This is a genomic window from Streptomyces sp. NPDC000229 (assembly GCF_040300825.1).
GTDB lineage: Bacteria > Actinomycetota > Actinomycetes > Streptomycetales > Streptomycetaceae > Streptomyces.
This window is the reverse complement of the sequence record NZ_JBEPEL010000038.1, coordinates 1-56,408: the sequence shown is the minus strand read 5'-3', so window position 1 is coordinate 56,408 and position 56,408 is coordinate 1. Positions and strand designations below refer to the sequence as shown.

The following is a 56,408-nucleotide window of genomic DNA, read 5'->3' as shown; positions in this document are numbered from 1 at the left end:
GACGCGCACTCCGCCGAGCTCCGCCTGGACGACCGGCTGGTCGCCGGGCGTGAACGAGTCGGTCTCGAAGCCGCCGTAGAGGTGGGTCTTGCGGTAGCCGAGGAGCCGGGTGCCGTCCGGCCCGATCAGCTGCGCGGAGTTGTACACCTGGTCGCCGTCGCGCTCGGGGTAGCCGTACGCGATGGCGAGGCCGTGGCGCTCGGCGATGTCGGCGACGGCGTCGGCACCGTCGCCGTCGGCGGGCTCGGCCAGCCGGGCGACGCCGTCGCCGATCGCGTACCCGGTCAGGAACATCTCGGGGGCGACCAGCAGGGCGGCACCGGTGGCGGCGGCACGGGCGGCGGCCTCGTCGAGGACCTTGAGATTGGCGGCGACGTCACCGGGCTGTCCGGAGCTCTGGAGCAGGGCGGTGCGCAGCGGCGGCATCGGCAGACCTCGGTCGGGTGCGTGGCGGGAGGGAAAGGCGTCAGGAGACGTTCAAAACGGTACGGTCCGGTGTTCTTCCGGGACAAGGCGTGACCGTTGCGGACCGACGATCGATCTGTTGCGCGGATGGGGTCCTGCCCGGTGATTCATTGCGCGGTCGTCCTTCCGGGGGCGGACGCCGGTCCCCGCCATCCGGCGGAGGACGGTCGCGACCGGCGAGCGATGTGGAGCGGCAGGGGTGCGCGGAACAGTGGTGGACGTCCGGTCACCTGCGGAAAGGGCCCACCATGAACCGTCGTACGAAGATCGCCGCCATTGGCGCGACCCTGCTCCTCACCGCCGGGGCCGCGGGCTCCGCCGTCGCCTCCGGGGACGGGGCGGGCGCCGGGCCGCGGGAGGCGGCCGCGCTCACCGGCACGGCGAAGCTGTACCGGCCGGCCGGTGACGACATCACCTTCACGTTCGACGCGCACCTGGCAGCGGAGGACAACATGGACCCGGAGGCGGCGACCGGCACGTTCGGCTTCCGGCACGTCTTCCCGGACGGCACGTCCGGCTGGGCGAAGGCCCGGGTGGACTGCCTGGTCACGGGCGGCAGGGTGGCGGTCGTGACCGGTGTCGTCACCGACTCCGACACGCCGTTCAAGGGCAAGCGCGTGGGGATCTCGGTGCACGACCAGGGCAGGCACGACCGGCTGGGCTACAGCTGGATCGGCTCGGAGCCGGAGGAGACCAGAAAGCTGCCGAAGTGCATGAGCGCCGCGCCCTTCGAGAAGGTCGAGCACGGCACCGGCGACTTCCGGGTGCTGCCGTGGTACCCGGAGTACCCGTCGGACTGACTAGGCCGGCGAGCCGGAGGAGAAGCGCCGCAGCAGCGGCGAGAGCACCAGCACCGACTTGGTGCGCTCCACGAACGGCTCGCCCGCGATCCGCTCCAGCACGCGCTCGAAGTGGCGCATGTCGGAGGCGAAGACCTGGACGATCGCGTCCGCGTCACCGGTGACGGTGGACGCGGCCGCGACCTCCGGGTACCGCTCGAGACCGCGCTGGATGGTCTCGGGCGAGGTGTTGCCGCGTGCGTAGATCTCGATGAAGCCCTCGGTCTCCCAGCCGAGCGCCGCCGGGTCCACCCGGACGGTGAACCCGGTGATGGCGCCTTCGGCGCGCAGTCGGTCCACGCGCCGCTTGACGGCGGGCGCGGACAGGCCGACGAGCGAGCCGATGTCGGCGTAGGAACGGCGGGCGTCTTCCGCGAGGGCGTGGACGATGCGTTCGTCGAGATCGTTCAGTCGCACGACGGGTGGGTCACTTCTCTGCTGTGGCCAATCGGGAGCGGCGCATGCCGTACACGAAGTAGACCACGAGACCCACGGCCATCCAGACACCGAAGTAGACCCAGGTGATCATGTCGAGGCTGTACATGCTGTAGCCGCAGAACAGGAAGCCGAGCACGGGGAAGACCGGGCCGAACGGCACCTTGAAGCTGCGCTGGAGCTCCGGCCTGGTGTAGCGCAGGACGACGACCGCGATGTTGACCAGGGCGAAGGCGAACAGCGTGCCGATGCTGGTGGCGTTGACGAGCTCGCCCAGCGGGACGGCGGCGGCGAGGACGCCGCAGAACAGCGAGACGAGCACCGTGTTGGCCCGCGGGGTGCCGGTCTTGGGGTTGACCTTGCCGAAGACCTTGGGCACCAGACCGTCGCGGGACATGGCGAACAGGATGCGGGTCTGGCCGTAGAGCACGGTGAGGACGACGCTGGCGATGGAGATGACCGCGCCGGCGGCGAGCAGGGTGCCCCAGAAGCTCTGGCCGGTGACATCGTTCATGATCGCGGCGAGGGACGCCTCGGAGCCCTCGAACTTCTTCCAGTCCCAGGCGCCCACGGCGACGGCCGCGACCAGCACGTACAGGGCGGTGACGATGACCAGCGAGAGCATGATCGCCTTCGGCAGGTCCCGCTTGGGGTCCTTGGCCTCCTCACCCGCGGTGGAGGCGGCGTCGAAACCGATGTACGAGAAGAAGAGGATCGCGCCCGCCGCGCCGACGCTGCCGGCGCCGAGCGGCATGAAGTCGGAGTAGTTGCCGGAGTTGAAGCCCATGAAGCCGATGGCGCAGAACAGCACGAGCGCGGCGATCTTGACGACCACCATGATCGTGTTGGCGCGGGCCGACTCCTTGGCGCCGCCGAGCAGGAAGAGCATCGCCAGCACGACGACGATCAGGGCCGGCAGGTTGAACACGCCGCCCTCGCCGGGCGGCGCGGTGAGCACCTCGGGCAGGGTCACGCCGATGGTGCCGTCGAGGAGCTGGTTGAGGTAGTCGCCCCAGCCGACCGCCACGGCGGCGACGGACACGCCGTACTCCAGGAGCAGGCACCAGCCGCACACCCAGGCGACGAGTTCACCCATCGTTGCGTACGCGTACGAGTACGAGGAGCCGGCGACGGGGATGGTGCCGGCCAGTTCGGCGTAGGACAGGGCCGAGAAGAGCGCCGTGAGCCCGGCGAAGACGAAGGCGAGCGTGACGGCCGGGCCGGCCAGCGGGACGGCTTCGCCGAGGACGACGAAAATGCCGGTGCCGAGCGTGGCACCGATGCTGATCATGGTCAGCTGCCACATGGAGAGTGAGCGGCGGAGCGAACCGCCCTCACCCTGGCCACCCTCTGCGACCAGCACATCCACCGGCTTGCGGCGGGTGAGGGCGGAGAGCCTGGGCGCCTTGGGGGCGGTCGGCTCGGTGGCGGGAGGGGCTGTGCCTTGGTCCAGCACTGCGGAGGCTCCTTCATCGCTGCGGGTCGGGGGGAGGGCGACCTGCGGCGGTTCGTGGGCGTGTCGGGACGACCCACGGGGGAAGGGAACCGCCGAGCAGGCGGTCACCGCCACTCCTGGTACGGGGCACGAGCCTAAAGGGCGCGCTTCGCGCTCGTAATGCAGGGTTGTTGCGCATCCGCGAATGATCATTGCGCGCTTGGGGCACAGACGGGGAAACATTGCGCCCCGCCGCACGAATCGACACATTGGGGGTCCGGGGCAGGCATTTCACCGACCGGAGGAGACCCGTATGACCTGGCAGGATCCGGTGCCTTTTCTGCGCGGTACGGCCTGGCTGGACGACTGCGGCCGGGCGGTGCGCGCCGACCCGGCGCAGGTGGCGCGGCTGCCGTGGGAGACCGCGGAGCGTGCCGCGCTGCCCATCGGCGTACGCCTGGAGTTCACGGCGTCGCCGGGCACCCGGGCGATGGAGATCCGTTACCGCGCGGCCGTACCGGGGCGGAACCAGGCGCTGCGGGAACTGGCGCACTGCTTCGCGCTGTGGGAGGGCGACGCCTGCGTCCACGAGACGTTCAGCCGCCCCGAGGAGGAGACGGAGATCACCATTCCGCTCCCCGCGGGGCCGGGGCCGGGGCCGTTCACCGTTCATCCGCCCGAGAGCCAGGCTCCGGAGATCCTGGGGCTGCGGGCCGTCGGCGGCACCCTCTCCCCCGCTCCGCCGCGGCCACGCTGGCTGGTCCACGGCGACTCGATCACGGAGGGCTGGTGGTCCACCCGTCCCGCCCACGCCTGGCCCGCCGTCGCGGGGCGCGCCCTCGGGGTGGACACGGTCAACCTCGGGTACGCGGGCTCCGCGCGCGGCGAGCTGTCCACCGCCCAGCAGCTGGCCGCCCTCCCCGCCGACCTCCTCACCCTCGCGTTCGGCACGAACTGCTGGTCCGGCGTCCCCCACTCCGCTCCGCTGCTGTACGAGACGACCCGCGCCTTCATCACCCTCGTACGCCGGGGCCACCCGGACACGCCCCTGCTGCTGCTCTCGCCGCTGCTGCGCCCCGAGGCGGAGTCCACGGCCAACGCCCTGGGCGCGACGCTGGCCGAGCTGCGCACCGCCATGGAGGAGGCCGTCCGGGACCTGATCGCGGCCGGTGACGGACGGCTGTCGCTGCTGCCCGGCCGTGACCTGCTCGAGCCCGGGAACCTCGCGGACGGCCTGCATCCGGACGACGCGGGGCACGCGCGGGTCGCCGCGGCGGTCGCGGCGGCCGTACGGAGCGAGGTGTCGCTCAGTGGACGGGCCTTGTCGCGAACGTGAGAGGAATGACCCGGCGAAGGCGGGGTAGGGGCGCCCTCGGCCGGTGACATCCCGTTCCGGCTCCCGACTCCCACGTCCCGGGTTCCCGTCCAGAAGGAGGTTCTGTCGTGCTGATGCCGCATCCGTCGATGCTGCGCACACTTGTGTCCAGGTATGAGGAACTGGCCGCCACCAGCGCGGATTCGGCGGACCCGAAGATCAGGCGTCAACGGGAGGACACCGCTTACACCCTCTGCGTGTCCACCGGTACGCGTGACATACGCGACGCGCTGACCGTGGCCAGACAGGTGATCGCAGCGGCCGGTGAACCGTCGGCCGTCTCGGCGACGCCGGTCTCGGTTTGAGCGGACGGAGAGGGCGGCGACCGGCACTCTCCGGTCGCCGCCCTCGGCGTCAGCACGGCGGAGTCACGTTTCTTCCGGCCGCCCCGGGCCACTACGATCCAACCGCCGTTGAACATGAGAAACAGGCCGGGCGGCCGACTCACCGACGTTTCCGGTGCCCCGCCGCGGAACCCGCCCGTCCCGTTTCCGATTGCGAGAGGTGCTTGTGAACACCAGCGAATCGAGCGTGCGGGACCGCCTCTGTGAGGCCCTGCGGGAGCGCGAGGAGGAGATCGCCGACCGGTGGGTCCGCCTCCAGCTGGAGCAGGCGGTGCTCAGTACGGACATGAGTGAGCACGAGGTGCGCGAGGAAGCCGACCTGCTGATCTCCGCCCTCGCCGCGGGACTGGCCAGCGACGTACCGGTGGAACGCCTGGTGGCGTCCCGCAACGAACTGCGCCAGACGGTGATAGAGCTGTCGCTGCGCCGCGCGCGGGCGGGCGCCTCCCCGACCGCCACCTCGATGGCCGTGCTGTCGCTCAAGGAGGCGCTGCTGTCCGCCGTACAGCACACCACTCGCGACTCGGCCGAGCTGTTCTCCGCCGTCATCCTGGTCAACCGGCTGCTGGACGCGGCCGGTGTGCTCTCGTTCGAGACGTATGTGGAGGGCCGCGAGGAGATCATCCAGCGGCAGAGCCGGCAGCTGCTCGAAGTCTCCACGCCGGTGGTCCGGTTGTGGCGGCACGTTCTCGCCGTACCGCTGATCGGCACGCTGGACACGGCGCGTACGCAGGTCGTGATGGAGAGCCTGCTGCAGGCGATCCAGGACCACGAGGCACAGGTCGCCATCATCGACATCACCGGTGTGCCGGCCGTCGACACCGCGGTCGCCCAGCATCTGATGCACACGGTGAACGCGGTGCGGCTGATGGGCGCCGACTGTGTGATCAGCGGGATCCGTCCGCCGATCGCCCAGACCATCGCGCAGCTGGGCATCGACCTGTCGACGATCCTGACCCGCGCGACGCTGGCCGACGCCCTGGCAGCCGCCATCCAGCTGACCGACCAGCCCGCCGTCGGCCAGGACGCCGGCACCGCACGGCCGGTCACCGCACGGCCGGTGACCGCGTGACGGCCCCTCGCGCCACCGGCGTACCGATCCTGCGACTCGGCGACGTGCTGATCACCGGGCTGCTCAACGAGCTCGACGACCAGTCGGCGGTGGCCTTCACCGACGAACTCACCGAGCGGATCGTCGGCGACGGCGCCCGGGGTGTCCTGATCGACATCTCCCGGTTGGAGATCATCGACTCGTTCGTGGCGCGCACCCTGATGGAACTGACCACCATGGCCCGCCTCCTCGGTGCCCGGGTCATCGTGGCCGGGATGCGGCCCGCGGTCGCCATCACCCTGGTCGAGCTGGGGCTGCAGCTCACCGGCGTGGAAACCGCCCTCAACGCGGAGCAGGGCCTGACCGCGCTCGGCTGGCACCGCATGCCCCAACCCCCGGGGGAGGTCCGACGTGACGCTCCACGGTGAACGGGTGGCGGCGCCGGGCGCCGACCTGATCGCCCAGCGCTCCCCCGCGGCGGGTTCCTCGGTCACGTCCAGCCGGTCCGGCACCTCCGGCGGGGCGTCCGCCGACCCCGAGGCACCCACCGGGAGTCATGGCGGCGGCTCCCGTTACAACGTCGCTTCCGAGGAGGACCTCCTGACGGTGCGTCACGCCGTGCGGGCCGCCACCGTGGAGGCCGGCTTCGGGCTCGTCGACCAGACCAGGATCGTCACCGCCGCCAGTGAGCTCGCACGCAACGCGTACGTCCACGGGGGCGGCGGCGCGCTGGAGATCCAGATCGTGACGCGGTCCGGGCGCAAGGGCCTACGGCTGACGGTCCGGGACGACGGCCCCGGCATCCCCGACGTGGAGCAGGCGCTCGCCGACGGGTTCACCACGGGGACGGGGCTCGGCCACGGCCTGGGCGGAGCCCGGCGGCTGATGCACGAGTTCCAGGTCCACAGCGCCCCCGGCGAGGGCACCACCGTGGTGGTCACGCGCTGGAACGACCGCTGATGGGTTCGCCGATGTCCGTGACCGCGCACATCCCGGTCGACCACTACAGCGCCGTCCACCTCGCGGCCACGACCGCCCGCCGGACGGCGCTGGACCAGGGGCTCACCGGAGCCCTGCCCGACCAGGCCGCCGTACTCGCCAGCGAGCTGGCCGGCAACGTCGCCAAGCACGCCCTGCACGGCTCCCTGTACATCCAGCCGCTGCCGCTGCGCACCGGCGTGGAGATCCTCGCCGTGGACCGGGGCCCGGGCATGGCCGACCTGGAGCAGTGCCTCACCGACGGGTACACCACCAGCAGCACGCTCGGCTCCGGCCTCGGCGCGGTACGCAGGATCGCGGACGAGTTCACCGTGCGTACGAGGGAGGGCACGGGCACCGTCGTCTCCGCCCGCCTGGGCGAACCGGGCGCCGGGCCCGCCGACGGGACGCCGGGCGTCGGCGCGGTGCGTGTGCCCGCCGACGGGGAGACCGCCTGCGGGGACTCCTGGGGCCTCGCCGTCGCCGAAGACGTACGTACCGCGCTCGTCGTGGACGGGCTGGGGCACGGCAAGCCCGCCGCCGAGGCAGCCGAGCTGGCCGTGCGCGCCTTCCACCGGGACCCCGGTCAGCCGCTGCCCCAGCTGCTGCGCACGATGAATCGTGCCCTGCGGCGCAGCCGGGGCGCGGCGGTCGGACTGCTGCGGCTGTCGACCCAGGGCATCGAGCAGTGCTCGGTGGGCAATGTGCGCACCCTGCTACTGGGCCACGACGGGGTCCGCCGGCGCTTCGGCGGCCAGCCGGGGGTGGTCGGCTGGAACATGCCCGAGCCCCGGGTACAGCGGGTTCCCGCCGAGCCGGGCACCATCGCCCTGCTGCACAGTGACGGCATCGACGCCCGCTGGACGCACACCCTGACCCCGTTCCTCGCCGGGCTGCCCGCCCCGCTGCTCGCCGGCGCCCTCGTCCACGAGCACCGGCGCAGCCGGGACGACGCGACCGTCCTCACCCTCGGCCCGGCGCGGAGAGAAGCATGAAACCGCAGATCACGACCCTCCACTCACTCGCGGGGCTGCGCAGCGCCCTGCGCCGCCTCGCCCACCGGGCGGGCCTGCCCGTCGAACTGCGCTACCGGCTCGCGCTGTCGGCGACCCGGGTGGCCGGCGGTGAACTCGCGGCCGGCCGGCCCGTGCTGCTGGAGACGGTGCCGCCACAGCCGGCCGACCGCGCGGAGGGCTCGTCGGAGGAGCGGCCGGACGGTCCGGCCGAGGGGAAGCTGGTCGTCCGGCTGCACCTGCCGCACGCACCGCGCAGGCCGTCACTGGAGGGGCTCCCCCTGCCCGCGGAGCGGCTGCCCGGCACGGCCGCCGTCTGGCGGGTCCCCGTGCCCCTCCCGTCCGCCACGGACCCGTGCAGGGACGATCCGCCCGGCCTGGTCGAGCTGCTGGAGGAGGAGCTGAGCGCGGCCGTCGACCGGGTGGACGCACTCGCCGAGGACCACCAGCGCCTCAAGCACGAACTGGCCGAGACGAACAGCGGCGTGCTGGCCCTGTACGTACAGCTGGAGGAGCGCGACGAGCAGCTGCGCCAGGCGCACGGCCGGATACTGCGCCAGCTGGAGGACGCCCTGCGCCCGCCGCCGGTACGGGTGCCCGGTCTGGAGATGGCGGTCCACTACGAGCCGGCGGAGAAGTACGCCCCGACGGGCGGGGACCTGTACGACTGGTTCGTCCTGCCGGACGGCACCGTGCACATCACGGTGGTGGACGCCCTGGGCCACGGCCTGACCAGTACACGCAGCGCGCTCAACGTCACCCACGCCGTACGCACCCTCGCCCTGGAGGGCCACCCCCTGGAGTCGATCGTCGCCAGGACGGACGAGGTCCTCGCGACCTTCGACCACGAGCTGATGGCGACCGTGCAGCTGGTCCGGCTCGATCCGGAGACCGGGGAGCTGGTGCTGGCGAACGGCAGCCACCCGCCGGCCCTCCTCGTCCGGGAGGACGGTGACTCGTCCCTGCTGGAGGTACGCGGCCGGGGTATCGGCTTCCCGCTGCCCGGCAGCGAGCGGCTGCTGCGCGACCGCCTCGACCCCGGCGACCTGCTGGTGCTCTACACGGACGGGCTGACCGAGAGCCGCCGCGACCCGCGCGAGGGCGAGCAGCGGCTGGCACGGGCGGCACGCCGCCATCGCCACCGGCCGATAGAGGAGGTCCCGGCGGCCATCGCGGACGACATGCACACGGTGATCCTGCATCCCGACGACACCGTGGCCCTGACCGTGCGGCGGGTGCGGGCGGATCCTCGCCAGGCCCGCGGTTAACGCACGAGGTCTGGGTATGCGAGCGGTGATGAATGAAGGAGCCGCTCGTGGTTGTCATGATTTCGCCGTACGCCGACTGCGCCTCGGCCCGTGACACGGCCGCGCGTTTCGTGGCCGAGCACTGCCCGTGGGCGGACCTGGACGCGGTGCAGCTGGTCGTCACCGAGCTGACGGCAAACGCCCTGCGCCACACCCGCGGCTGGTGGCGGCTTCGGCTGCGCGCCGAGCGCGAGGAGCTGACCGTGGAGCTGGAGGACTCCAGCCCGGCCGTCCCCGAGGCGCGTACACCGGACTTCACCGGTGATGGCGGCGGGTTCGGCTGGCCCATGGTCCTGCGACTGGCGGGCCGGGTGGAGGTCCGCCCCACCCCGTCGGGCAAGACGGTCCGGGCGGTCTGGTCCTCCGCGGCGGTGACGGCCTGACGGCCGGGCGCCAGGAACGTCCTTGAGCCGGCCGGGGGTCGCGCCGACGCCGTCGGCCCGGTCAGGACGCAGGCTCCCGTAGGCAGGACACTCCGTGTCCCGTCGCGCCGGGGCCGCAGTCACCGGGCCGGAGGCGTGGGCAACCGTCCGCCATCCGCTCAGGGCGGGGCCTACGAGGGCGCCTCGCGGGAACGAGCCGGTGCCCGAGCTTCCTGAGGCTACGCCCCTGCCTCCCCGGCACCGCTGACGCCCGGGGCGGTGTGCCCCGGGCGTCGGCGCCGAGCGGTCGGCCGGCGGGTTCAGTCCACGGCCAGGAGCCCTTCCCTGAGCCGTGCCGTGATCCGCGACAGCAGCCGGGACACATGCATCTGTGACACACCCAGTTCGGCGCCGATCTCCGACTGCGTCATCTCGTCCACGTACCGCATCTGCAAGATGCGGCGGTCCCGCTCGTCGAACTGCTCGATGAGCGGCTTCAGCGCCTGAACGTTCTCGACGATCTCCAGCTCGCGGTCCGGCTCGCCCAGCCGGTCGCCGAGGGTCTCGGAGGAGTTGTCGGCACTGTCGTCGAGCGGCAGGTCGATGGAGCCGGCGGTGTACCCGTTGGCGGCGACGAGCCCTTCGAGGATCTCTTCCTCCTCCATCCCCAGGTGTTCGGCGAGTTCGGCCGGGGTCGGGGAGCGGTCGAGGCGCTGGAAGAGCTCGTCGGTCGCACGGGCGATGTCGATGCGCAGCTCCTGGAGCCGCCGCGGCACGTGCACCGACCAACTGGTGTCGCGGAAGAACCGCTTGATCTCGCCGATCACACACGGCATCGCGAAGGTCGTGAACTCGACCTCACGGCTGAGGTCGAAGCGGTCGATCGCCTTGATCAGCCCGATGGTGCCGACCTGGATGATGTCCTCCATCTGGTCGGACCGGTTGCGGAAGCGCGTGGCCGCGTACTTGACCAGGGAGAGGTTGAGCTCGATGAGGGTGTTGCGTACGTACTGGTACTCCTCGGTGCCTTCCTCCAGGACGGCGAGCCGGTCGAAGAACTGCTTCGAGAGCTCCTTCGCGTCCTTCGGAGCCACCTCGCCGGGGTTCCGGATCTCCGGCAGATCGGTGGCCGTCTGCTGGGCGGAACCGGTCGAGATCGTGGTCGCCATGGACACTGCACCCTCCCTTTCATTTCCGTACGTTCGCAAGGCGCGTGTACCCACCTCAACCATAAGCACGCGCACGAATTCGGCCGGAGGCGAAAAAACCGGAGTGGCCGCCTCTCGCACACGGCGAGGGACGGCCACTTCGACGCACACCTGACGGGGCGTCAGCTCCAGCTGGCGTGCAGCGGCTTGCCCTCGGCGTAACCGGCGGCACTCTGGACGCCCACGATCGCCTTCTCGGCGAACTCCTCCAGGGAACCGGCACCCGCGTACGTGCACGAGGAGCGCACACCCGCGATGATGGAGTCGATCAGGTCCTCGACGCCGGGGCGGGACGGGTCGAGGAACATCCGCGAGTGGGAGATGCCCTCCTCGAAGATCGCCTTGCGGGCCCGGTCGTACGCGGACTCCTCGCTCGTACGGTTGCGGACGGCACGCTTGGACGCCATGCCGAACGACTCCTTGTACAGACGGCCACTGGCGTCCTGCTGGAGGTCGCCCGGGGACTCGTACGTACCGGCGAACCAGGAACCGATCATCACGTTGGACGCACCGGCGGCGAGCGCCATGGCGACGTCGCGCGGGTGGCGGACACCGCCGTCGGCCCACACGTGCTTGCCGTACTTCTTCGCCTCGGCGGCGCACTCCAGGACGGCGGAGAACTGCGGGCGGCCCACGCCGGTCATCATGCGGGTGGTGCACATGGCGCCGGGACCCACACCGACCTTGATGATGTCCGCGCCGGCCTCGATGAGGTCGCGCACGCCCTCGGCGGCCACGATGTTGCCCGCGACGATCGGCACCTGCGGGTCGAGGCCGCGGACGGCCTTCACCGCGGCGATCATCGACTCCTGGTGGCCGTGCGCGGTGTCCACGACGAGCGTGTCGACACCCGCGTCGAGGAGCTGCTTGGCCTTGCCCTCGACGTCGCCGTTGATGCCGACGGCGGCGGCGATGCGGAGCTTGCCGTTCGCGTCGACGGCCGGCGTGTAGAGGGTGGCGCGCAGCGCGCCCTTGCGGGTCAGGATGCCGGCGAGGCGGCCTTCCTTGTCCACGGCCGGGGCGTAGCGGCGGTTGTGGTGGTCGAGGGTGTTGAACGCCTCACGCGGGTCGATGTCCGCGTCGAGCAGCAGCAGCTCGTCCTTGGACATGACCTCGGACAGCTGGGTGAAGCGGTCGACCCCGGACAGGTCCTCGTCGGTGACGACACCGATCGGACGCTGGTCGGCGTCCACGACGACACCGGCGTTGTGCGCGCGCTTGGGGAGCAGCGACAGCGCGTCGGCGACCGTCTGGTGCGGGTCGAGGACGATCGGGGTGTCGAGCACGTGGTGACGGCTCTTGACCCAGGCGACGACGTCGGTGACGACCTCGATCGGAATGTCCTGCGGGATGACGACGAGGCCACCGCGCCGGGCGACGGTCTCGGCCATCCGGCGGCCGGCGATCGCCGTCATGTTGGCGACGACCAGCGGGATGGTGGTCCCGGTGCCGTCGGGGGAGGACAGGTCGACGCCCTGGCGGGAGCCCACGGCCGAGCGGCTAGGCACCATGAATACGTCGTCGTACGTGAGGTCGTACGGCGGCTTCAGGTCATTGAGGAAACGCACGTGCTGAACATCCCAGTCGTTCGGAGTTGGCCCCCGGGCATTTCAGCCGGGGGGAAAACGCACGTACTTCATTCTCCCATGCCCGCACACGCGTACGCCCCAGGCGAAAGCCACAGGCCCTGGAAGGAGCAGTGGTAGTTTCCTCCAAGCCCAGGTGGCCGCCGGGTACCGGCTACCGCCAGGGGTGCCCGTGAGCCCCGCTCCGGAGCGGGCGCCACGGGCGAGGGGCTACTCGTCCGGGTCCGCGCGGTCCAGGGCCGGGCGGGGACCGGGGGTGAACTCGGTCAGGAGGTAGTCCGCCGCCATGGTGTCCGTGACGAGGCTGGTCACCAGCCCCGACCGCAGCACCGCGCCGATCGCCGCCGCCTTGCGCCGGCCGCCCGCGATGGCCACGACCTCCGGGATGCGCCGCAGCCGGTCGGCCTCGACCGTGATGCACCGCTCGCCCAGGTCCCGCCCCACCCTGCGCCCGTTCGCGTCGAACAGGTGCGCCGACATCTCGGCCGCGACACCCAGCGAGGCGTAGTGCGCCCGCTCCTCGTCCGTGAGCATGTCGTGGACGGTCGAGATGCCCGGCTCCCAGGAACCGATGGACACGGCCGCGACGGTGACCTTGTCGAAGTATTCGAAGGCACGGGCGATACCGGTCTGGTTGCGCAGCGCCGCCGCGGTCGCCGGGTCGGGCAGCAGCATCGGCGCGTAGATCGGGTGCGCCTCGCCACCGGAGACCTGGGCGGCACGCCGTACCGCCTCCACCGAACCGCGCTCGGCGGTGCCGGCGTCGTACACACCCGTGAGCTGGACGACCGTGCAGGGCGGCAGCCGGTCGAGGGCGGCCGCCATGTGAATCGTGGAGCGGCCCCACGCGAGCCCCAGGACGTCGCCCTCCGCCACCAGCTCGCCGAGCAGGTCGGCCGCCACCTCGCCGAGGTTCTCGGGGTCCGGCGAGGCGTCCTCGCCCTCCGGCGGGGACTCGACGACGACGGCGTGACGCAGCCCGTACCGGGCGCGGAGCGCGTCGGAGCGCTCGGCGTCGAGCTCGGCGGGTACCCGGATCTCGATGCGTACGAGGTCACGCTCCAGAGCGGTCTCCAGGACCCTCGCGACCTTGAAGCGGCTGACGCCGAACTCCTCCGCGATCTGGATCTTGGACTTGCCCTCGAGATAGAAGCGACGGGCCATGGCCGCCGCCTGCACCAGCTCCGCGGGTCCCATCCGCAGGGCTGGCCGTCCCGCCGACATAGCAGACACCGCGATCTCCTCACTGCTGTTCACACTTCGGATCGCCATCCTTGCAGATCCGGCGGTCCGTGATCGGTCCTGTTGGGCTGCGTTCATCTGCCCGTGGTTCACCCGTGGCTCAGTGGCCGCACGCCCAGGCCGCCGTGGCCGTCGCCGCGGTGGCCTGTTCGCGCAGGGCCCGCACCGCGGCGGCCGGGTCCTTTGCTCCGTACACGGCGGAACCGGCGACGAAGACGTCGGCACCGGCCTCCGCGCAGCGCTCGATCGTGGCGGCCGAGACACCGCCGTCCACCTGGAGCCACAGCTGGAGGCCGTGCTTGGAGATCAGCTCCCGGGTCCGGCGGATCTTGGGCAGCATGATGTCGAGGAACGCCTGACCACCGAAGCCCGGCTCCACGGTCATGATCAGGAGCATGTCGAGTTCGGGGAGCAGGTCCTCGTACGGCTCGATGGGAGTGGCGGGCTTCAGCGCCATCGACGCCCGCGCCCCCTTGGCCCTGATCTCGCGGGCCAGCCGGACCGGGGCGGCGGCCGCCTCCACGTGGAAGGTGACCGAGCCGGCCCCCGCCTCCACGTACTGCGGTGCCCAGCGGTCGGGGTCCTCGATCATCAGGTGGCAGTCCAGCGGGGTGTCCGTCGCCCGGCTGAGCGACTCCACGACGGGCACGCCCAGGGTCAGGTTGGGCACGAAGTGGTTGTCCATGACATCGACGTGGAGCCAGTCGGCGCCTTCGACCGCCTTGGCCTCCTCGGCGAGACGGGCGAAATCGGCGGACAGAATGCTGGGGTTGATCTGGGCCATGTGCCAAGCCTGCCATGTCCCATGGGGTTTCTTTTACCCGATGCCCACGTGACCTTGGCGGGACCCGTCACACTTGGCACAAATCCCGGCGTATCGCTGTCCTCACGCTCTCACGCCGTGCGCCGCAGCAGCGCCAGGTACATGGCGTCCGTGCCGTGCAGATGCGGCCACAGCTGGACGTCGGGCCCGTCGCCGAGCGCGGGAACGCCGGGCATCAGGGGCCGGGCGTCGATCAGCTCGGCGCCGCCGTGCCTCTTCAGGACGTCGTCGACGACCACCCGGGTCTCGGCCAGGTGCGGCGAGCAGGTCGCGTACCCGACCACTCCGCCGACCCGGACGGCCTTCAACGCCTCGGTGAGCAGGGAGCGTTGCAGCGGGCCGAAGCTCTCCAGGTCCTCCGGGCGGCGGCGCCAGCGGGCCTCGGGACGGCGGCGGAGGGCGCCCAGGCCGGAGCACGGGACGTCCACCAGGGCGCGGTCGAAGGAGCCGGGGCGCCACGGCGGGCGGGTGCCGTCGGCCGCGATGACCTGGTACGGGCCCGGGTTGCCGGACAGCGCCCGCTCCACCAGCCGGGCGCGGTGCGGCTGCTTCTCGGAGGCGAGCAGGGCGGCGCCCCGCTGGGCGGCCAGGGCGCCCAGGAGGGCCGCCTTGCCGCCGGGGCCCGCACAGCCGTCGAGCCAGCGCTGGTCGGGGCCGTCGACCGGGGCGTTGGCGAGGGCGATCGCGACGAGCTGGCTGCCCTCGTCCTGGACGCCCGCCCTGCCCTCCCGCACGGCGTCGATCGCGCCGGGCTCGCCGCCCTCGGCGAGCCGTACGGCGTACGGCGACCAGCGGCCGGGCAGGCCCGCCTCGTCGCCCAGCACGTCGAGCAGCTCGTCGGTGGTGGACCGGCCGGGGCGGGCCACCAGCGTGACCTCGGGCCGCTCGTTGTCGGCCTCCAGGAGGTCCTCGATGCCGGCGCGGCCGCCGCCGAGCGCGTCCCACAGCGCGGAGACGATCCAGCGCGGGTGCGAGTGCACCACGGCCAGGTGGTCCTCGGCGTCCTCGTCGTACGGCGGTGCCACCTGCTGCACCCAGGCGTCGAGGTCCTGCTGCGCGATCTTGCGGAGGACGGCGTTGACGAACTTGGCCCGCCCGTCGCCGAGCACCACCCGCGCCAGCTCCACGCTCGCCGAGACGGCCGCGTGGGTGGGGATCCGCGTCCCGAGCAGCTGGTGCGCGCCCAGCGCGAGCACGTCCAGGACGGGCGGGTCCACCTCGCGCAACGGCCGGTCGATGCAGGCCCCGATGATCGCGTCGTACGTCCCCTGGCGGCGCAGCGTCCCGTACACCAGCTCCGTGGCGAGCGCCGCGTCCCGGCCGTCGAACCCCTCCTTCTCCCGCGCCTTCTTCAGCAGCGGCGGCAGGACGAGGTTGGCGTACGCGTCGCGCTCGTCGACGGCGCGCAGCGCCTCGAACGCCAGGATCCGCACGGGGTCCTTCTTGGGACGGCGGTACGGCTTGGGGGGACGGCGACGGGACTGCTCGCTCAAAAGGTGCTCCGCGTTCCGGTGAGATTCGATCCCTTTCAGCCTACGTCGGTCCCGCCCACCCGTCTCCCACCACCGCCCTTGCCCGACGGCGCTATGCGCCGGCCCCTGCTTTCTCGCCCGGGGCGATCCGGACGCCCCGCGCCCAGTCGGCTCCGCGCATCGGCTTCTTGCCCTGCGGCTGGACCCACAGCAGCTCGACGGCGTGCGAGCCGGTCCCGACGTACACGTTGTTCTTGGCCGCCGACAGCTCGCCGGGGGCCAGGTCCGTGCGGTCGGGCACGAGGGCGGCCTGGATGACCTTCAGCCGCTCGCCGCGGAAGACGGTCCAGGCACCGGGTGCGGGGGTGCAGCCGCGTACGACGCGGTCGACGCGCAGCGCCGGGGCGGTCCAGTCGAGGTGCGCGTCCTCCACGGTGATCTTCGGGGCGAGGGTGATGCCCTCCGCGGGCTGCGGCACCGCCTTGAGGGTGCCGTCCTCGATGCCGTCCATCGTCGCGGCGAGCAGCCCCGCGCCGGCGAAGGCGAGCCGGGTGAGCAGGTCGCCGCTGGTGTCGGTGGGGCGCACCTCCTCGGTGATGACGCCGTACACCGGGCCGGAGTCCAGGCCCTCCTCGATCTGGAAGGTCGTCGCGCCGGTCACCTCGTCCCCGGCCATGATCGCGTGCTGTACGGGCGCGGCCCCGCGCCAGGCGGGGAGCAGCGAGAAGTGCAGGTTCACCCAGCCGTGCGCGGGTACGTCGAGGGCCGGCTTCGGCAGCAGGGCGCCGTAGGCGACGACCGGACAGCAGTCGGGTGCGATCTCGCGCAGCCGCGCCAGGAAGTCCTCGTCGCGGGGCTTCGCCGGCTTGAGGACCTCGATCCCGGCTTCCTCGGCGCGCTGGGCGACGGGGCTGGCGACGAGCCGGCGGCCGCGCCCGGCGGGGGCGTCGGGCCGGGTGACGACGGCGGCCACCTCGTGCCGGTCCGAGGCGATCAGGGCGTCCAGGGCGGGTACGGCGACCTCGGGGGTGCCTGCGAAGACGAGCTTCATCAGTGGCTGACTGCCTGTCTGTCCGGTGGCGGTGGTGGGCAACGCACCAGTTTAGGGGCCGGTGCGGCAGGGGGCGTACGTCGCCTTGCGCGCCCTGGGCATATGCGGATACGCCCCCGCAGCGTGACCCCGACCACGGGTGGCGCGTTGGTCAAGGCAGATTGACCGAAACGGGCCGCCGCCACGGAGCGGCCCACCCCTTTCAACGCCGGTTCGAGAGGCTTGTAAATGGCCGACCACGCAACCCACGACGCCCAAGCCCGGGCGAGCCTGCACCTGCTGGTGCGGGACATCGAGCGGGTCCGCCGGCAGGTGGACGCACTGCGCACGCTCACCGCCCAGCTCGGCAATGTGTACCGCCCGCGGCGATCCGGCCCGTCCACGGGCTTCGTCGTCTACGGCAGGGCCCCGGCCCCCACCGTGCGGCTCGCCCAGGAACTGCGGGACAGCGTCGAGACGCTGGTGACCGCGGCGGTGGATTTCGACCGCTCGCTGGGCTTCTCGTGGGACGCGGTGGGCTCGGCGCTCGGGGTCACCAAGCAGGCGGTCCACCGCAGGTACGGCGCCCGGCGGGCGGCGGCCCAGCAGCCGGTGGCGGCGGAGGCCGAGCACACGGTCGAGCCGGGTGGTACGCGCACGATCCCCTCGGTGCCCGCCGCGCGTTCGATGCCGCCCCAGCCCACGTCCGGCTCCCAGACCCTCCGCGAAGAGGTCCGCCCGAGCGCCTTCCCCGGCCCGCGCAACGGCTGACCCTCCCCCGGCCGCCCGGCCCCCCTGCCGCAGGAGGGCCGGGCGGCCGCCCCATGTCCCGCTGCGGGGCCGCGCCTCCAAAGGCCGTCAGCCGATGTCCGGCGGGTCGACCCGGATGCGCACCGGGTCCGTGGCGCCCCGCGCGAGCCGCGCCGCCTGTGCCGCTTTCAGCGCGGCCGCCAGCGCCGCCCCGCTGCCGGGCGGGACCCGCAGCAGCACCCGCTCCCACACCTCCCCCGGCGGAGCGTCCCCGGGGCGGCGGGGCGCGCCCGGCGGCGGGGGCGGGAGCGGCACGGGGCCGAGCACCTCCGCCTCGGCGGGCAGCTCGGCGGCCGCCAGGAAGGCCGTCACCGCCTCCGCCCGCCCGGTCACGGACGCCATCCGGGAGACCGGGGGGAAGCCCAGCTCCGCCCGCTCGGCCAGCTCGCGCTGGGCGTGGCCGACCGGGTCCCACCGCACCAGCGCCTGCACGGGCCGCAGCGTCGGCTCGGCCACGATCACGACGGTGCCGCCCTCGTCCTGGCCCCGCACCAGCGAGGCCGCGTCCATCCAGCGCCGCAGCGCCTCCTCACCGGCCCGCAGGTCGGCCCGCCCCAGCATGGCCCAGCCGTCCAGCAGCAGCGCCGCCGCGTATCCGCCCTCGGCGACCGGCTCGGCGCCCGGGGTGCTGACCACGAGCGCGGGGCGGCCGGGCACGGTGTCCAGGACGTGGTCCCGCCCCGACGTCCGCACCGGCACGGCCGGGAACGCCCGGCCCAGTTCCTCCGCCGTGCGCCGGGCGCCGACCACCTGGGCGCGCAGCCGGACGGATCCGCACGCCGCGCAGTGCCAGTCCGGTGCCCCCCGCCCGCACCAGCCGCACCGCAACTCCCGCTGCTCCGGCGCCTCCAGCGGCCCCGCGCAGTGCCGGCACCGCGCGGGCGTCCGGCACCGCTCGCAGGCCAGCCGGGGTACGTACCCCCGCCTGGGCACCTGCACCAGCACCGGCCCGGACTTCAGGCCCTCCCGCGCCGCCTGCCACGCCAGCGACGGCAACCGGGCCGCGCGCGCCGCCTCGTCCCGCGCCAGCTCCCCGTCCCCCACCGTCCGTACGAGCGGAGCTGCGGCCCTGACCTGCTCGCGGGGCGCCACCAGCGGCCGTGCCCAGCCGCTCTCGACAAGCTGGGCCGCCTCCACCGTGCAGCTCGTGCCGCCCAGCAGGAAGCCGCACTTGTCGTGCGCGGCGCGCAGCAGCAGCACCTCGCGTGCGTGCGGCAGCGGCGCGTGCTGTTCGCTGTGGCTGGAGTCCCCGTCGTCCCAGATGGCGACGAGCCCCAGGTCCCGCACCGGGGCGAACATCGCCGCCCGCGTCCCGACGACCGCGCGCACGGCCCCGCGCCGCACGGCGAGCCACTGCGCGTACCGCTTCTCGGGCCCCGCCTCGGCGGTCAGCACCGCGTGCCGCCCCTCCCCCAGCACGGCGGTCAGCGCCGCATCGACCCGCCCGGCCGCCCGCCCGTCGGGCACCACGACGAGCGCGCCGCGCCCCGACGCGAGGGTGGCGCCCACCGCCCTGGCCAGCTCGTCCGCCCAGTGCGGCCCGGGCAGCGCGTTCCACACGGCCCGCGGCGACCGCCCGGCCGCGAGCGCCGCCAGGAACGCCGGCCCCTGTGCGTACCGCTCCCATGTGCCGGGCTCCGGCGCGGCGGGCGGTGGCAACGGCTCCGGCGACGGCTTCCGCTCGGCCTTCACATTGCGCGGCGGAACGGCCAGTTGCAGCACGTCCGCGAGGCTCCCGGCGTACCGGTCGGCGACCGCCCTCGCCAGTCCGAGCAGCTCGGCGTCGAGCACCGGCTCGGGCGACACCACGTCGGCCAGCGCCGCCAGCGGCCCGGAGTAGTCGGACTCGGCCCGCCGTTCGACGAGGAACCCGTCGATGAGCCGCCCGCCCTCGCGCCGCCCGTCCCGCACCTGATGGGCACCCGCCCCGAACCGCACCCGCACCCGCACACCCGGCTGCGCGTCGGCGTCGAGCTCCTCGGGCACGGCGTAGTCGAAGAACTGGTCCAGGTGCAGCACGCCCTTGTTCACCACGACCCGGGCGACCGGCAGCTCCTTGGCCAGCGCGGCTCCCCGCCACGTCCGGGGCTTGGCGCGGGGCACCTTCGCCTTGCGCACGCTCTCGCGTATGAGCGCGAGCTGCTCGGGCGGCTCGGCCTCCCGGCCCCCGCCTTCCCGCTTCCCGTCGTCGCTGCTCACAGCCACATTCCTACCAGAGCCCACTGACACCGCCCGCTGTCAGCGGCATGCGCTTGGATACCCCCGTGACTGTCCATGACTCCGCGAAGCTCCTGCCGTCGATACCGGAACTGCGCGACCACTGCCGTGCCCTCGCCATGCTGGAGGCGATCCTCTGCCCTGACGCCCACTTCCGGCACTTCACCTTCGACGCGCACTGGTCCGCGACCGACGAGTTCGCCTCGATGAGCAACGGTTCGGGCGATGAATACGCGATCGTCTTCGCCCCGGCGGGCGCGTACGTCCGGGGCTTCGACCACGAGTCGCCGATGAGCCCGTACGTCGGTGGGGTGCCGTGGCCCGGCGTCGTCGACGAGGTCCCGGACGTGTTCCGGCGGTACGTGGACGAGCCGGCCTTCTCGGACGGCCTCGGGTTCCCGTCCGTGACGGCCTGCCTGTGGCGGACGACCGGCGACGACGCCTGGCGTGCGGGCACGATCGACTTCCCCGATGCCTGCGACCCGGACGGGTCGGAGTACCTCTTCGAGCACCTGACGGACCGCTCCCCCGAGGCGTACCAGGAGTTCGCCGTGGACATGCACGAGGTGCCGGTCGATCTCGACGCCGTACGGCACGTCCTCGCGCTGCGCCCCCTCACCGAGGAGCTGGTCGCCGTCCTGAATCCGGCGCTCACCCTGACCGGCCTCGCCGACGACATCGCGGCCACCGGCTATCCGCACCGCAGCCGCTGAAACGCCGAAGTCCGGCACCCCGGAAAGGGTGCCGGACTTCGGGGACGACGCGTCTTACAGCCCCGCGGCCTTGCGGAGCGCGTCGACGCGGTCGGTGCGCTCCCAGGTGAAGTCGGGGAGCTCGCGGCCGAAGTGGCCGTAGGCGGCCGTCTGGCTGTAGATCGGGCGCAGCAGGTCGAGGTCGCGGATGATCGCGGCGGGGCGGAGGTCGAAGACCTCGGCGATCGCGTTCTCGATCCTCTCCACGTCGACCTTGGCGGTGCCGAAGGTCTCGACGAACAGGCCGACCGGCTCGGCCTTGCCGATGGCGTACGCGACCTGCACCTCGCAGCGGGAGGCGAGCCCGGCCGCGACGACGTTCTTGGCGACCCAGCGCATGGCGTAGGCGGCCGAGCGGTCGACCTTGGACGGGTCCTTGCCGGAGAAGGCGCCGCCGCCGTGGCGGGCCATGCCGCCGTACGTGTCGATGATGATCTTGCGACCGGTCAGGCCGGCGTCACCCATCGGGCCGCCGATCTCGAAACGGCCGGTCGGGTTGACCAGCAGCCGGTAACCCTCGGTCTCCAGCTTGATCCCGTCGTCCAGGAGCTGCTTGAGGACGTGCTCGACGACGAACTCGCGGATGTCGGGCGCGAGCAGCGACTCCAGGTCGATGTCCGAGGCGTGCTGCGAGGAGACGACGACCGTGTCCAGGCGGACCGCCTTGTCACCGTCGTACTCGATGGTGACCTGGGTCTTGCCGTCGGGGCGCAGGTAGGGGATGGTGCCGTTCTTGCGGACCTCGGTGAGGCGCTTGGACAGCCGGTGCGCGAGGTGGATCGGCAGCGGCATCAGCTCGGGCGTCTCGTCCGACGCGTAGCCGAACATCAGGCCCTGGTCGCCCGCGCCCTGCTTGTCGAGCTCGTCCTCGTCACCCTCGACGCGCTTCTCGTAGGCGGTGTCGACGCCCTGCGCGATGTCCGGCGACTGGGCGCCGATCGAGACGGAGACGCCGCAGGACGCGCCGTCGAAGCCCTTCTTCGAGGAGTCGTAACCGATCTCCAGGATCTTGCTGCGCACAAGCGTGGGGATGTCGGCGTACGCCTTGGTCGTCACCTCGCCGGCCACGTGCACCAGGCCGGTGGTGATCAACGTCTCCACGGCGACGCGGGAGGTGGGGTCCTCCCGCAGCAGCGCATCGAGAATCGTGTCGCTGATCTGGTCAGCGATCTTGTCGGGGTGACCCTCGGTCACGGACTCCGAGGTGAAGAGACGACGGGACACAACGCTCCCTGGGTTTGCAGCGGCTGCTGGCTGATCATTTGCGGACCGGCAGGGGGCTGCGCCCCGCGTCGTTCCGAGGACAGTTTATCGGGCGCTCTCGGCGGTTGGACCAGGTGTCTCGCACGGTGGGAGCCTGATCGGCCACATCTGCCGTATCCGCGGTAGGACGATCGGCTCTCACTGCGGGGCGGAACGCCGGTTTTCTTGGGATTTCATCCCCCCGAAGGGGCGAAATTAGAGATTCATCCTGAATTGTCCGAGTCGCTGTTCTCCGGTGTACCCAGCCGGGGGGCGACGAGGTCCCAGACGGTGTCCGCCAGGGCTTCCTTCGGCCCGAACGGAACCGGGGTCTCCCCGCCGTCCGCGGCCAGCACCACGGCCTCGTTCTCCTCCGAGCCGAAGGTCTTGCGCTCCCCCACCTCGTTCACCACGAGCAGGTCGCACCCCTTGCGGCGCAGCTTGTCCCGGCCATTGACCAGCACATCGTCCGTTTCGGCGGCGAAACCGACGACCACCTGCCCGAGACGCGCTCGATCCGCCGAGATCTCGGCCAGGATGTCCGGGTTGCGCACCAGCGCGATGGGGGCGGGTTCCTGGCCGTCCTTCTTCTTGATCTTGCCTTCGGCGTAGGCGGCGGGGCGGAAGTCCGCGACGGCCGCGGCCATCACCACGGCGTCCGCGTCGGCGGCCGCCTTGAGGACCGCCTCGCGCAGCTGGACGGCCGTGCCCACGTGGACGACGTCGACGCCCGCCGGGTCGGGCATGCCCGTGTTGGCCTCGATCAGCGTCACCCTGGCGCCCCGGGCGGCGGCGGTCCTGGCCAGGGCGTACCCCTGCTTACCGGAGGAACGGTTCCCCAGGTAGCGCACCGGGTCCAGCGGCTCACGCGTGCCACCCGCGCTGACCACGACATGACGGCCCGCAAGGTCGGGCCGGGCGGCGGCGCCGCGAGCCAGCACCCGTCGGCAGACCTCGAAGATCTCGTCCGGGTCGGGCAGCCGGCCCTTGCCGGTGTCGACGCCGGTGAGGCGGCCCACGGCCGGCTCGATCACGACGGCTCCGCGGCGCCGCAGTGCGGCGACGTTGTCCTGGGTGGCGGGGTGCTCCCACATCTCGGTGTGCATGGCGGGCGCGAAGACCACCGGACACCGGGCGGTCAGCAGCGTGTTGGTCAGCAGGTCGTCGGCGAGGCCGTGGGCGGCCTTGGCGAGCATGTCGGCGGTGGCCGGGGCCACCACCACGAGGTCGGCGTGCTGCCCGATGCGTACGTGCGGGACCTCGTGGACGTCCGACCAGACCTCGGTCGAGACCGGGTTCCCGGAGAGCGCGGACCAGGTGGCGGCGCCCACGAAGTGCAGGGCGGACGCGGTCGGGACGACCCGTACGTCGTGGCCGGACTCGGTGAGGCGCCGCAGCAGCTCACACGCCTTGTAGGCGGCGATGCCACCGCTGACCCCGAGGACCACCTTCGGCTTGTCCACTCAACGCCTCCCGGCTCCGGCTCGTTACTACGGTCTCCATGACACACCACAGGCCCGGCGGAGTGTCCACCGGGCCTGTCATGACGTGCAGTGGGGCGCCTACTGGGCCGGGCCCTCGATGGCCTCGGAGGTCAGCAGACCCGCGTTGATCTCACGCAGGGCGATCGAGAGCGGCTTCTCGTGGACGTGGGTGTCCACCAGCGGACCGACGTACTCCAGCAGGCCCTCACCGAGCTGCGAGTAGTACGCGTTGATCTGACGCGCACGCTTGGCCGCGTAGATCACGAGGCTGTACTTCGAGTCAGTGGCCTCGAGCAGCTCGTCGATCGGCGGGTTGATGATGCCCTCGGGCGCGGTGATGGAAGAGGACACGCTCTACCTTCCGAAAAACTTCTGGAAAATGGGACAAAGATCAAACAACTTGCATCAAGGCTAGCAGCTCACGGGCTACGTCCTCGACGGAGGTGTTGACGAGGGTGGTGTCGAACTCGGCCTCCGCCGCGAGTTCGATCTTGGCTACTTCCAGACGCCGCTCGATGACCTCCGGCGGCTCCGTGCCGCGGCCGGTGAGCCGGCGGACCAGCTCGTCCCAGCTCGGCGGGGCCAGGAAGACCAGCTGCGCCTCCGGCATCGACTCACGGACCAGCCGCGCGCCCTGGAGATCGATCTCCAGCAGGACGGGCTCGCCCGCCTCGAGCCGCTCCAGCACCGCCCGGCGCGGTGTGCCGTAGCGGTTGCCGGCGAACTCGGCCCACTCCAGCAGCTCGCCGTTGGCGATCAGCTTGTCGAACTCGTCGTCGGTGACGAAGTGGTACTGCACCCCGTCCCGCTCGCCGGGGCGCGGCTTGCGGGTCGTGGCGGACACCGACAACCAGACCTCGGGGTGGACCTTGCGCATATGAGCGACGACCGTGCTCTTGCCGACCCCGGAGGGGCCGGAGAGCACGGTCAGCCGCGGACGTACGTCCGGGGGCTCGGGGGCGGTCCCCCGGGATGTTGCAGCCATGGGGCGATTATTCCAGGTTTACTCCAGTGCCCTGGACGTCAGGCCCCAGTGCTACCGAACTCGCGCTCCAGGGACGCGATCTGGTTGGAGCCGAGACCCCGCACACGACGGCTCTCGGAGATGCCGAGCCGCTCCATGATCTGCTTGGCGCGGACCTTGCCCACGCCGGGCAGGGACTCCAGGAGAGCGGAGACCTTCATCTTGCCGATGACCTCGTTCTCCTGGCCCTGCTTGATGACCTCCTGGAGCGAGGCGCCGGAGTGCTTGAGTCGATTCTTGACCTCGGCCCGCTCCCGGCGAGCCGCGGCGGCCTTTTCGAGCGCGGCTGCGCGCTGTTCAGGGGTAAGGGGCGGAAGAGCCACGCCTACGTCACCTCGGATGTCGAACTGTCGGATACGGACCGGTGAGGAACCTAGTGGCCCCACACCTGGGGAGCAACGAGCAACGCAGTGCACGTTGGCTCTGCGACGGAGACTAGCGGCCATGGCCGCCAGAGTCAGCGAGAACAGCGGAAAAGTCCTGGTCAGCATCGATCTACCCAGACATTTAAGACATAACGACCCTGTTTTGCGCGCAGATTCCGACCATGGCGTTCGCGGGCTTGGCCAACGTGACGTGCATCACACCACCGACGACGGAACCCACGGTCACCTCGGGGTGACCGTGGGCTCCGATGATCTTCCGCGGGACGTCAGGCGCCGACCGCCGCCCGCACCTCGTCCGCGTACCGCTGTGCTGCCTCGCGCAGCGCCGCGGCGTCCGGGCCATGGCGCAGCACGCCCCGGCTGACGCTCGGCACGACATTGCGCACGGCCGGGCCGAAGACGGCCGGCAGGTCGGCCGGGGTCGCCCCCTGGGCGCCGATGCCGGGCGCGAGCAGCGGGCCGTTGATGTCCAGGTCGTACGAGGAGAGGTCGCCGAGCGTGGCACCGACGACCGCGCCGAAGGAGCCGAGCGGGGTCTCGCCCGCGTTGTCCTCGGCGAGGTGGGCCAGCATGGTGGCGGCGACGGTCCGCCCGGCCGGGTCCTCGGTCCGGACCGCGCGCTGCACCTCCGCGCCCTCCGGGTTGGAGGTGAGGGCGAGGACGAACAGCCCGGCGCCGCTCTCGCGCGCCAGGTCGACGGCCGGCTTCAGCGAGCCGTACCCGAGGTAGGGCGAGACGGTGAGCGCGTCGGAGAAGAGCGGCGAGTCCTTGCGCAGGAACGTCTCCGCGTAGGCGGCCATCGTGGAGCCGATGTCACCGCGCTTGGCGTCCATGACGACCAGCGCGCCCGCGTCCCGCAGGTCCGCGACGGCCTGCTCCAGCACCGCGATGCCGCGCGAGCCGAACCGCTCGAAGAAGGCGCTCTGCGGCTTGAAGACGGCCACCCGGTCGGCGAGGGCGTCGACGACCGTGCGCGTGAAGCGCTCCAGGCCCGCCACGTCGTCGTTCAGGCCCCAGGCGGACAGCAGGGAACCGTGCGGGTCGATGCCGACGCACAGCGGGCCACGGGAGTCCATGGCGTACCGGAGACGGGCGCCGAAGGGTTCGAGCGGGCTCATACGGTGGCCTTTCGGGTGTCGGCGCCGACCGCCTCGGCGAGGGTGGCGTACGGGGAGGCGTTCAGCCGGGCGGCGAGGCCCTTGTGGATGGCGCGGGCGTAGAACGGGCCCTCGTAGATGAAGGCGCTGTAACCCTGGACCAGGGTGGCGCCGGCGAGGATGCGCTGCCAGGCGTCCTCGGCGTTCTCGATGCCGCCGACGCCGACCAGCGTGATGCGGTCGCCCACGCGCGCGTAGAGGCGGCGCAGCACCTCCAGGGAGCGCTGCTTGAGCGGCGCCCCGGACAGCCCGCCGGTCTCGCTGGTGAGGTACGCCGGGGACTTCAGGCCCTCGCGGGCGATGGTGGTGTTGGTGGCGATGATGCCGTCCAGGCCGAGCTCGACGGCCAGGTCGGCGACCGCGTCGACGTCCTCGTCGGCCAGGTCGGGCGCGATCTTGACGAGCAGCGGGACACGGCGGTCGGTGACCGTACGGTCGGCGGCCTCGCGGACGGCCGTCAGGAGGGGCCTGAGGGACTCCGTGGCCTGGAGGTTGCGCAATCCCGGGGTGTTCGGCGAGGAGACGTTGACGACCAGGTAGTCGGCGTGGCGGGCGAGCCGCTCGGTCGACTTCACGTAGTCGGCGGCGGCCTCGGCCTCCGGTACGACCTTGGTCTTGCCGATGTTGACGCCGACGACGGTCTTGAAGACGGGCACGCGCGCGTGGAGGCGGGCGGCGACGGCGGCCGAGCCGTCGTTGTTGAAGCCCATGCGGTTGATCAGGGCGCGGTCCGCGACGAGGCGGAAGAGACGCTTCTTGGGGTTGCCGGGCTGCGGCTCGCCCGTGACCGTGCCGATCTCGACGTGGTCGAAGCCGAGCATCGCCATGCCGTCGATCGCGACGGCGTTCTTGTCGAAGCCCGCGGCGAGCCCGAACGGACCGTGCATGCGCAGGCCGAGCGCCTCGGTGCGCAGCTCCTTGTGGCGGGGGGCCAGGGCGGCGGCGAGGAAGGTGCGCAGCACCGGGATGCGGGCGGCCAGGCGGATCCAGCGGAAGGCCAGGTAGTGGGCCTGCTCCGGGTCCATGCGGGTGAAGAACAGCCGGAAGAAGAGCTTGTACATGGTGTGTGGTGTCCTCATGAGGAGGGGGACACCGTTTTGACGGTGTCCCCCTCGTGGGCTGCTAGTCGCGGGCCGCGATCAGATGCTGCGCGTGTTCCTGGAGGGAACGGACTCCCACTCCGCCGTGGTTGAGTGCGTCGATGCCCTGGACGGCGGCGGCGAGCGCCTGGACCGTCGTCAGGCACGGGACTCCGCGCGCCACGGCCGCCGTGCGGATCTCGTAGCCGTCGAGGCGGCCGCCGGTGCCGTACGGGGTGTTGACGATGAGGTCGACCTCGCCGTCGTGGATGAGGCGCACGATGGTCTTCTCGCCGCCGGGTCCCTCGCCCTCGGACTGCTTGCGCACCACGGTGGCGTTGATGCCGTTGCGCTTGAGGACCTCGGCGGTGCCGGAGGTGGCCAGCAGCTCGAAGCCGTGGGCGACCAGCTCGCGGGCCGGGAAGATCATCGAGCGCTTGTCGCGGTTGGCGACCGAGATGAACGCGCGTCCCTTGGTGGGCAGCGGTCCGTAGGCGCCGGCCTGCGACTTGGCGTACGCGGTGCCGAAGACCGCGTCGATGCCCATGACCTCACCGGTGGAGCGCATCTCCGGGCCGAGGACGGTGTCCACGCCGCGGCCGTGCACATCGCGGAAGCGCGACCACGGCATGACGGCCTCCTTGACGGAGATCGGCGCGTCCAGCGGCAGGGTGCCGCCGTCGCCGTTCTTCGGCAGCAGGCCCTCTGCGCGCAGCTCGGCGATGGTGGCGCCCAGCGAGATGCGGGCGGCGGCCTTGGCCAGCGGCACGGCGGTCGCCTTGGAGGTGAAGGGGACCGTGCGGGAGGCGCGGGGGTTGGCCTCCAGGACGTACAGGATGTCCCCGGCCATGGCGAACTGGATGTTGATCAGGCCGCGGACACCGACGCCGCGCGCGATCGCCTCGGTGGAGGCGCGCAGCCGCTTGATGTCGAAGCCGCCGAGGGTGATCGGGGGCAGGGCGCACGCCGAGTCGCCGGAGTGGATGCCGGCTTCCTCGATGTGCTCCATGACGCCGCCGAGGTACAGCTCGGTGCCGTCGTACAGGGCGTCGACGTCGATCTCGATGGCGTCGTCGAGGAACCGGTCGACGAGGACCGGGCGGGTCGGGGAGATCTCGGTGGACTCGGCGATGTACGCCTCCAGGCGCGCCTCGTCGTACACGATCTCCATGCCGCGGCCGCCGAGCACGTACGACGGGCGTACGAGGACGGGGTAGCCGATCTCGTCGGCGATGGCCTTGGCGCCGGCGAAGGTGGTCGCGGTGCCGTGCTTGGGGGCGGGCAGGCCGGCCTCGGCGAGGACCTGGCCGAAGGCGCCGCGGTCCTCGGCGGCGTGGATGGCCTCCGGGGAGGTGCCGACGACCTTCACGCCGTTGTCCTTGAGCGCCTGGGCGAGGCCCAGCGGGGTCTGGCCGCCGAGCTGGACGACGACGCCCGCGATGGGGCCGGCGAGGGACTCGGCGTGGACGATCTCCAGCACGTCCTCGAGCGTGAGCGGCTCGAAGTACAGGCGGTCGGAGGTGTCGTAGTCCGTCGAGACGGTCTCGGGGTTGCAGTTGACCATCACGGTCTCGTAGCCCGCGTCGCTGAGCGCGAAGGAGGCGTGGACGCACGAGTAGTCGAACTCGATGCCCTGGCCGATGCGGTTCGGGCCGGAGCCGAGGATGATCACCGCGGGCTTCTCGCGCGGCGCGACCTCGCTCTCCTCGTCGTACGAGGAGTAGAAGTACGGCGTCTTGGCGGCGAACTCGGCGGCGCAGGTGTCGACCGTCTTGTAGACCGGGCGGACGCCGAGGGCGTGCCGGACCTCCCGGACGACGTCCTCGCGCAGGCCGCGGATCTCGGCGATCTGGACGTCGGAGAAGCCGTGGCGCTTGGCCTCCGCGAGCAGCTCGGGCTCGAGCTTCTCGGCGGCGGCGAGCTCGTCGGCGATCTCCTTGATGAGGAAGAGCTGGTCGACGAACCAGGGGTCGATCTTCGTCGAGTCGAAGACCTCCTGCGGGGTCGCGCCGGCGCGGATGGCCTGCATGACCGTGTTGATGCGGCCGTCGGTGGGGCGTACGGCCTCGCGCAGCAGCTCGTCCTTGTCGCCGGGCTCGCCGGTGAAGGTGAACTGGCTGCCCTTCTTCTCCAGGGAGCGCAGCGCCTTCTGGAGCGCCTCGGTGAAGTTGCGGCCGATGGCCATCGCCTCGCCGACCGACTTCATGGTCGTGGTCAGCGTGGAGTCGGCGGACGGGAACTTCTCGAAGGCGAAGCGCGGTGCCTTGACGACGACGTAGTCGAGGGTCGGCTCGAAGGAGGCCGGGGTCTTCTCGGTGATGTCGTTGGGGATCTCGTCCAGCGTGTAGCCGACGGCGAGACGGGCCGCGATCTTCGCGATCGGGAAGCCGGTGGCCTTGGATGCCAACGCGGACGAGCGGGAGACGCGGGGGTTCATCTCGATGACGATGACCCGGCCGTCCTCGGGGTTGACCGCGAACTGGATGTTGCAGCCGCCGGTGTCGACGCCCACCTCGCGGATGATCGCGATGCCGACGTCACGGAGGATCTGGTACTCGCGGTCGGTGAGGGTCATCGCCGGGGCGACGGTGATGGAGTCGCCGGTGTGCACGCCCATCGGGTCGAAGTTCTCGATGGAGCAGACGACCACGACGTTGTCGTGCTTGTCGCGCATCAGCTCCAGCTCGTACTCCTTCCAGCCGAGGATGGACTCCTCCAGGAGCACCTCGGTGGTGGGAGACAGGGTCAGGCCCTGGCCGGCGATGCGGCGCAGCTCCTCCTCGTCGTGCGCGAAGCCGGAGCCAGCGCCGCCCATGGTGAAGGAGGGGCGGACGACGACGGGGTAGCCGCCGAGCGTCTCCACGCCCTTGAGGACGTCGTCCATGGAGTGGCAGATCACCGAGCGGGCGGACTCGCCGTGGCCGATCTTGGCGCGGACGGCCTCGACGACGCCCTTGAACAGGTCGCGGTCCTCGCCCTTGTGGATCGCCTCGACGTTGGCGCCGATCAGCTCCACGCCGTACTTCTCCAGCACACCCTGCTCGTGCATGGAGATCGCGGTGTTGAGCGCGGTCTGGCCGCCGAGGGTGGGCAGGAGCGCGTCGGGGCGCTCCTTGGCGATGATCTTCTCGACGAACTCGGGGGTGATCGGCTCGACGTACGTGGCGTCGGCGATCTCCGGGTCGGTCATGATCGTCGCCGGGTTGGAGTTCACCAGGATGACGCGCAGGCCCTCGGACTTGAGGACGCGGCACGCCTGGGTGCCGGAGTAGTCGAACTCGGCGGCCTGGCCGATGACGATCGGGCCGGAGCCGATGACCAGGACGGACTGGATATCGGTGCGCTTAGGCACGCTCGGCCTCCATCAGGGATACGAAGCGGTCGAAGAGGTACGCGGCGTCGTGCGGGCCGGCGGCCGCTTCGGGGTGGTACTGGACACTGAAGGCCGGCTGGTCGAGCAGCTGGAGGCCCTCCACCACGTTGTCGTTCAGGCAGACGTGGGAGACCTCGGCGCGGCCGTAGGGGGTGTCGGACACCTTGTCGAGCGGGGCGTCGACGGCGAAGCCGTGGTTGTGCGCGGTGACCTCGACCTTGCCGGTCGTACGGTCCTGCACGGGCTGGTTGATGCCGCGGTGGCCGTACTTCAGCTTGTAGGTGCCGAAGCCGAGCGCGCGGCCCAGGATCTGGTTGCCGAAGCAGATGCCGAACAGGGGCGTCCTGCGCTCCAGGACGGCTCGCATGACGGAGACGGGGCCGTCGGCGGTGGCGGGGTCGCCGGGGCCGTTGGAGAAGAACACGCCGTCGGGGTTGACGGCGAAGACGTCCTCGGCGGTGGCGGTGGCGGGCAGCACGTGCACCTCGATGCCGCGCTCGGCCATCCGGTGCGGAGTCATGCCCTTGATGCCGAGGTCGACGGCGGCGACGGTGAACTTCTTCTCGCCGATCGCGGGGACGACGTACGGCTCCTTCGTCGCGACCTCGGCGGCGAGGTCGGCGCCCTTCATCTGCGGGACGGCCTGGACCTTGGCGAGCAGCTCGTCGTCGCCGCGGATGGCGTCGCCGGAGAAGATCCCGACGCGCATGGCGCCGCGCTCACGGAGGTGGCGGGTGAGGGCGCGGGTGTCGATGCCGCTGATGCCGACGACGCCCTGGGCGGCCAGCTCGTCGTCGAGGGTGCGGCGGGAGCGCCAGTTGGACGGGATGCGGGCGGGGTCGCGGACGACGTACCCGGAGACCCAGATCTTCTTGGACTCGGGGTCCTCGTCGTTGACGCCGGTGTTGCCGACGTGCGGCGCGGTCATCACGACGACCTGGCGGTGGTACGAGGGGTCGGTCAGGGTCTCCTGGTAGCCGGTCATGCCGGTGGAGAAGACGGCCTCGCCGAAGGTCTCCCCCACGGCCCCGTAGGCGCGGCCGCGGAAGGTGCGGCCGTCCTCCAGGACGAGTACGGCGGGAGACTCGCCCCTCCTCTTCGAGGCGTTCCCCTGTGTGGAGGTGGTCATCGTGCGGTGCCTTCCGTCGTAGTGATCATGGTGTTGAGGGTGTCGACCCAGGCGGTGTGCTCCGCCGCCCGGTCGGAGCGGAAGCCCGAGTCGATCAGCGTCTCGCCGTGCGCCCAGGTGACGATCAGCAGGCCGCCCTCGGCGAGGACCTTGCCCGCGATGCCCTTGTCGAGCCGGGCGCCGCGCAGCTGCCCGGCCGGGACGAAGAAGTCGCGCGCGCCGGGGCGTACGACCTCCAGGCCCGTGTCGGTGAGCGTCAGCTCGACGCGGCTGCGGGTACCCAGGCCATGGGCGACGATCCGGTCGAGCCACTGCCCGGCCGTGGTGGAGCCGTGGTAGCGGCCGGTCATCGTCAATTTCGTCGCGCCGGGGACTTCCGGCATTTCCGGCAGTTCGGGCAGGTGCGACTGGAGGCTGCCGCGCCACTTCCAGCCCTGGCGCATCAGCCAGTAGAGGAGGGCGACGAAGAGCAGCAGTCCGGCGACCCAGCCGAGCCGGGCGGCCCAGTCGGTCACCTCGGCCGACTTCTGTTCCGCCGCGATGGAGATGAGTGTCACGCCAGCTTCCCGTCCATGAGCGTCGCCCGGCCCCGCAGGAAGGTGTGGGTGACGCGACCCGGCAGCTCGCGGCCCTCGTAGGGGGTGTTGCGGCTGCGGGAGGCGAAGCCCGCGGGGTCCACGACACCACGGTATGCCGGATCGACCAGGGTGAGGTTGGCGGGCTCACCAGCCGAGACGGGACGGCCGTGGCCGGTGGCGCGGCCGATCCGCGCGGGCTTGAACGACATGCGGTCGGCGACGCCGGCCCAGTCCAGCAGCCCGGTCTCGACCATCGTGTGCTGGACGACGGACAGCGCGGTCTCCAGGCCCACCATGCCCATGGCGGCCGCGGCCCACTCGCAGTCCTTGTCCTCGTGCGGGTGCGGGGCGTGGTCGGTGGCGACGATGTCGATCGTGCCGTCCGCCAGGGCCTCGCGCAGCGCCATCACGTCGCGCTCGGTGCGCAGCGGCGGGTTGACCTTGTAGACCGGGTTGTACGAGCGGACCAGCTCGTCGGTCAGGAGGAGGTGGTGCGGCGTGACCTCGGCGGTGACGTCGATGCCGCGCGACTTGGCCCAGCGGACGATCTCGACGGACCCGGCGGTCGACAGGTGGCAGATGTGGACGCGGGAGCCGACGTGCTCGGCGAGGAGGACGTCGCGGGCGATGATCGACTCCTCGGCGACGGCCGGCCAGCCGCCCAGGCCCAGCTCGGCGGAGACGACGCCCTCGTTCATCTGGGCGCCCTCGGTGAGGCGGGGCTCCTGGGCGTGCTGGGCGACGACGCCGCCGAAGGCCTTCACGTACTCCAGGGCGCGGCGCATGATCACGGCGTCGTCGACGCACTTGCCGTCGTCGGAGAAGACGGTGACGCCGGCGGCGGACTCGTGCATGGCGCCCAGCTCGGCGAGCTTCTTGCCCTCCAGGCCGACGGTGACGGCGCCGATGGGCTGCACGTCGCAGTAGCCGTGCTCCTGGCCGAGCCGGTAGACCTGCTCGACGACACCGGCGGTGTCGGCGACCGGGAAGGTGTTGGCCATGGCGAACACGGACGTGTAGCCGCCGGTGGCGGCCGCGCGGGTGCCGGTGAGGACCGTCTCGGAGTCCTCACGGCCCGGCTCGCGGAGGTGGGTGTGCAGGTCGACGAGGCCGGGCAGCAGGACCTTCCCCTCGGCCTCGACGACGGTGGCGCCGTCGGCGCTCAGACCGGTGCCGACCTCAGCGATCGTCTCGCCGTCGATCAGGACGTCCTGGGCTTCGCCGCCCAGCACCTTCGCACCACGGATCAGGGTCTTGCTCATCTGTCTTACTTCTCCTCGGTACGGGTGTTGGCGACGGCGGACTCATTGCCGCCGAGCAGCAGGTAGAGGACGGCCATGCGGATGGAGACGCCGTTGGCGACCTGCTCGACGACCGTGCAGCGGCCGGAGTCGGCGACCTCGGCGGTGATCTCCATGCCGCGCACCATGGGGCCGGGGTGCATCACGATGGCGTGCTCGGGCATCTTCGCCATGCGGTCGCCGTCGAGACCGTAGCGGCGCGAGTACTCGCGCTCGGTCGGGAAGAACGCGGCGTTCATGCGTTCGCGCTGGACCCGCAGCATCATCACGGCGTCGGACTTCGGCAGGGTCCTGTCGAGGTCGTACGACACCTCGCAGGGCCAGGTCTCGACGCCGACGGGGACGAGGGTGGGCGGGGCTACGAGGGTGACCTCGGCGCCGAGGGTGTGCAGCAGGTCGACGTTGGAGCGGGCGACCCGGCTGTGCAGGACGTCACCGACGATGGTGATGCGCTTGCCGGACAGGTCCTGGCCGAGCCCGGCGTCCCGGCCGACCAGGCGGCGGCGCATGGTGAAGGCGTCGAGCAGCGCCTGCGTGGGGTGCTGGTGGGTGCCGTCACCGGCGTTGATGACGACGGCGTCGATCCAGCCGGAGGTGGCCAGGCGGTACGGGGCACCCGAGGCGCCGTGCCGGATCACGACGGCGTCGACGCCCATCGCCTCCAGGGTCTGGGCCGTGTCCTTGAGGGACTCGCCCTTGGAGACCGAGGAGCCCTTGGCGCTGAAGTTGATGACGTCGGCGGAGAGGCGCTTCTCGGCGGCCTCGAAGGAGATGCGGGTACGGGTCGAGTCCTCGAAGAAGAGGTTGACGACGGTGCGGCCGCGGAGGGTGGGCAGCTTCTTGATCGGCCGGTCGGCGACCCGGGCCATCTCCTCGGCGGTGTCGAGGATGAGGACGGCTTCGTCGCGGGTGAGGTCGGCGGCCGAGATGAGGTGGCGCATCATCGGGAGGTTCTCTCCGGTGTGTGGAGGTCGAGGGCCGGGAGGTGACCTGTGCTCGGACAGGCCCGGCAGGCATGCGGGCGCGCAGCGGCGGCACGCCGTACGAAGGGGTCGTACGGGGGTGCTACTGCTCGCCGGCCGGGGCGGTGGGGGCGGTCTCCCGCATCCCGAGCAGCACGGTGTCGCGACCGTCCTCCTCGGCCAGCTGGACCTTGACCGTCTCGCGCAGCGACGTGGGGAGGTTCTTGCCGACGTAGTCGGCGCGGATGGGGAGCTCGCGGTGGCCCCGGTCCACGAGGACCGCGAGCTGGACGGCGCGCGGGCGGCCGATGTCGCCGAGCGCGTCGAGGGCGGCGCGGATGGTGCGGCCGGAGAAGAGGACGTCGTCGACGAGGACGACGAGGCGGCCGTCGATGCCGTCCGCGGGGATCTCGGTCCGGGCGAGCGCGCGGGCGGGCCGCATCCGAAGATCGTCGCGGTACATGGTGATGTCGAGCGAGCCGACCGGCACCGTGCGGCCGGTGATCTGCTCGAGCTTGTCGGCGAGGCGGCGGGCGAGGAAGACACCACGCGTGGGAATGCCGAGGAGGACGACGTCGTCGGCGCCCTTGGCGCGCTCGACGATCTCGTGGGCGATGCGGGTCAGAACCCGCGCGATGTCCGGGCCCTCAAGAACCGGGCGTGCGGCATCGGACTGCTGAATGGCGTCCATACGAAACGGACCTCCTTCTCCGCCTCACGGGACGGACCTTAAAGGACGTCGGAATTGCGCCACCCACGGTACCAGGGCCGCGCGGGTGCTCCGGTCCGGGATGTGGAAGACCGTCGGTACGGACCATTCGGCTTGACGCAGCCAAGTAACGCTGCGTAACCTCACAGTGAGTTACCAGCCTTCGTCCCGGGAGCTATATGTCCAGCGAATACGCAAAACAGCTCGGGGCCAAGCTCCGTGCCATCCGCACCCAGCAGGGCCTCTCCCTCCACGGTGTGGAGGAGAAGTCCCAGGGCCGCTGGAAGGCCGTGGTGGTCGGTTCGTACGAGCGCGGCGACCGTGCCGTGACCGTACAGCGCCTCGCCGAGCTGGCCGACTTCTACGGCGTCCCGGTGCAGGAGCTGCTGCCGGGCACCACGCCGGGCGGGGCCGCCGAGCCGCCGCCGAAGCTCGTCCTGGACCTGGAGCGCCTGGCTCACGTCCCCGCGGAGAAGGCGGGCCCGCTGCAGCGTTACGCCGCGACGATCCAGTCGCAGCGCGGCGACTACAACGGCAAGGTGCTGTCGATCCGGCAGGACGACCTGCGCACGCTGGCGGTCATCTACGACCAGTCGCCCTCGGTGCTGACCGAGCAGCTGATCAGCTGGGGAGTGCTGGACGCGGACGCGCGCCGTGCGGTGGCGCACGAAGAGGCCTGATCCCCGGGCCTGCCACAGCAGAAACGTTGCCGCCGGGTGCGGGGGCCCTTCGGGTGCCCACCGCCCCGGCGGTTTTCATGCCCCGCCCGGCTCCGGAGCATGCCGAAGGGCCCACCGCGCGAGGTGCGCTGCGGGCCCTTCGGACACAGGTACAGGTGCGGGTCAGTCCCGGCGGAGCTTCGGCTTGAGGTCCTTGAAGCGGGCCATCATGCCGTTGACGAACGACGGGGACTCGTCGGTGGAGAACTCCTTGGCGAGCTGCACCGCCTCGTCGATCACCACGGCGTCCGGGGTGCCGTCCACCCAGACGAGCTCGTACGCACCGAGACGCAGGATGTTCCGGTCGACGACCGGCATCCGGTCGAGCGCCCAGCCCTCCGCGTAGGTGGCGATGAGCTCGTCGATCCGTCCGGCGTACTGCGCGTACCCCTCGACGAGCTCCATCGTGTACTCGCTGACCGGCGGCTGCCGGTCGTCGGACCGGGCGTGCCGGACCCAGTCCGCGAGGACCTCCTGCACGGACGCACCGCGCTGGTCGGCCTCGAAGAGGATCTGGAAGGCGCGCTTACGGGCCTTGTTCCGGGCAGCCACGGTTAGCTGTTCACCCGGCCGAGGTAGTCGCTCGAGCGGGTGTCGACCTTGATCTTCTCACCGGTGGTGATGAAGAGCGGGACCTGGATCTGGTGGCCGGTCTCCAGGATGGCCGGCTTGGTGCCGCCGGTGGAGCGGTCGCCCTGGACGCCCGGCTCGGTCTCCTGGACGGTCAGCTCGACGGCGGCCGGGAGCTCCACGTAGAGCACCTCGCCCCCGTGCGTGGCGACGGTGGCGGTGAAGCCCTCGATCAGGAAGTTCGCGGCGTCGCCGACGGCGGCGCGGGAGACGTGCAGCTGGTCGTAGGTCTGCATGTCCATGAAGACGAAGTACTCGCCGTCCATGTACGAGAACTGCATGTCGCGGCGGTCGACGGTGGCCGTCTCGACCTTCACACCGGCGTTGAACGTCTTGTCGACGATCTTGCCGGAGAGCACGTTCTTGAGCTTGGTGCGCACGAAGGCCGGGCCCTTGCCGGGCTTGACGTGCTGGAACTCGACCACGGACCAGAGCTGGTCGTTGTCGAGCTTGAGCACCATGCCGTTCTTGAGGTCGTTCGTGGAAGCCACGGTTGCGGAATCTCCTGGACTGACGCTGGTGGACGACCGAGGCGTGGTGCGTCACGCGCTGGCTACAGCGCGAGCAGCTCCTTGGTCGTGATGGTGAGTAGCTCGGGTCCGCCGTCCGCCTCCTGGCGTACGACGAGCGTGTCATCGATCCGGACACCGCCCCGGCCCGGGATGTGGACCCCCGGTTCGACGGTGACCGGCACGCAAGCGTCCAGTTTACCCATGGCGCCGGGTGCCAACTGCGGGTCCTCCTCGATTTCCAGCCCCACACCGTGTCCGAGGAAGGGCGCGACGCACTCGCCGTACCCCGCCGCGTCGAGGATCTGGCGGGCCGCGCGGTCCACGTCGCCGTATGCGGCTCCGGGGACCAAGGACTCACGGGCGGCCCGCTGAGCGGCGAAGACGAGGTCGTACAGCTCGATCTGCCAGTCGGCGGGTGAGGTGCCGATGACGAACGTCCGGCCGATCTCGCAGCGGTAGCCGCGGTAGTTGGCGCCCAGGCAGACGGAGAGGAAATCGCCTTCCTCGACGCGGCGGTCGGAGGGCCGGTGACGGCCCCGGCCGGCGTTGGGGCCCGTGGCGACGGAGGTGGGGAACGCGGGTCCGTCGGCGCCGTGGTCGACCAGGCGGCGTTCCAGTTCGAGGGCGAGGTGGCGTTCGGTGCGGCCGACGAGGATGGATTCGAGGAGCTCGCCGAGCGCCTGGTCGGTGATCTCCGCCGCGATCCGGAGGCAGGTGATCTCGTCCTCGTCCTTGACGATCCGCTCCTGCTCGATGGCGCCGCCCAGGTCCGCCAGGCGCAGCTGGGGAGCGACCGAGCCCATCGCCCGGTGGCGCGCCACGCTCAGGTGGTGCTCCTCGACGGCGAGCACGTCCGTCCCCGCCTCGCGGGCGAAGCCGACCGCCGCGACCGCCGGGTCGCTCCCTGCCGGGGGGAGCGCGACGAGCCGCAACTGCTCGTCGAGGCGCCCTTCCACGGGGTCTCCGGACGGCGTACCGGGGCAGAGCAGGACGTCGTCGCCGGCGCCCAGGAGCAGGACGGCCCCCGGGGGCGCGCCGCCCGCGAGATACCGGACGTTGGCGGGGCGGGAGACCAGGGCCGCCGCAGAGCCGGACGCCGCGCACCGGTCACGCAGCCGCCCTCGGCGGTCCGCAAACACCTCTGACATGCCCCGAGCCTACGAGCGCCCGCGCGGGTCGGCAGGTCGGGCGGGCCCGACCGGGGGCGTCGGCGGCGGCGTCGTCGTCCCCACGGGCCGGAAAGCGGCCCCTCCCCGCGCACCGTCCGTCCCCCGCCCTCCTCGGCACCGAGGGCGGCCGTGGCCCGACCCGTACGGCGGGGATTCCACCGGAGGAGCGGCGCTCGAAGGTCTGCCGTCCAGGGCGCTGCGCGGGCCCGGCGTCCGGTCGGCGGGTGCGCTGCTGCCGCCCTCCGCCACCGCGCCGGCCGGGCTGCGGTAGTCAACCGCGCAAACCGGGGTATCCGGCGGACCGGGACAGTCACCACGGTTCGAAGGAGTCGCCATGCCGAGCAGCACCGCCACCACGACCACCGACGTCGTCGAACTGATCCTGCGGGATCACCGCCGGATGGAGGAGCTGTTCCGGGCGATGCGGAACGTCCAGGCCGACCGGGCAGGGGCGCTCCAGGAGTTCGCTTCCCTCCTCGTGGCCCACGCGACGGCGGAGGAGAGCGAGGTCTACCCCGCGCTGCGGCGCTACAAGAACGTGGACAACGAGGACGTCGAGCACAGCGTGCACGAACACCAGGAGGGCAACGAGGCTCTCCTGGCCCTGCTCGAAGTCGAGGACACCGGCTCCGAGGAGTGGGACGAGAAGCTCGAAGAGCTCGTCACGGCGGTGAACCACCACGCGGACGAGGAGGAGAGGACGCTCATCAACGACGCTCGCGAGAACGTCTCCGCCGAACGCCGCGCGGAACTGGGCGAGGCGTTCGCAAAGGCCCGGGCGCGGCAGTTGGCGGCCGACTGCGGCAGCGTGGAGAACGTCCGCCGGCTGGTGACGTCGTCCTCCCACTGAGCACGACCGCGGCATGGGGGCGGCCGCCACGTGGGCGGCCGGCACATGGGCGGCCGCCACACGGGTGGTCGACACCTGCTGGGCCTGCACATGGCCGGCCGGCACATGAGGGCGCATCGCCTGGACGGGTTCGTCCGGGTGGTGCGCCCCGCGTCTGTCCGGACCTAGAAGGACGGCGGGCTGGTGATGGCGCGGGCGAGGACGTCGTCCAGGACGCGGGCGGTGGTCTCCACGTCGTACTTGGAGTTGTCGATGATCGGCAGCCCCGAGCCGTACCAGCCGGCCATCCGGCCGTGGATGCCGGCGACCTCCTCGTCGGAGAGGCGGCGGTTTCCGGTGCGCTCGGCGTTGCGCTCCAGGACGATCTCCAGGCCGGGCAGCAGGACCACCGGGAGGAGCCCCGGGCCGACGTGGCGCTTCCAGCCGCCGAGGCCCACGACCGGGCGGTCGGGGAAGACGGCGTCGTCGAGGATGCAGGAGATGCCGTTGGCCAGGAAGTTCCGCGCGGCGAAACCGCACGTGCGGCGGGCCAGGCGGTATTGCGCCTCCGACTGGTCGTTCCAGCCGGACTGGGGGTCGGCGAAGCCGGCGCAGACCCATTCGCGTACGTCGTCGAGGCTGATGTGCGCGGTGGGCACCCGGCGGTTGCTGGCCCAGTACCGCGCGACGGTCGTCTTCCCGGCGCCGGCGGGGCCGATGAGGAGGACGGCGAGCGTCGCGGTCCCGGTGCCCTGCTCGGCGGGCGACGGGGCCGGGGCGGCGACCGGGGCACCGGGCGGGAGGTGGATGTGGCCCGTGGTGTCGCGCGGGGGCGCGATGGGCGAGGCCCAGCCGGGTGCGCCGGGCCCGCTCGGCGGCGCGGGGGCCGCCGGGGGTGACGGTGCGGGCGGTGCGGCAGGGGGCGGGGCCGGGGGTCCCTGGGGCGGCGGCGGACCCGGGTGATGGGCGGAGGCCTGGTTGATCCATCCGGTGGCTGCGTGCCCCGGCTGGTGGGGCGGCGGCAGCGGAGCCCCCACTGCATGCTGCATCCGGTGCCACTCCGTCTCGTACGACTGACGCTGATCGGGCGCCCGTTCGGGTCGCCGTTACCGAACCGTACCCTCCCCGGCCGCTGTTGGGTGAAACGGCCGGGGACGGTCGGACGTGACGTTCAGCCGGTGAGTTCGTCGGCGAGGGCCCGCAGGGCGAGCCGGTAGGAGCCGATACCGAAGCCGGCGACGGTGCCGCTGGCGACCGCCGCGACCACGGACGTGTGGCGGAACTCCTCCCGCGCGTACGGGTTGGAGATGTGCACCTCGATGAGGGGGGCGGTGCGCTGGGCGGCCGCGTCCCTCATCCCGTACGAGTAGTGCGTGAAGGCGCCCGGGTTGATCACGACCGGAATCGAACCGTCGGCCGCCTCGTGCAGCCAGCGGATCATCTCGCCCTCGTCGTTCGTCTCGCGTACGTCGACGTCGAAGCCGAGCTCCTTGCCGAGGGCCTGGCAGGTGTCCACCAGGCCCGCGTAGGACGTCGCGCCGTACACGTCGGGCTCGCGGGAACCGAGGCGGCCGAGGTTGGGGCCGTTGAGGACCAGCACCTTGCGGCTCATGAGGCGACCTCCCCGTACGCCGCGACGAGCACGGCCGGATCCGGGCCTTCGAGGACGGTCGGCTTGGCGAGACCGTCGAGGACGATGAACCGCAGCAGGTCGCCGCGGGACTTCTTGTCGACCTTCATGGTCTCCAGCAGCTTGGGCCACTGGTCGCCGCGGTAGGTGAGCGGGAGGCCGACGGACTCCAGGACGGTGCGGTGCCGGTCGGCGGTGGCGTCGTCCAGGCGGCCCGCGAGCCGGCCGAGTTCGGCCGCGAAGACCATGCCGACCGAGACGGCGGCGCCGTGGCGCCACTTGTAGCGCTCGTTCTTCTCGATGGCGTGGGCGAGGGTGTGACCGTAGTTGAGGATCTCGCGGAGGCCGGACTCCTTGAGGTCGGACGAGACGACGTCCGCCTTGACGCGGATCGAACGCTCGATGAGCTCGGCGGTGTGCGGGCCCTCGGGCGTACGGGCCGCGGCCGGGTCCTCCTCGATCAGGTCCAGGATCACCGGGTCGGCGATGAAACCGGCCTTGATGATCTCGGCCAGGCCGCTGACGTAGTCGTGGACCGGCAGCGAGTCCAGCGCGGCGAGGTCGCACAGGACGCCCGTCGGCGGGTGGAAGGCGCCGACGAGGTTCTTGCCCTCGGCGGTGTTGATGCCGGTCTTGCCGCCGACGGCCGCGTCGACCATCGCCAGGACGGTGGTGGGGACGGCGATCCAGCGCACGCCACGCAGCCAGGTGGCCGCCACGAAGCCGGCGAGGTCGGTGGTGGCACCGCCGCCCACGCCGACGATGACGTCGGTGCGGGTGAAGCCGGTCTGGCCGAGCGCCTTCCAGCAGTACGACGCGACCTCGGCGGTCTTGGCCTCCTCGGCGTTCGGCACCTGGATGGCGACCGCCTCGTACCCCTGCTCGGCAAGGTCGGCGCGCAACGCCTCGCCCGTCTCGGCGAGCGCCTCGGGGTGGATGACGGCGACGCGCTTGGCCCGGTCGCCGATGAGACCGGGCAACTCGCCCAGCAGCTGCCGGCCGACCAGCACCTCGTACGCGTCGGTGCCGGCCGAGCCGCCGACCTGGATACGGGTCACTGCCTGGTCAGTCACTTCTTCAGCTCCAGTGCGTCGAGGACCGCCTCGGCGACCTCTTCGGGGGTCTTGTCGTCGGTGGCCACGACCACCCGGGCGACTTCGGTGTACAGGTGGCGCCGGGCCTCCATCAGCTCGCGCCACTGGCGCCGCGGGTTCACGGCGAGCAGCGGGCGGGCGGTGTTCAGGCCGACGCGGCGGACCGCCTCCTCGACGTCCATCGACAGATAGACGACCGGGAGGCCGGAGAGGCGCTCCCGGCTGCCGGCGTCGAGGACGGCGCCGCCGCCGAGGGCGAGGACGCCCGTGTGCTCGGCGACGGCGGCCCGTACGGCCTCGCGTTCGAGGGCCCGGAAGTGTTCTTCGCCGTCCTCGATGAAGATGTCGGAGATCTCGCGTCCCTCGGCGGCCACGATGTCCGCGTCCGTGTCCCGGTAGGGCACGCCGAGCCGCTCGGCGAGCAGCGCGCCCACGGTGGACTTGCCGGAGCCCATCGGCCCGACCAGGACGATCAGCGGGCCGGTGCTCACCGGATGTGGAGGTTGTCGAGGTACGAGCGGACGTTGCGGCGGGTCTCCGTCACGCTGTCGCCGCCGAACTTCTCCGCGACGGCGTCCGCGAGGACCAGGGCGACCATCGCCTCGGCGACGATGCCGGCCGCCGGGACCGCGCACACGTCGGAGCGCTGGTGGTGCGCGGCGGTGGCCTCGCCGGTCACGACGTCGACGGTCTTGAGCGCCCGGGGCACGGTCGCGATGGGCTTCATCGCGGCGCGTACGCGCAGCAGCTCGCCCGTGGTCAGACCGCCCTCGGTGCCTCCGGAGCGGCCGGAGGTGCGCTTGAGGCCCTCGTCGGTGGCGACGATCTCGTCGTGCGCCTTGGAGCCGGGCACGCGGGCCAGGTCGAAGCCGTCGCCGACCTCGACGCCCTTGATGGCCTGGATGCCCATGAGGGCGGCGGCCAGGCGGGCGTCCAGACGCCGGTCCCAGTGGACGTGCGAGCCGAGGCCGACGGGTACGCCGTAGGCGAGGACCTCGACGACGCCGCCGAGGGTGTCGCCGTCCTTGTGGGCCTGGTCGATCTCGGCGACCATCGCCTTCGACGCGTCCGCGTCCAGGCAGCGCACCGGGTCGGCGTCCAGCTTCTCGACGTCGGCCGGGGTCGGGTACACGCCGTACGGGGCCTTGGCGGCGGCCAGCTCGACGACGTGCGACACGATCTCGATGCCGGCCGTCTCCTTGAGGTACGAGCGGGCGACCGCGCCCAGCGCGACGCGCGCGGCGGTCTCACGGGCGCTGGCGCGCTCCAGGACCGGCCGGGCCTCGTCGAAGCCGTACTTCTGCATGCCGGCCAGGTCGGCATGGCCGGGCCGGGGCCGGGTCAGCGGGGCGTTACGGGCCAGTTCGGCGAGCTCGGCCGGGTCGACCGGGTCGGCCGCCATGACCTTCTCCCACTTGGGCCACTCGGTGTTGCCGACCATCACGGCGACGGGCGAGCCCATGGTCAGGCCGTGGCGTACGCCTCCGAGGAAGGTCACCTCGTCGCGCTCGAACTTCATGCGCGCGCCGCGCCCATAGCCGAGGCGCCGACGGGCCAGGTGGTCCGCCACCATCTCCGTGGTGATCGGGACACCGGCGGGAAGACCCTCCAGCGTCGCCACCAGTGCGGGGCCGTGCGACTCCCCGGCGGTCAGCCAGCGCAACCTGCTCAACGGTGCTCCTCATGCTCGCGCCTCGACTGCGACGGCGCGACCGGGTGCGCGGCCCCGGCCCGCCTCCACTGATCCTCCCATGTCCGGGGCCGGTACCGATGGCCGGTCCAGAAGACGGACGCCCGGTCCGTCAGGCGGACACCCGAGAGCATCAGGCGCGGACGGCGTCCCGGATCTTCACGGCCGCGAACCACAGGAGGAGCGCCGCCATGATCCCGAGGAAGGTCCACTCCAGCCACTCCGGCAGGAACCCGAGGAAGAGGTTGACGAACCGGCCTCCCGACGACGCCAGTACCTGCCCGTGCTCCACAGCCCGCCCCTGCCCTGCCCGCGCCGGCGCTCCGGCCGCGCTTCACTCGTTCGACCGGGCGGAGCCTATCCGGCGGCGAGGGCCCGTTCCCCGGCGGCCCTCATGACCGCGAGCGGCGCGGGGCTGCGGCCGGTCATCTGCTCCACCTGGAGGACGGCCTGGTGGACGAGGAGGTCGAGCCCGCCGACCACCGCGCCCCCGCGGGCCGACCAGGCGGCCGCCAGAGCGGTCGGCCACGGGTCGTAGAGCACGTCGAAGAGGGTGCCCGGCCGGTCGGGGACCGCGGCGGCGAGCGCGTCGGTCGTCCCGGCGGGCGTTGTGGCGATCACCAGCGGCGCCCGCAGCCCCTCGGCCGCGTCCGACCAGTCGGCGGTACGCACCTGGATGCCGAGGCGCTCGCCCCAGCCGCGCATCTCGGCGGCGCGGGCCTCGCTGCGTACGTACGCGGTGACGGGCCCGGTGCACACTCGGGACAGCGCGGCGAGCGCCGAGGACGCGGTGGCGCCCGCGCCGAGCACGGCGGCGGTCTCCACCTTCTCCACGCCCCGCTCCCGCAGCGCGGCGATCATGCCGGGGATGTCGGTGTTGTCGCCGACGCGGCGGCCGTCCTCGGTGAAGACGACCGTGTTGACGGCCTCGACGGAGGCGGCCGTATCGGTGATCTCGTCGAGCAGCGGGATGACGGCCCGCTTGAGCGGCATGGTCAGCGACAGTCCGGCCCAGGACGCGTCCAGCTCCTCGAGGAACCCGGGGAGCCGGGCCTCGTCCACCTCGTGCCTGCCGTACGACCAGTCGGTGAGGCCCAGCTCGGCGTAGGCGGCCCGGTGCAGCACCGGGGAGAGGGAGTGGGCGATCGGCGACCCGAGGACGGCGGCGCGCTTCACTGTGCTCACTGGCCGGACTTCTCCCGTTCCTTTTCGTACTCCTCGACGTTCCGGTTGTGCTCCTCGTTGGTCACCGAGAACACCGTCTTGTCCTCGTTGATGGAAACGAAGTAGTACCAGGGACCCGGTGTCGGCTTCAGCGCGGAATCGATGGCGTCGACACCTGGATTACTGATGGGGCCGGGGGTGAGGCCCTTGATGTCATAGGTGTTGTACGGATCGTCGATCTTGCGCAGATCCGCGACCGCACCGACGTCGAGGGTGCTTTCTTCCTTGATGTAGTTGATGGTCGAGTCGAATTCGAGCCGGCCGACCGTCTCGATGTTGTTCGGCTGGAGGCGGTTGTAGACGACGCGGGCCACCTTGTCGAAGTCGCGCTTGTACTTGCCTTCGACCTGGACCAGGCTCGCGACGGTCAGGAGTTCCCACGGGCCCTTCAGGCCGAGGGACTTGGCCTTCGTCTCGATGTCGAGCTTGCCGTATTCGGCGTTCGCCCGGGCGACCATCTTCCGGAGGACGTCCTCCGGCTTGGTGCCCTTGGCCACCGGGTAACTCGCCGGGAAGAGGAACCCTTCCAGCGGGTCCTTGACATCGGGATGGCCGGTGGCCCAGTCCGGCAGGCCGAGGTTCTTCGCCTTCGCCTTGGCGACCGACTCCGTCGTCCCCGGTTTCAGTTCGAGCTTTTTGTCGATCTGTGCGTAGACGTAGGCGCTCCGCTTCCCTTCCGGAATGGTGAGAGCGTTCCGGTTGTCCGGATTCAGCAAGGCCTCGACGGCACTGGCGGCGGACATGCCCTTCTTGAGCGTGTAGACGCCGTCCTGGATGCTCTTGCCCTCAGGGTTCTTCTCCTGGGCGGAGACGAAGGCCCCCTGGCTCTTGACCACGCCCTTCTCCACGAGAAGTGCGGCGATCTCGTAACCACCCGCGCCCTTCGGGATCTCCACCTGGACGGTTTCGTTCGTGCCGTCCCCGGTGAAGTCGGGGGCCGCGCCGAACTGGCCCTGCCAGAACTGGTAGCCGACGTAGCCGACGCCGCCTGCGCCACCCGCCATGACCAGGGCGACGACCAGGCAGGCGAGGCCGTTGCGGCTCTTTTTCTTCTTCTGCTTACCGCCCCGGCGCCCCTGGCCGCCGCCGCGCCTCGATCCGGCCGGCTCGTCGTCGTAGCCGTCGTCCCCGTCGTCGTCGGTGGCGCCGTCCGAGAAGAACGGGTGGCTCTCCTCCTCCGGCTCGTCGCGCGCCGGCTCCGGCTCGGGCTCGGCCCGCCGCTGGCCCGGGGGCTGCGGCGGCGGGTACGCCTCGGGGGTGCCGTACAGGTCGGGGGCCTGGGCGCCGTACGGGTCGGCCGGGCCCGACGCCCCGTAGGGCATCGCCGCCTGCTGGCCGGTGTCCCAGCCGCCGGTGTCGTACGGCCGGCCCGCGTAGGCCTGCTGGGCGTACCCCTGCTGAGGGTCGGCCTGTTGTTGCGGGTGGCCCTGCTGAGGGAACTGGCCCTGTTCGGGGTGGTGGCCCTGCTGGGGGTGGTGACCTTGTTCGGGGTGGTGGCCCTGCTGGGGATACTGGCCCTGCTGGGCGTGGTGGTCCTGCGCCCCCTGGTACTGCTGTTCTGTGTAACCCTGCTGCGGCTGCTGCTGGTACGGGTCGTGCTGGTTCCCGTACTCCGTCTGCTGGTAGTAGGCCTGCTGACCTTCCCACCCCGGGTGCCCGTGCGCCGGGTCCTCGGGGTGCCACGGTTCGGAGCCGGAGCTCCGGCCATACTCAGTCATCGATCCCCAAACAGCCGCGAGGCGTCCGGACGATCCGCCTCTACGTAGCGCGGCGGCTGTTCGAACACCGCCGCGTAGCGGGGAACGTTACCGTACCGCGATCAGATGACCACTTCGACGCCCTCTCCGGGCGGATTACCTGATACCCGTTCGGACTCAAGAGCGTTCTGAAGGATGATCACAGCGGCTGCCTGATCGATGACAGACCGCCCCTTTTTGGACTTCACGCCCGACGCGCGCAGCCCCTGAGTGGCCGTCACTGTGGTCATCCTCTCGTCCACGAGCCGAACGGGGACGGGGGATACGCCACGGGCGAGCACCTGGGCGAAGGCGCGGACCTTGGCCGCGGCCGGGCCCTCGCCCCCGCTGAGGGAGCGAGGGAGCCCGACCACGATCTCGATCGGCTCGTACTCCTCGGTGATCTGCTGCAACCGCCGGTGGGCGGCCGGGACATCACGTCCCGGCACGGTCTCCACCGGCGTGGCGAGGACCCCGTCGGGGTCGCACGAGGCGACCCCGATCCGGGCGTCCCCGACGTCGATCGCGAGCCGGCGGCCCCGTCTCATCAGACGGTGTCCGCGACGAGCCGCTCGACGGCGTCCATGGCGTCGCCGATGGCCTCCGGGTTCTGACCGCCGCCCTGGGCGACGTCCGGCTTGCCGCCACCGCCGCCGCCGAGGGTCTTGGCGGCCGTGCGGACCAGCTCGCCGGCCTTGAGACCCCGCTCGCGGGCTGCCTCGTTGGTGGCGATGACCGTCAGCGGACGGCCGTTCGCCGTGGTGAACAGGGCGACGACCGCCGGGCGGTCGCCCGGGATACGGCCACGCACGTCCAGAACCAGCTTGCGCAGGTCGTCGGCGGAGGTGCCGTCGGGGAGCTGTCCGGTCACCAGGGCCACACCGCGTACGTCCTGGGCGCCCTGGGCGAGACCGGCGGCGGCCTGGAGCACCTTCTCGGCGCGGAACTTCTCGATCTCCTTCTCGGCGTCCTTCAGCTTGGCCAGCATGCCGGAGATCTTCTCGGGGAGCTCCTCGGGACGGCCCTTGACCAGCTCCTGGAGCTGGGCGACGACCGTGTGCTCCTTGGCCAGGAAGTTGTACGCGTCGACACCGACGAGGGCCTCGATACGGCGCACACCGGAACCGATCGACGACTCGCCGAGCAGCTTCACCAGACCCAGCTGGGCGGTGTTGTGGACGTGCGTACCGCCGCACAGCTCCTTGGAGAAGTCGCCGATGGTGACGACACGGACCCGCTCGCCGTACTTCTCGCCGAACTCGGCGATGGCGCCCTGACGCTTGGCCTCGTCGATCGCCATGACCTCGGCGTGCACGTCCAGCTCGCGGGCGAGCACCTCGTTGATCTTCTGCTCGACGTCGGTCATGACCGTCTGCGGCACGGCGGACGGCGAGCCGAAGTCGAACCGGAAACGACCGGGCTGGTTCTCCGAACCGGCCTGGGCGGCCGTCGGGCCGAGGGCGTCCCGCAGCGCCTGGTGGGTGAGGTGCGTGGCGCTGTGGGCGCGGGCGATGGCGCGGCGGCGCTTGACGTCGATCGTGGCGTACGCGGTGGAACCGACGGTCACCTCGCCGACCTGGACGGACCCCTTGTGGACGGAGACGCCCGGGACCGGCTGCTGCACGTCGCGCACCTCGATGACGGCGCCGCTGTGCAGCCTGATGCGGCCGGTGTCGGCGATCTGGCCACCGCCCTCGGCGTAGAACGGGGTGCGGTCGAGGACGACCTCGATCTCGTCGCCCTCGGTGGCGGCGGGCGAGGGGACGCCGTTCACCAGCAGGCCGACGACGGTCGTCTCGCCCTCGGTGTTGGTGTAGCCCACGAACTCGGTGGCGCCGGAGGTGTCGGCGATCTCGCGGTAGGCGGAGACGTCGGCGTGGCCGGTCTTCTTGGCCCTGGCGTCGGCCTTGGCGCGCTCCCGCTGCTCCTTCATCAGGCGGCGGAAGCCGTCCTCGTCCACGGAGAGCCCCTGCTCGGCGGCCATCTCCAGGGTGAGGTCGATCGGGAAGCCCCAGGTGTCGTGGAGCAGGAACGCCTTGTCGCCGGGCAGGACCGTGCCGCCGACGGCCTTGGTCTCGGTGACGGCGGTGTCGAGGATGTTGGTGCCGCCCTTGAGGGCCTTGAGGAACGCGGCCTCCTCGGCGAGGGCGACGGCCTCGATGCGCTTGCGGTCGGTCTCCAGCTCCGGGTACTGCTCGCCCATGGTCCGGATGACCGTGTCGACGAGCTCTCCCACGACCGGGCCCGAGGCGCCCAGCATGCGCATGTTGCGGATGGCGCGGCGCATGATGCGGCGCAGCACATAGCCGCGGCCCTCGTTGCCGGGGGTGACGCCGTCGCCGATGAGCATCACGGACGTGCGCATGTGGTCGGCGACCACGCGCAGCGAGACATCGCTCGCGTGGGCCTGGCCGTAGCGCACACCGGTGAGCTCGGTGGCCTTGTCGATGACGACCTTCAGGGTGTCGGTCTCGTACATGTTCTGTACGCCCTGGAGGATCATCGCCAGGCGCTCGAGACCGAGGCCCGTGTCGATGTTCTTGCTCGGCAGGTCACCGAGGATCTCGAAGTCCTCCTTGGAGGTGCCCTCGCCGCGCTCGTACTGCATGAAGACCAGGTTCCAGATCTCCACGTACCGCTCGTCGTTGACGGCCGGGCCGCCCTCGACGCCGAACTCGGGGCCGCGGTCGTAGTTGATCTCGGAGCAGGGGCCGCAGGGGCCGGGGACGCCCATGGACCAGAAGTTGTCCTTCTTGCCCAGGCGCTGGATGCGCTCGGCCGGGACGCCGACGACGTCGCGCCAGATCTGCTCGGCCTCGTCGTCGTCCTGGTAGACGGTGATCCAGAGCTTCTCGGGCTCCAGGCCGTAGCCACCGTGCTCGACGGAGCCGGTCAGCAGCTCCCAGGCGAGCTTGATGGCGCCTTCCTTGAAGTAGTCACCGAAGGAGAAGTTGCCGCACATCTGGAAGAACGTGCCGTGGCGGGTGGTCTTGCCCACCTCTTCGATGTCCGGCGTGCGCACGCACTTCTGGACGCTGGAGGCGCGCGTGTACGGCGGCTTCTCCTCACCCAGGAAGTAGGGCTTGAACGGCACCATGCCGGCGTTGACCAGGAGCAGAGTCGGGTCGTCCGCGATGAGCGACGCCGAAGGGACGACGGTGTGCCCGCGCTCCTCGAAGAAGCTCAGCCAGCGGCGGCGGATTTCAGCCGACTCCATCAGTGGTCCTCATTCCGGTTGTACGAGTGGTTGTCGGGGTAAGGGGGGCGGGTGCGGTCCCGGGGAGTGTCGAGGGCCGCGGCGCGGCGCGGCGCCGGGAGCGCGGGGTCGTCGACGGGTGCCTCCAGGCCCAGCGCCTCGCCCAGTTCGGCCTCGCGTTGGAGCATCCCCGCCCGGACGTCGAGTGCGAACTCCTTGAGCCGGTGGCCGGTCTCGACCGCCTTGTCGGCGGCCTGGGCGGCGAGGCTCTCCGGGGTCAGCTGCTTGAGCTTGCGATTGACCTTGGTGGTGGCCCACACGCCGGCTGCGGCGCCCGCGGTGAACCAGAAAGCACGGCGGAACATCCCTTGCGTCAGCCCTTCCGCTTCCGGCCCCTGGCCCCCGGCACCGTACGGCCGACGATCACCGTACGCCGGGGCTGCTCGGCCGGCCTGTCGTTCTTGTTCCGGCTCATCGCCCGGCGCACGCCGTAGCCGAACGCCGCGACCTTGACGAGCGGTCCACCGAAGGTGGAGGCGACCGTCGTGGAGAGCGCGGAGGCGTTGGACGTGACTTCCTGGACGTCCGACGCGATGGCGTCGACCCGGTCGAGCTGCGTCTGCGCGGAGCGCACGGTCGCGGAGGCGTCGGCCAGCAGCGGAACCGCCTGCTCGGTCACCTCGGCCACGAGTCGGGTGGTCGCCCTGAGCGTCTGGGCCAGCCTCACCAGCACCACGGCCAGGAAGGAGACCAGGATCGCCCAGAAGACGGCGACCAGAATCCCGGCAACCTCTCCACCGGTCACTGCGCACCGCTCTCTGCTCGTCGGACGTCGTCCATCGTTCGTCGTTCGTCATTCGGTCGTCGTACTGGCGAACGCCTTGGAAAGTCGTTCTCCGAGCCTATCGCGCCGACGCTCGCTCGCCGTACCGCATTAGCTGCGCAGCGCGTTACGGGCACGGGGAGGCGGAGTTGCGTGATCCGATTGTACGGAGTGCGCCGACGCCAGTACGCTCCGTGTTCCATGCGACGGAGCAATCTGCCGGCGGAGCTGAACCGGTTCGTCGGGCGCGACGGCGATCTCGGTGAACTGGAGCGGCTGCTGGCGGAGTTCCGGCTCGTCACGGTGGTCGGGGTGGGCGGTGTGGGCAAGTCCCGGCTGGTGCTGCGGGCGGCCGCGGCGGTCGACGTCGGGGCGGAGAAACGCTACTGCGACGGGGTCCGGCTGGCGGAGCTGGCGCCGCTGCGTGATCCGGCCCTGCTGGAGCAGGCCCTGCTCGACGCGCTCGGCCTCACCGACCACACGCGCAGACCCCCGCGCGAGGTGCTGGTCGAGCATCTCGCCGACCGCCGGCTGCTGCTGGTCCTCGACGGCTTCGAACACCTCGTGGACGACTGCGCCGGGCTCGTACGGGAGTTGCTGCGCCGCTCCCCCGGCCTGACCGTGCTGGCCGCCGCCCGCTGTCCGCTGCGGCTGGACGGCGAGGCCGTGATGCCGCTCTCCCCGCTCCCGGACGACGACGCGGTACGGCTGTTCACCGACCGGGCCGCCGCGGCGGCACCGGGTGTCCACGTGGAGGACGCCGGCCCGGTACGGGAACTGTGCCGACGCCTCGACGGGATTCCGCTGGCCCTGGAACTGGCCGCCGGCCGGCTGGCCGTACTCACCGTGGAGCAGATGCTCCACCGGCTCGACGACCGTTTCCGGCTGCTGACCGGCGGCGCTCGGGGAGCACTGCCCCGGCACCAGACCCTGCGGACGGCCATCGGCTGGAGCCATGAGCTGTGCACGCCCCGGGAGCGGCTGCTGTGGGCACGACTGTCGGTGTTCGCCGGCCCCTTCGACCTGGAGGCGGTCGAGTACGTGTGCGGCGGGCCGGAGCTGCCGGCCGACGAGGTGCTGGACGTCGTCGCCGGGCTGGTGACCCAGTCCGTGGTGGTGCGGGAGGAGACTCCCGCGGGCCCGCGCCTGCGGATGCTGGACACGGTCCGGGCGTACGGGGCGGAGTGGCTCGCGGCGCTGGGCGACGAGGAGCGGATGCGGCGACGGCACCGCGACTGGTACATGGGCCTGGCCACCTGGTGCGAGCTGGAATGGTTCAGCCCGCGCCAGGCCGAGGTGGCGGCCTGCGCCGACAGCGCGCTGCCCAATCTGCGGGCGGCCCTGGAGCTGTGCCTGGGAGCGCCGGACGAGGCACACCTGGCGCAGCACCTGGCCGCGACGCTCTGGTTCTCCTGGGTCGGCTGCGGGCGGCTTGCGGAGGGACGGCACTGGCTGGACCAGGCGGTGGCCCTGGAGTCGGGCCACGACGAAGCCCGGCTCCGGGCGCTGTGGGTGCTGGGGTACGTCGCGATCCTCCAGGGCGACAACCCGGCGGCGGTGACGGCGCTGTACGAGTGCGGGGAGGGCGCGGCCCGGACGGGCAACGCGCTGGCCGCCGCGTACACGACCCACCGCATGGGCTGCCTGGCGCTGCTGTCGGACGACATGCCGCGTGCCGAGGACCTGCTGACGCGGGCGCTGACGGCCTACCGCGAGCAGGGCGAGCTGAACAGCCAGGTGCTGATGGGCCAGGTCGAGCTGGCGATGGCGAAGGTCTTCCTGGGTGACCTGGAGACGGCCGTGGCGCTGTGCCAGGAGGTCCGGGAGATCTGCGAGGACCGGGGCGAGCGGTGGACACGGGCGTACGCGCTGTACGTCCTGGCGTACTCGGCGTGGACCCGGGGCGAGCACGGCGAGGCCCGGGAGCTGCTGCGTGAGTGCATCGCCATCGACCACATGTTCAACGACCTCGTCGGACTGGTCCTGGCCATCGAACTGCTCGCGCTGGTGACGGCCGCGGAGGGCGACCCGGCGGAGGCGGCGGTGCTCCAGGGCGCGGCCGCGCCGATGTGGGAGGCGGTGGGGCCGCCGCTCTTCGGCTCGGGCTACTTCAGCGCGCCCCGCGCGTTGTGCGAGCAGCGGGCGGGCGAGGAACTGGGAGCCGAGCGTTTCCGCTCGTACGTCGCGGAGGGCAACGCGTTGCCGCTGGACGCGGCGGTTCTGCGGGCGCTCTCGGGGCGCCCTCTGGACGGGGTGCCACCGCCGCGCGGCGCTACTGCGCGGGCGCGGCGGCCCCGCTGAGCGGGGCGCTGCGTCGGGGCGCCTGCGACCACCCCCGGGCGGGTGCGGAGTCACGGCCGCCCCGGCGTGCGGGGTGTGGCGGCGACCGCCGGTAGGCGTGGGGGCCTGCCGGTACGGGGGCCCTGCGGGTAGCGGGGGGCGGCCTTGCGGCCACCGTCGGTGCGTGGGAGGCGTGGCCCCTCCGGGCTCGACTCCTCGAGGCCGGCGGCCTTGGCTTCCTCGGTCGGGAGCCCTTCCGACGCCGCCAACCTCTGCGGGGACGACCCTGCACGGCCCCACCCCGGCCGGATGCCGGGTGCGGGCCCGGGAACGCGGGAGCCCGCCGCTCCCCTGAGGGAACGGCGGGCTCGACAACCGCGTGAGGGCTACGTCAGCGGGCGTAGTACTCGACGACCAGCTGCTCGTCGCAGATGACCGGGATTTCCTTGCGGTTCGGCTCGCGGTCGAGGCGGAAGGCCAGGGCCTTCAGGTTGACCTGCAGGTAGCGGGGGGTCTCACCGTCGGGGGCGAAGCCGCCCTCACGCGCCACCTGGAACAGGCTCTTGTTGCGGCTGCGCTCGCGGACCATCACGACGTCGTCGGGGCGGACGCGGAACGACGGCTTGTCGACCTTGCCACCGTTGACCTCGATGTGGCCGTGAACGACCATCTGGCGGGCCTGGTAGATGGTGCGGGCGATGCCCGAACGCAGGACCAGGGCGTCGAGGCGGCGCTCGAGCTCGACGACCAGCGCCTCGCCCGTCTTGCCCTCGGCCTTCTTGGCGCGGTCGTAGGCGCGCGCCATCTGGCGCTCGCTGATGTCGTACTGCGCACGCAGACGCTGCTTCTCGAGCAGACGGACCTTGTAGTCCGAGTTCTGCTTGCGGCCACGGCCGTGCTCGCCCGGCGGGTAGGGGCGGGCCTCGAAGTACTTGACGGCCTTCGGCGTCAGCGCGATACCGAGCGCACGAGACTTCTTGACCTTGGGACGCGACTGGTTAGGCACGTTCTCCAGACCTCCGAATTAGGTTAGGTTAGGCTTACCTTAATCAAGGAGATCGCATGTCGAGCCCTGGGAACACCACGCGCATCACAGACAGCAGCACAAAGAGCGATGCTCCTGCTTCGCAGAGCATCGATGTGACGGAGGTCCGATCAGCTCATGGTCAGCCGCGTCCCAGCGGGCTTGAAACCGCCCGGATGCCGTCAGCAGCCGAGCGCACACGAACTCTCGTACAGAGTACATGCTCCGCGGTGCTCATCCTGCCCGGGGCGGACGGGGCCCGGCCGGACGAGCTGATGCCGGAGGCCCGTGTGGTGGGAACGGACGGCGAGGTCTTCCTGCTGTTCCCCGCCGACGCCCCGGCCGTGCGCGCCGCCACGCACGCGCAGGATGACGAGCTGCCCGCGGTGCTGGAGCTGACGGATGTGGCCCCGGTCGCCGTCCCCGACCGCATCCGGGGCCGGGCGTGGGTCTCCGGGTGGCTGACGTGCGCCCCGGGGATCGCCGAGCCGGGGCACATGATGCTGCGCCTGGAGGTCGGCGAGGTGTACGTCGACGACCTGTGGGGCGACGCCGCGGTGAGCCCGGCGGACTTCGCCGAGGCCCTGCCCGACCCGCTCACGGCGTACGAGACGGAGGTGCTCCAGCACCTCGCCGCCGCGCACGACGACCATGTGCAGGGGCTCGGCGGGCTGCTCGCGCACCGCGCCGACGTGCGGCGCGTGGTACCGCTGTCGCTGGACCGGTTCGGGCTGCGGGTGCGCTGCCGCGACACGGCGGGGCGCTCCTTCGACGCACGGTTCGACTTCCCCGAGCCCGTGCGGGACGTCCATGGGCTGCGGCGCGCGATGCGTGCCCTTTTCGACGCGGCGCAGAACTGATCAGGGGCTCCCCTCGCCCCGCAGCCGCTCGCGCACCTTCTCGACCACGTCCGCGTACCGCGCCTCCGCGCCGTACCGCGTGGGTTCGTAGTAGCGCCTGCCGTGGATCTCGTCCGGGGCGTACTGCTGGGCCGCGATACCGCCCGGCACGTCGTGCGGATAGACGTACCGCTGAGCGTGACCGAGCTTGGCCGCGCCCTTGTAGTGCCCGTCGCGGAGATGGGGAGGTACGGGGCCGGCGAGGCCGTTCCGCACGTCCGCCCGGGCGGCGGAGATCGCCGTGGTCGCGGCGTTCGACTTGGGGGCCAGCGCGAGGGCGATCGTGGCGTGGCTCAGGGTGAGAGCCGCCTCCGGGAATCCGATCATGGCCACTGCCTGGGCGGCAGCGACCGCGAGGGGCAGCGCGGCCGGGTCCGCGAGGCCGATGTCCTCGCTCGCCGAGATCATCAGGCGGCGGGCGATGAAACGCGGATCCTCGCCCGCCTCGATCATCCGGGCGAGGTAGTGCAGGGCCGCGTCGACGTCGGAGCCGCGGATGGACTTGATCAGGGCACTGGCCACGTCGTAGTGCTGGTCGCCGTCCCGGTCGTACTTCACCGCCGCCCGGTCCACCGTCTCCTCGAGAGTGGCGAGGGTGATCTCGGTGTCCTTCTTCGCCAGGGCCGCACCGGCCGCCGCCTCCAGCGCGGTCAGCGCCCGGCGGGCGTCGCCGCCCGCGATCCGGACGAGGTGGGCTTCGGCGTCGTCCGGGAGGGTGACCGCGCTGTTGAGACCTCGCTCGTCGGTGAGCGCCCGCTTCAGCAGCCCGCGGATGTCGTCGTCGGTGAGCGGTTCGAGGGTGAGGAGGAGGGAGCGGGAGAGCAGGGGGGAGATCACCGAGAAGTACGGGTTCTCGGTGGTGGCGGCGATGAGGGTGACCCAGCGGTTCTCGACGGCCGGCAGCAGGGAGTCCTGCTGGGCCTTGCTGAAGCGGTGGATCTCGTCGAGGAAGAGCACCGTCTCCTTGCCGAAGCCACCGGCCGCGCGGCGGGCGCCGTCGATGACCGCGCGGACCTCCTTGACGCCCGCGGTGATCGCGGAGAGCTCCACGAACCGCTTGTTGGTCGCCTTGGACACCACGTACGCCAGGGTCGTCTTGCCCGTGCCGGGCGGGCCCCAGAGGATCACCGACGAGGCGCCGGCCGGGCCTCCCGCCCCTTCACCGACCAGTCGGCGCAACGGTGACCCCGGCTTCAGCAGGTGCTGCTGGCCGACGACCTCGTCCAGGGTGCGCGGGCGCATCCGGACCGCCAGCGGACTGCTGGACGGGTCCTTCTCCTGGCGTTCTTCGGCTGCGGCGGTAAAGAGGTCGGGCTCCACATCCAGAAGCGTATGCCAGGCCACTGACAGCCGGTCCGGGGTGGATCAGCTCGTCCAGAAATCCCACCAGCGGGTCAGGATCAGCATCCCGATGATCCCGGTGTGCAGGACGGGCAGCACCCAGGTGAACTCGTCGAGGAAGACCCGGACCGCACGCGGTGCGGGCAGCAGGCCGTTGCGTACGTTGTGCGAGGTGACGTACCAGAACATGACGATCGTGGCGACCCAGGCGAGACTGCACCAGAGGCACAGCGCGTTGATCTCGTACAGCGACTGGTACATGAGCCACATGCAGAAGCCCACACCGAAGAGCGTGCCGGCGTTCAGCCCCAGCCAGTACCAGCGGCGGTAGCGGGCGCCCGCGAGGAGGGCGGTGCCGATGGCGACGACCATGCCGTAGGTGACCAGGCCGAGCATGGGGTTGGGGAAGCCGAAGGCCGAGGCCTGGTCGCTCTTCATGATGTT

56 protein-coding genes (1 of these 56 running past the window's edge) are annotated in these 56,408 nt (G+C 71.6%); 15 read left to right on the top strand and 41 right to left on the bottom strand.

Translation table 11 applies throughout. From position 1 onward, the window contains the following. Positions 1 to 426 carry the 5' portion of a carbon-nitrogen hydrolase family protein gene (locus ABT360_RS19765; RefSeq protein ID WP_351817754.1) on the bottom strand. 372 nt of this gene lie to the left of the window's left edge, so 426 of the gene's 798 nt are visible here — the first part of the coding sequence; it begins with the start codon at positions 424 to 426; the stop codon falls past the left edge of the window. Between the two features lie 287 nt (positions 427 to 713). On the opposite strand from ABT360_RS19765, the gene ABT360_RS19760 reads away from it, so the two are divergent. Beyond that, positions 714 to 1,265: a Repetin gene (locus ABT360_RS19760; RefSeq protein ID WP_351817751.1), complete on the top strand. Its 552-nt coding sequence runs from the start codon at positions 714 to 716 to the stop codon at positions 1,263 to 1,265. Here the strand turns inward: ABT360_RS19760 and ABT360_RS19755 are convergent, their stop codons facing one another. Together ABT360_RS19755 and ABT360_RS19750 are read right to left on the bottom strand one after the other, a co-directional pair. After that, positions 1,266 to 1,721: an Lrp/AsnC family transcriptional regulator gene (locus ABT360_RS19755; RefSeq protein WP_064067061.1), complete on the bottom strand. Its 456-nt coding sequence runs from the start codon at positions 1,719 to 1,721 to the stop codon at positions 1,266 to 1,268. 10 nt (positions 1,722 to 1,731) lie between these two features. Then, positions 1,732 to 3,195: an amino acid permease gene (locus tag ABT360_RS19750; RefSeq protein ID WP_351817746.1), complete on the bottom strand. Its 1,464-nt coding sequence runs from the start codon at positions 3,193 to 3,195 to the stop codon at positions 1,732 to 1,734. A gap of 292 nt (positions 3,196 to 3,487) precedes the next feature. Here ABT360_RS19750 and ABT360_RS19745 point away from each other — a divergent pair, with 292 nt between their 5' ends. The 8 genes from ABT360_RS19745 to ABT360_RS19710 all read left to right on the top strand — a co-directional run bounded on the left by ABT360_RS19745 (position 3,488) and on the right by ABT360_RS19710 (position 9,625). Beyond that, entirely contained in the window at positions 3,488 to 4,510 is a 1,023-nt protein-coding gene (locus ABT360_RS19745) for a GDSL-type esterase/lipase family protein (RefSeq protein WP_351817743.1), read from the top strand. Positions 4,511 to 4,623: 113 nt separating this feature from the next. Beyond that, positions 4,624 to 4,854: a DUF5133 domain-containing protein gene (locus tag ABT360_RS19740; protein ID WP_351817772.1), complete on the top strand. Its 231-nt coding sequence runs from the start codon at positions 4,624 to 4,626 to the stop codon at positions 4,852 to 4,854. A 205-nt stretch (positions 4,855 to 5,059) separates the two neighbouring features. Then, positions 5,060 to 5,965 (top strand): STAS domain-containing protein, encoded by a 906-nt coding sequence (locus tag ABT360_RS19735; protein ID WP_351817740.1) that lies wholly within the window; start codon positions 5,060 to 5,062, stop codon positions 5,963 to 5,965. Then, positions 5,962 to 6,372 carry an STAS domain-containing protein gene (locus tag ABT360_RS19730; protein ID WP_351817737.1) on the top strand — a complete coding sequence of 137 codons (411 nt, stop codon included), beginning with the start codon at positions 5,962 to 5,964 and terminating at the stop codon, positions 6,370 to 6,372. Before ABT360_RS19735 ends, ABT360_RS19730 begins: the two co-directional genes overlap by 4 nt. Further along, complete coding sequence (locus tag ABT360_RS19725; protein WP_351817734.1) at positions 6,356 to 6,904, top strand: anti-sigma regulatory factor; 549 nt, start codon at positions 6,356 to 6,358, stop codon at positions 6,902 to 6,904. The genes ABT360_RS19730 and ABT360_RS19725 overlap by 17 nt, the downstream gene beginning before the upstream one ends. A gap of 11 nt (positions 6,905 to 6,915) precedes the next feature. Then, positions 6,916 to 7,917: a SpoIIE family protein phosphatase gene (locus ABT360_RS19720; protein ID WP_351817731.1), complete on the top strand. Its 1,002-nt coding sequence runs from the start codon at positions 6,916 to 6,918 to the stop codon at positions 7,915 to 7,917. After that, positions 7,914 to 9,203: a PP2C family protein-serine/threonine phosphatase gene (locus tag ABT360_RS19715; protein ID WP_351817728.1), complete on the top strand. Its 1,290-nt coding sequence runs from the start codon at positions 7,914 to 7,916 to the stop codon at positions 9,201 to 9,203. The genes ABT360_RS19720 and ABT360_RS19715 overlap by 4 nt, the downstream gene beginning before the upstream one ends. Positions 9,204 to 9,259: 56 nt before the next feature. Then, entirely contained in the window at positions 9,260 to 9,625 is a 366-nt protein-coding gene (locus ABT360_RS19710; RefSeq protein ID WP_351817769.1) for an ATP-binding protein, read from the top strand. Between the two features lie 299 nt (positions 9,626 to 9,924). On the opposite strand, the gene ABT360_RS19705 is transcribed toward ABT360_RS19710, so the two are convergent. The 6 genes from ABT360_RS19705 to fmt form a co-directional block, all read right to left on the bottom strand. Further along, the gene (locus ABT360_RS19705) at positions 9,925 to 10,773 is read right to left on the bottom strand and encodes an RNA polymerase sigma factor SigF (RefSeq protein ID WP_351817725.1); all 849 of its coding nucleotides are present in this window, start codon (positions 10,771 to 10,773) and stop codon (positions 9,925 to 9,927) included. Positions 10,774 to 10,934: 161 nt separating this feature from the next. Further along, positions 10,935 to 12,380 carry a GuaB1 family IMP dehydrogenase-related protein gene (locus ABT360_RS19700; RefSeq protein ID WP_351817722.1) on the bottom strand — a complete coding sequence of 482 codons (1,446 nt, stop codon included), beginning with the start codon at positions 12,378 to 12,380 and terminating at the stop codon, positions 10,935 to 10,937. Between the two features lie 228 nt (positions 12,381 to 12,608). Beyond that, positions 12,609 to 13,655, bottom strand: coding sequence for a sugar-binding transcriptional regulator (locus tag ABT360_RS19695; protein ID WP_351817719.1), 1,047 nt, complete (start codon positions 13,653 to 13,655; stop codon positions 12,609 to 12,611). Positions 13,656 to 13,740: 85 nt separating this feature from the next. Then, positions 13,741 to 14,424 (bottom strand): ribulose-phosphate 3-epimerase, encoded by a 684-nt coding sequence (gene rpe / locus ABT360_RS19690; protein ID WP_351817716.1) that lies wholly within the window; start codon positions 14,422 to 14,424, stop codon positions 13,741 to 13,743. 110 nt (positions 14,425 to 14,534) lie between these two features. Next, a complete protein-coding gene (locus ABT360_RS19685) occupies positions 14,535 to 15,956 on the bottom strand; it encodes an RsmB/NOP family class I SAM-dependent RNA methyltransferase (protein WP_351817713.1) in 1,422 nt (473 codons plus the stop codon). Positions 15,957 to 16,047: 91 nt separating this feature from the next. Further along, entirely contained in the window at positions 16,048 to 16,986 is a 939-nt protein-coding gene (gene fmt / locus ABT360_RS19680; RefSeq protein ID WP_351817766.1) for a methionyl-tRNA formyltransferase, read from the bottom strand. A gap of 228 nt (positions 16,987 to 17,214) precedes the next feature. Here fmt and ABT360_RS19675 point away from each other — a divergent pair, with 228 nt between their 5' ends. Beyond that, a complete protein-coding gene (locus tag ABT360_RS19675; RefSeq protein ID WP_351817710.1) occupies positions 17,215 to 17,736 on the top strand; it encodes a hypothetical protein in 522 nt (173 codons plus the stop codon). A gap of 87 nt (positions 17,737 to 17,823) precedes the next feature. On the opposite strand, the gene ABT360_RS19670 is transcribed toward ABT360_RS19675, so the two are convergent. Continuing rightward, positions 17,824 to 19,974 carry a primosomal protein N' gene (locus ABT360_RS19670; RefSeq protein WP_351817707.1) on the bottom strand — a complete coding sequence of 717 codons (2,151 nt, stop codon included), beginning with the start codon at positions 19,972 to 19,974 and terminating at the stop codon, positions 17,824 to 17,826. A 65-nt stretch (positions 19,975 to 20,039) separates the two neighbouring features. Here ABT360_RS19670 and ABT360_RS19665 point away from each other — a divergent pair, with 65 nt between their 5' ends. Continuing rightward, the gene (locus tag ABT360_RS19665) at positions 20,040 to 20,705 is read left to right on the top strand and encodes a hypothetical protein (protein ID WP_351817704.1); all 666 of its coding nucleotides are present in this window, start codon (positions 20,040 to 20,042) and stop codon (positions 20,703 to 20,705) included. Between the two features lie 54 nt (positions 20,706 to 20,759). Here ABT360_RS19665 and metK read toward each other — a convergent pair whose 3' ends face one another. From metK to pyrR, 13 genes are all read right to left on the bottom strand, one after another. Then, positions 20,760 to 21,968 carry a methionine adenosyltransferase gene (gene metK, locus ABT360_RS19660; protein WP_351817701.1) on the bottom strand — a complete coding sequence of 403 codons (1,209 nt, stop codon included), beginning with the start codon at positions 21,966 to 21,968 and terminating at the stop codon, positions 20,760 to 20,762. Positions 21,969 to 22,210: 242 nt separating this feature from the next. Next, positions 22,211 to 23,449: a bifunctional phosphopantothenoylcysteine decarboxylase/phosphopantothenate--cysteine ligase CoaBC gene (gene coaBC, locus ABT360_RS19655; protein WP_351817699.1), complete on the bottom strand. Its 1,239-nt coding sequence runs from the start codon at positions 23,447 to 23,449 to the stop codon at positions 22,211 to 22,213. A 99-nt stretch (positions 23,450 to 23,548) separates the two neighbouring features. Beyond that, the gene (rpoZ, locus tag ABT360_RS19650; RefSeq protein ID WP_005319902.1) at positions 23,549 to 23,821 is read right to left on the bottom strand and encodes a DNA-directed RNA polymerase subunit omega; all 273 of its coding nucleotides are present in this window, start codon (positions 23,819 to 23,821) and stop codon (positions 23,549 to 23,551) included. 40 nt (positions 23,822 to 23,861) lie between these two features. Further along, positions 23,862 to 24,455: a guanylate kinase gene (gene gmk / locus ABT360_RS19645; RefSeq protein WP_351817696.1), complete on the bottom strand. Its 594-nt coding sequence runs from the start codon at positions 24,453 to 24,455 to the stop codon at positions 23,862 to 23,864. A 38-nt stretch (positions 24,456 to 24,493) separates the two neighbouring features. Next, positions 24,494 to 24,817, bottom strand: a complete 324-nt coding sequence (locus tag ABT360_RS19640; RefSeq protein WP_064068014.1) for an integration host factor — start codon at positions 24,815 to 24,817, stop codon at positions 24,494 to 24,496. 329 nt (positions 24,818 to 25,146) lie between these two features. Continuing rightward, entirely contained in the window at positions 25,147 to 25,998 is an 852-nt protein-coding gene (pyrF, locus tag ABT360_RS19635) for an orotidine-5'-phosphate decarboxylase (protein ID WP_351817692.1), read from the bottom strand. Continuing rightward, positions 25,995 to 27,098, bottom strand: coding sequence for a quinone-dependent dihydroorotate dehydrogenase (locus ABT360_RS19630; RefSeq protein ID WP_351817689.1), 1,104 nt, complete (start codon positions 27,096 to 27,098; stop codon positions 25,995 to 25,997). Before ABT360_RS19630 ends, pyrF begins: the two co-directional genes overlap by 4 nt. A gap of 61 nt (positions 27,099 to 27,159) precedes the next feature. Further along, the gene (carB, locus tag ABT360_RS19625) at positions 27,160 to 30,468 is read right to left on the bottom strand and encodes a carbamoyl-phosphate synthase large subunit (RefSeq protein ID WP_351817686.1); all 3,309 of its coding nucleotides are present in this window, start codon (positions 30,466 to 30,468) and stop codon (positions 27,160 to 27,162) included. Then, entirely contained in the window at positions 30,461 to 31,618 is a 1,158-nt protein-coding gene (gene carA / locus ABT360_RS19620; protein ID WP_351817683.1) for a glutamine-hydrolyzing carbamoyl-phosphate synthase small subunit, read from the bottom strand. The genes carB and carA overlap by 8 nt, the downstream gene beginning before the upstream one ends. Further along, positions 31,615 to 32,175 carry a PH-like domain-containing protein gene (locus ABT360_RS19615; RefSeq protein ID WP_351817680.1) on the bottom strand — a complete coding sequence of 187 codons (561 nt, stop codon included), beginning with the start codon at positions 32,173 to 32,175 and terminating at the stop codon, positions 31,615 to 31,617. Before ABT360_RS19615 ends, carA begins: the two co-directional genes overlap by 4 nt. Further along, positions 32,172 to 33,458, bottom strand: coding sequence for a dihydroorotase (locus ABT360_RS19610; RefSeq protein ID WP_351817677.1), 1,287 nt, complete (start codon positions 33,456 to 33,458; stop codon positions 32,172 to 32,174). The genes ABT360_RS19615 and ABT360_RS19610 overlap by 4 nt, the downstream gene beginning before the upstream one ends. A gap of 5 nt (positions 33,459 to 33,463) precedes the next feature. Then, positions 33,464 to 34,441 carry an aspartate carbamoyltransferase catalytic subunit gene (locus tag ABT360_RS19605; RefSeq protein WP_351817674.1) on the bottom strand — a complete coding sequence of 326 codons (978 nt, stop codon included), beginning with the start codon at positions 34,439 to 34,441 and terminating at the stop codon, positions 33,464 to 33,466. A 121-nt stretch (positions 34,442 to 34,562) separates the two neighbouring features. Beyond that, on the bottom strand, positions 34,563 to 35,150 hold the full coding sequence (pyrR, locus tag ABT360_RS19600; protein ID WP_351817671.1) for a bifunctional pyr operon transcriptional regulator/uracil phosphoribosyltransferase PyrR: 588 nt from the start codon (positions 35,148 to 35,150) through the stop codon (positions 34,563 to 34,565). A 197-nt stretch (positions 35,151 to 35,347) separates the two neighbouring features. Here pyrR and bldD point away from each other — a divergent pair, with 197 nt between their 5' ends. After that, positions 35,348 to 35,848 carry a transcriptional regulator BldD gene (gene bldD / locus ABT360_RS19595; protein WP_064068023.1) on the top strand — a complete coding sequence of 167 codons (501 nt, stop codon included), beginning with the start codon at positions 35,348 to 35,350 and terminating at the stop codon, positions 35,846 to 35,848. Positions 35,849 to 36,010: 162 nt separating this feature from the next. On the opposite strand, the gene nusB is transcribed toward bldD, so the two are convergent. The 3 genes from nusB to ABT360_RS19580 form a co-directional block, all read right to left on the bottom strand. Further along, complete coding sequence (nusB, locus tag ABT360_RS19590) at positions 36,011 to 36,439, bottom strand: transcription antitermination factor NusB (protein WP_351817668.1); 429 nt, start codon at positions 36,437 to 36,439, stop codon at positions 36,011 to 36,013. A 2-nt stretch (positions 36,440 to 36,441) separates the two neighbouring features. After that, on the bottom strand, positions 36,442 to 37,008 hold the full coding sequence (gene efp / locus ABT360_RS19585; RefSeq protein ID WP_351817665.1) for an elongation factor P: 567 nt from the start codon (positions 37,006 to 37,008) through the stop codon (positions 36,442 to 36,444). Positions 37,009 to 37,070: 62 nt separating this feature from the next. Next, on the bottom strand, positions 37,071 to 38,177 hold the full coding sequence (locus tag ABT360_RS19580) for an aminopeptidase P family protein (RefSeq protein ID WP_351817662.1): 1,107 nt from the start codon (positions 38,175 to 38,177) through the stop codon (positions 37,071 to 37,073). 355 nt (positions 38,178 to 38,532) lie between these two features. Here ABT360_RS19580 and ABT360_RS19575 point away from each other — a divergent pair, with 355 nt between their 5' ends. Next, a complete protein-coding gene (locus ABT360_RS19575) occupies positions 38,533 to 39,048 on the top strand; it encodes a hemerythrin domain-containing protein (RefSeq protein WP_351817659.1) in 516 nt (171 codons plus the stop codon). A gap of 164 nt (positions 39,049 to 39,212) precedes the next feature. Here ABT360_RS19575 and ABT360_RS19570 read toward each other — a convergent pair whose 3' ends face one another. The 12 genes from ABT360_RS19570 to ABT360_RS19515 all read right to left on the bottom strand — a co-directional run bounded on the left by ABT360_RS19570 (position 39,213) and on the right by ABT360_RS19515 (position 50,402). Continuing rightward, positions 39,213 to 40,076 (bottom strand): Pro-rich N-terminal domain-containing protein, encoded by an 864-nt coding sequence (locus ABT360_RS19570; RefSeq protein WP_351817656.1) that lies wholly within the window; start codon positions 40,074 to 40,076, stop codon positions 39,213 to 39,215. A 122-nt stretch (positions 40,077 to 40,198) separates the two neighbouring features. Then, entirely contained in the window at positions 40,199 to 40,639 is a 441-nt protein-coding gene (aroQ, locus tag ABT360_RS19565; RefSeq protein ID WP_351817653.1) for a type II 3-dehydroquinate dehydratase, read from the bottom strand. After that, the gene (aroB, locus tag ABT360_RS19560; RefSeq protein WP_351817650.1) at positions 40,636 to 41,730 is read right to left on the bottom strand and encodes a 3-dehydroquinate synthase; all 1,095 of its coding nucleotides are present in this window, start codon (positions 41,728 to 41,730) and stop codon (positions 40,636 to 40,638) included. The genes aroQ and aroB overlap by 4 nt, the downstream gene beginning before the upstream one ends. After that, positions 41,727 to 42,242: a shikimate kinase gene (locus ABT360_RS19555; RefSeq protein ID WP_351817647.1), complete on the bottom strand. Its 516-nt coding sequence runs from the start codon at positions 42,240 to 42,242 to the stop codon at positions 41,727 to 41,729. The genes aroB and ABT360_RS19555 overlap by 4 nt, the downstream gene beginning before the upstream one ends. After that, a complete protein-coding gene (aroC, locus tag ABT360_RS19550) occupies positions 42,239 to 43,423 on the bottom strand; it encodes a chorismate synthase (protein ID WP_351817644.1) in 1,185 nt (394 codons plus the stop codon). Before aroC ends, ABT360_RS19555 begins: the two co-directional genes overlap by 4 nt. 151 nt (positions 43,424 to 43,574) lie before the next feature. Further along, positions 43,575 to 43,733 (bottom strand): hypothetical protein, encoded by a 159-nt coding sequence (locus tag ABT360_RS19545; RefSeq protein WP_351817641.1) that lies wholly within the window; start codon positions 43,731 to 43,733, stop codon positions 43,575 to 43,577. 65 nt (positions 43,734 to 43,798) lie between these two features. Further along, positions 43,799 to 44,626 (bottom strand): shikimate dehydrogenase, encoded by an 828-nt coding sequence (locus ABT360_RS19540; protein WP_351817638.1) that lies wholly within the window; start codon positions 44,624 to 44,626, stop codon positions 43,799 to 43,801. Next, complete coding sequence (mltG, locus tag ABT360_RS19535; protein WP_351817635.1) at positions 44,623 to 46,383, bottom strand: endolytic transglycosylase MltG; 1,761 nt, start codon at positions 46,381 to 46,383, stop codon at positions 44,623 to 44,625. Before mltG ends, ABT360_RS19540 begins: the two co-directional genes overlap by 4 nt. Positions 46,384 to 46,484: 101 nt before the next feature. After that, on the bottom strand, positions 46,485 to 46,949 hold the full coding sequence (ruvX, locus tag ABT360_RS19530) for a Holliday junction resolvase RuvX (protein ID WP_351817632.1): 465 nt from the start codon (positions 46,947 to 46,949) through the stop codon (positions 46,485 to 46,487). Then, positions 46,949 to 49,618: an alanine--tRNA ligase gene (gene alaS / locus ABT360_RS19525; protein ID WP_351817629.1), complete on the bottom strand. Its 2,670-nt coding sequence runs from the start codon at positions 49,616 to 49,618 to the stop codon at positions 46,949 to 46,951. The genes ruvX and alaS overlap by 1 nt, the downstream gene beginning before the upstream one ends. Beyond that, positions 49,618 to 49,962 (bottom strand): DUF6167 family protein, encoded by a 345-nt coding sequence (locus ABT360_RS19520; RefSeq protein WP_351817626.1) that lies wholly within the window; start codon positions 49,960 to 49,962, stop codon positions 49,618 to 49,620. The genes alaS and ABT360_RS19520 overlap by 1 nt, the downstream gene beginning before the upstream one ends. An 8-nt stretch (positions 49,963 to 49,970) precedes the next feature. Further along, positions 49,971 to 50,402: a DUF948 domain-containing protein gene (locus ABT360_RS19515; RefSeq protein ID WP_064068038.1), complete on the bottom strand. Its 432-nt coding sequence runs from the start codon at positions 50,400 to 50,402 to the stop codon at positions 49,971 to 49,973. Between the two features lie 219 nt (positions 50,403 to 50,621). Between ABT360_RS19515 and ABT360_RS19510 the strand changes: the two genes are divergently transcribed. Continuing rightward, complete coding sequence (locus tag ABT360_RS19510) at positions 50,622 to 52,721, top strand: ATP-binding protein (protein WP_351817623.1); 2,100 nt, start codon at positions 50,622 to 50,624, stop codon at positions 52,719 to 52,721. A gap of 370 nt (positions 52,722 to 53,091) precedes the next feature. Here ABT360_RS19510 and rpsD read toward each other — a convergent pair whose 3' ends face one another. After that, positions 53,092 to 53,706 carry a 30S ribosomal protein S4 gene (gene rpsD / locus ABT360_RS19505; protein WP_351817620.1) on the bottom strand — a complete coding sequence of 205 codons (615 nt, stop codon included), beginning with the start codon at positions 53,704 to 53,706 and terminating at the stop codon, positions 53,092 to 53,094. Positions 53,707 to 53,900: 194 nt separating this feature from the next. Between rpsD and ABT360_RS19500 the strand changes: the two genes are divergently transcribed. Then, positions 53,901 to 54,584, top strand: coding sequence for a DUF2470 domain-containing protein (locus tag ABT360_RS19500; RefSeq protein WP_351817617.1), 684 nt, complete (start codon positions 53,901 to 53,903; stop codon positions 54,582 to 54,584). Here ABT360_RS19500 and ABT360_RS19495 read toward each other — a convergent pair whose 3' ends face one another. Further along, a complete protein-coding gene (locus ABT360_RS19495; protein WP_351817614.1) occupies positions 54,585 to 55,943 on the bottom strand; it encodes a replication-associated recombination protein A in 1,359 nt (452 codons plus the stop codon). It abuts the gene before it with no gap. Positions 55,944 to 55,988: 45 nt separating this feature from the next. Then, positions 55,989 to 56,408 (bottom strand): vitamin K epoxide reductase family protein (locus tag ABT360_RS19490; RefSeq protein WP_351817611.1); only part of this gene is annotated, 420 nt, incomplete at its 5' end.

Bases quoted from the DNA above. Each gene is read 5' to 3' on its own strand.
- ABT360_RS19510 (WP_351817623.1), top strand. From the start codon at position 50,622: ATGCGACGGAGCAATCTGCCGGCGGAGCTGAACCGGTTCGTCGGGCGC.
- ABT360_RS19720 (WP_351817731.1), top strand. From the start codon at position 6,916: ATGTCCGTGACCGCGCACATCCCGGTCGACCACTACAGCGCCGTCCAC.
- carA (WP_351817683.1), bottom strand. From the start codon at position 31,618: ATGACCACCTCCACACAGGGGAACGCCTCGAAGAGGAGGGGCGAGTCT.
- ABT360_RS19520 (WP_351817626.1), bottom strand. From the start codon at position 49,962: ATGTTCCGCCGTGCTTTCTGGTTCACCGCGGGCGCCGCAGCCGGCGTG.
- ABT360_RS19575 (WP_351817659.1), top strand. From the start codon at position 38,533: ATGCCGAGCAGCACCGCCACCACGACCACCGACGTCGTCGAACTGATC.
- ABT360_RS19705 (WP_351817725.1), bottom strand. From the start codon at position 10,773: ATGGCGACCACGATCTCGACCGGTTCCGCCCAGCAGACGGCCACCGAT.
- ABT360_RS19745 (WP_351817743.1), top strand. From the start codon at position 3,488: ATGACCTGGCAGGATCCGGTGCCTTTTCTGCGCGGTACGGCCTGGCTG.
- ABT360_RS19580 (WP_351817662.1), bottom strand. From the start codon at position 38,177: ATGTCAGAGGTGTTTGCGGACCGCCGAGGGCGGCTGCGTGACCGGTGC.
- gmk (WP_351817696.1), bottom strand. From the start codon at position 24,455: ATGGCTGCAACATCCCGGGGGACCGCCCCCGAGCCCCCGGACGTACGT.
- ABT360_RS19760 (WP_351817751.1), top strand. From the start codon at position 714: ATGAACCGTCGTACGAAGATCGCCGCCATTGGCGCGACCCTGCTCCTC.
- mltG (WP_351817635.1), bottom strand. From the start codon at position 46,383: ATGACTGAGTATGGCCGGAGCTCCGGCTCCGAACCGTGGCACCCCGAG.
- fmt (WP_351817766.1), bottom strand. From the start codon at position 16,986: ATGAAGCTCGTCTTCGCAGGCACCCCCGAGGTCGCCGTACCCGCCCTG.
- ABT360_RS19570 (WP_351817656.1), bottom strand. From the start codon at position 40,076: ATGCAGCATGCAGTGGGGGCTCCGCTGCCGCCGCCCCACCAGCCGGGG.
- pyrF (WP_351817692.1), bottom strand. From the start codon at position 25,998: ATGAGCCCGCTCGAACCCTTCGGCGCCCGTCTCCGGTACGCCATGGAC.
- ABT360_RS19675 (WP_351817710.1), top strand. From the start codon at position 17,215: ATGGCCGACCACGCAACCCACGACGCCCAAGCCCGGGCGAGCCTGCAC.
- bldD (WP_064068023.1), top strand. From the start codon at position 35,348: ATGTCCAGCGAATACGCAAAACAGCTCGGGGCCAAGCTCCGTGCCATC.
- ruvX (WP_351817632.1), bottom strand. From the start codon at position 46,949: ATGAGACGGGGCCGCCGGCTCGCGATCGACGTCGGGGACGCCCGGATC.
- ABT360_RS19610 (WP_351817677.1), bottom strand. From the start codon at position 33,458: ATGAGCAAGACCCTGATCCGTGGTGCGAAGGTGCTGGGCGGCGAAGCC.
- alaS (WP_351817629.1), bottom strand. From the start codon at position 49,618: ATGGAGTCGGCTGAAATCCGCCGCCGCTGGCTGAGCTTCTTCGAGGAG.
- ABT360_RS19710 (WP_351817769.1), top strand. From the start codon at position 9,260: ATGATTTCGCCGTACGCCGACTGCGCCTCGGCCCGTGACACGGCCGCG.
- pyrR (WP_351817671.1), bottom strand. From the start codon at position 35,150: ATGGACGCCATTCAGCAGTCCGATGCCGCACGCCCGGTTCTTGAGGGC.
- aroQ (WP_351817653.1), bottom strand. From the start codon at position 40,639: ATGAGCCGCAAGGTGCTGGTCCTCAACGGCCCCAACCTCGGCCGCCTC.
- ABT360_RS19630 (WP_351817689.1), bottom strand. From the start codon at position 27,098: ATGTACAAGCTCTTCTTCCGGCTGTTCTTCACCCGCATGGACCCGGAG.
- ABT360_RS19605 (WP_351817674.1), bottom strand. From the start codon at position 34,441: ATGATGCGCCACCTCATCTCGGCCGCCGACCTCACCCGCGACGAAGCC.
- ABT360_RS19740 (WP_351817772.1), top strand. From the start codon at position 4,624: ATGCCGCATCCGTCGATGCTGCGCACACTTGTGTCCAGGTATGAGGAA.
- ABT360_RS19500 (WP_351817617.1), top strand. From the start codon at position 53,901: ATGCCGTCAGCAGCCGAGCGCACACGAACTCTCGTACAGAGTACATGC.
- ABT360_RS19715 (WP_351817728.1), top strand. From the start codon at position 7,914: ATGAAACCGCAGATCACGACCCTCCACTCACTCGCGGGGCTGCGCAGC.
- rpe (WP_351817716.1), bottom strand. From the start codon at position 14,424: ATGGCCCAGATCAACCCCAGCATTCTGTCCGCCGATTTCGCCCGTCTC.